The 44,329-nt window shown below is 54.2% G+C and carries 30 protein-coding genes and 1 pseudogene; 12 read left to right on the top strand and 19 right to left on the bottom strand.

Translation table 11 applies throughout. From position 1 onward, the window contains the following. From QA600_RS20980 to QA600_RS20915, 14 genes are all read right to left on the bottom strand, one after another. Positions 1 to 1,804 (bottom strand): DUF262 domain-containing HNH endonuclease family protein (locus tag QA600_RS20980; RefSeq protein ID WP_278293879.1); only part of this gene is annotated, 1,804 nt, incomplete at its 3' end. Between the two features lie 251 nt (positions 1,805 to 2,055). Continuing rightward, entirely contained in the window at positions 2,056 to 3,327 is a 1,272-nt protein-coding gene (locus QA600_RS20975; RefSeq protein WP_278293878.1) for an oligopeptide/dipeptide ABC transporter ATP-binding protein, read from the bottom strand. Continuing rightward, positions 3,320 to 4,585 carry an ABC transporter ATP-binding protein gene (locus QA600_RS20970; protein ID WP_278293877.1) on the bottom strand — a complete coding sequence of 422 codons (1,266 nt, stop codon included), beginning with the start codon at positions 4,583 to 4,585 and terminating at the stop codon, positions 3,320 to 3,322. Before QA600_RS20970 ends, QA600_RS20975 begins: the two co-directional genes overlap by 8 nt. Beyond that, positions 4,569 to 5,591: an ABC transporter permease gene (locus QA600_RS20965; protein ID WP_278293876.1), complete on the bottom strand. Its 1,023-nt coding sequence runs from the start codon at positions 5,589 to 5,591 to the stop codon at positions 4,569 to 4,571. The genes QA600_RS20970 and QA600_RS20965 overlap by 17 nt, the downstream gene beginning before the upstream one ends. Beyond that, positions 5,588 to 6,577, bottom strand: coding sequence for an ABC transporter permease (locus QA600_RS20960; protein ID WP_278293875.1), 990 nt, complete (start codon positions 6,575 to 6,577; stop codon positions 5,588 to 5,590). The genes QA600_RS20965 and QA600_RS20960 overlap by 4 nt, the downstream gene beginning before the upstream one ends. A gap of 11 nt (positions 6,578 to 6,588) precedes the next feature. Beyond that, positions 6,589 to 8,181 (bottom strand): ABC transporter substrate-binding protein, encoded by a 1,593-nt coding sequence (locus QA600_RS20955; RefSeq protein ID WP_278293874.1) that lies wholly within the window; start codon positions 8,179 to 8,181, stop codon positions 6,589 to 6,591. 839 nt (positions 8,182 to 9,020) lie between these two features. Then, positions 9,021 to 9,755, bottom strand: a complete 735-nt coding sequence (locus tag QA600_RS20950; RefSeq protein ID WP_278293872.1) for an FAD-dependent oxidoreductase — start codon at positions 9,753 to 9,755, stop codon at positions 9,021 to 9,023. Continuing rightward, entirely contained in the window at positions 9,752 to 11,974 is a 2,223-nt protein-coding gene (locus QA600_RS20945; protein WP_278293871.1) for an ABC transporter ATP-binding protein, read from the bottom strand. The genes QA600_RS20950 and QA600_RS20945 overlap by 4 nt, the downstream gene beginning before the upstream one ends. 2 nt (positions 11,975 to 11,976) lie before the next feature. Further along, a complete protein-coding gene (gene nikC / locus QA600_RS20940) occupies positions 11,977 to 12,879 on the bottom strand; it encodes a nickel transporter permease (protein ID WP_278293870.1) in 903 nt (300 codons plus the stop codon). Next, on the bottom strand, positions 12,876 to 13,817 hold the full coding sequence (gene nikB / locus QA600_RS20935; protein ID WP_278293869.1) for a nickel ABC transporter permease: 942 nt from the start codon (positions 13,815 to 13,817) through the stop codon (positions 12,876 to 12,878). The genes nikC and nikB overlap by 4 nt, the downstream gene beginning before the upstream one ends. Positions 13,818 to 13,832: 15 nt before the next feature. Next, positions 13,833 to 15,353, bottom strand: coding sequence for an ABC transporter substrate-binding protein (locus QA600_RS20930; RefSeq protein WP_278293868.1), 1,521 nt, complete (start codon positions 15,351 to 15,353; stop codon positions 13,833 to 13,835). Positions 15,354 to 16,136: 783 nt separating this feature from the next. Further along, on the bottom strand, positions 16,137 to 19,775 hold the full coding sequence (locus QA600_RS20925; protein WP_278293867.1) for a UvrD-helicase domain-containing protein: 3,639 nt from the start codon (positions 19,773 to 19,775) through the stop codon (positions 16,137 to 16,139). After that, positions 19,768 to 22,941 (bottom strand): PD-(D/E)XK nuclease family protein, encoded by a 3,174-nt coding sequence (locus tag QA600_RS20920; RefSeq protein ID WP_345782046.1) that lies wholly within the window; start codon positions 22,939 to 22,941, stop codon positions 19,768 to 19,770. The genes QA600_RS20925 and QA600_RS20920 overlap by 8 nt, the downstream gene beginning before the upstream one ends. Positions 22,942 to 23,307: 366 nt before the next feature. Beyond that, positions 23,308 to 23,436, bottom strand: coding sequence for a hypothetical protein (locus QA600_RS20915; protein ID WP_278293865.1), 129 nt, complete (start codon positions 23,434 to 23,436; stop codon positions 23,308 to 23,310). Between the two features lie 560 nt (positions 23,437 to 23,996). On the opposite strand from QA600_RS20915, the gene QA600_RS20910 reads away from it, so the two are divergent. Next, entirely contained in the window at positions 23,997 to 25,106 is a 1,110-nt protein-coding gene (locus QA600_RS20910) for a class II histone deacetylase (RefSeq protein WP_278293864.1), read from the top strand. A gap of 742 nt (positions 25,107 to 25,848) precedes the next feature. On the opposite strand, the gene QA600_RS20905 is transcribed toward QA600_RS20910, so the two are convergent. Continuing rightward, entirely contained in the window at positions 25,849 to 27,894 is a 2,046-nt protein-coding gene (locus QA600_RS20905; RefSeq protein WP_278293863.1) for a primary-amine oxidase, read from the bottom strand. A 201-nt stretch (positions 27,895 to 28,095) separates the two neighbouring features. On the opposite strand from QA600_RS20905, the gene QA600_RS20900 reads away from it, so the two are divergent. The 3 genes from QA600_RS20900 (at position 28,096) to QA600_RS20890 (ending at position 33,908) form a co-directional block, all read left to right on the top strand. Beyond that, positions 28,096 to 30,084: a primary-amine oxidase gene (locus tag QA600_RS20900; protein ID WP_278293862.1), complete on the top strand. Its 1,989-nt coding sequence runs from the start codon at positions 28,096 to 28,098 to the stop codon at positions 30,082 to 30,084. A 440-nt stretch (positions 30,085 to 30,524) separates the two neighbouring features. Further along, a complete protein-coding gene (locus QA600_RS20895; protein WP_278293861.1) occupies positions 30,525 to 32,189 on the top strand; it encodes a PQQ-binding-like beta-propeller repeat protein in 1,665 nt (554 codons plus the stop codon). Positions 32,190 to 32,714: 525 nt separating this feature from the next. Beyond that, positions 32,715 to 33,908, top strand: a complete 1,194-nt coding sequence (locus tag QA600_RS20890; protein ID WP_278293860.1) for a CHRD domain-containing protein — start codon at positions 32,715 to 32,717, stop codon at positions 33,906 to 33,908. A 264-nt stretch (positions 33,909 to 34,172) separates the two neighbouring features. Here the strand turns inward: QA600_RS20890 and QA600_RS20885 are convergent, their stop codons facing one another. Then, positions 34,173 to 34,721, bottom strand: a complete 549-nt coding sequence (locus QA600_RS20885; RefSeq protein ID WP_278293859.1) for a hypothetical protein — start codon at positions 34,719 to 34,721, stop codon at positions 34,173 to 34,175. 129 nt (positions 34,722 to 34,850) lie between these two features. On the opposite strand from QA600_RS20885, the gene QA600_RS20880 reads away from it, so the two are divergent. Next, the gene (locus QA600_RS20880) at positions 34,851 to 35,264 is read left to right on the top strand and encodes a helix-turn-helix transcriptional regulator (RefSeq protein ID WP_278293858.1); all 414 of its coding nucleotides are present in this window, start codon (positions 34,851 to 34,853) and stop codon (positions 35,262 to 35,264) included. Between the two features lie 217 nt (positions 35,265 to 35,481). Here QA600_RS20880 and QA600_RS20875 read toward each other — a convergent pair whose 3' ends face one another. Continuing rightward, on the bottom strand, positions 35,482 to 35,646 hold the full coding sequence (locus QA600_RS20875) for a hypothetical protein (protein WP_278293857.1): 165 nt from the start codon (positions 35,644 to 35,646) through the stop codon (positions 35,482 to 35,484). Between the two features lie 1,369 nt (positions 35,647 to 37,015). Between QA600_RS20875 and QA600_RS20870 the strand changes: the two genes are divergently transcribed. Then, positions 37,016 to 37,351, top strand: coding sequence for an ArsR family transcriptional regulator (locus QA600_RS20870; RefSeq protein ID WP_278293856.1), 336 nt, complete (start codon positions 37,016 to 37,018; stop codon positions 37,349 to 37,351). A 203-nt stretch (positions 37,352 to 37,554) separates the two neighbouring features. Here the strand turns inward: QA600_RS20870 and QA600_RS20865 are convergent, their stop codons facing one another. Next, positions 37,555 to 38,352: a helix-turn-helix domain-containing protein gene (locus QA600_RS20865; protein ID WP_278293855.1), complete on the bottom strand. Its 798-nt coding sequence runs from the start codon at positions 38,350 to 38,352 to the stop codon at positions 37,555 to 37,557. Between the two features lie 387 nt (positions 38,353 to 38,739). On the opposite strand from QA600_RS20865, the gene QA600_RS20860 reads away from it, so the two are divergent. Then, a complete protein-coding gene (locus tag QA600_RS20860; protein WP_278293854.1) occupies positions 38,740 to 39,546 on the top strand; it encodes a helix-turn-helix domain-containing protein in 807 nt (268 codons plus the stop codon). Between the two features lie 28 nt (positions 39,547 to 39,574). Here QA600_RS20860 and QA600_RS20855 read toward each other — a convergent pair whose 3' ends face one another. Then, positions 39,575 to 39,877 (bottom strand): HalOD1 output domain-containing protein, encoded by a 303-nt coding sequence (locus QA600_RS20855; protein ID WP_278293853.1) that lies wholly within the window; start codon positions 39,875 to 39,877, stop codon positions 39,575 to 39,577. Positions 39,878 to 40,169: 292 nt separating this feature from the next. Here QA600_RS20855 and QA600_RS20850 point away from each other — a divergent pair, with 292 nt between their 5' ends. The 5 genes and pseudogenes from QA600_RS20850 to QA600_RS20835 all read left to right on the top strand — a co-directional run. Further along, positions 40,170 to 40,499 carry a hypothetical protein gene (locus tag QA600_RS20850; protein WP_278293852.1) on the top strand — a complete coding sequence of 110 codons (330 nt, stop codon included), beginning with the start codon at positions 40,170 to 40,172 and terminating at the stop codon, positions 40,497 to 40,499. A 510-nt stretch (positions 40,500 to 41,009) separates the two neighbouring features. Next, the gene (locus tag QA600_RS20845) at positions 41,010 to 41,621 is read left to right on the top strand and encodes a hypothetical protein (protein WP_278293851.1); all 612 of its coding nucleotides are present in this window, start codon (positions 41,010 to 41,012) and stop codon (positions 41,619 to 41,621) included. Between the two features lie 275 nt (positions 41,622 to 41,896). Continuing rightward, a pseudogene (locus tag QA600_RS22850) lies at positions 41,897 to 42,184 on the top strand (transposase); the annotation flags it as partial. 199 nt (positions 42,185 to 42,383) lie between these two features. Further along, positions 42,384 to 42,821, top strand: a complete 438-nt coding sequence (locus QA600_RS20840) for a CBS domain-containing protein (protein WP_345782045.1) — start codon at positions 42,384 to 42,386, stop codon at positions 42,819 to 42,821. Between the two features lie 1,199 nt (positions 42,822 to 44,020). Beyond that, on the top strand, positions 44,021 to 44,329 hold a 309-nt coding region (locus tag QA600_RS20835; protein ID WP_278293850.1), incomplete at its 3' end, for a hypothetical protein.

Below are 44,329 nucleotides of genomic sequence, written 5' to 3'. Positions count from 1 at the left end.
AGATATCCTCTACATCAATGGCGTCAGCTGGAGCCGACTCGAGCGCCCACTCCTCAAGTGCAAACCCAACGATCCGTTCCTCACGAGTGTCAATAGCATCGAGATCGAAGTTCTCTATCGAAGCGAGGACCTGCTGCACTTTCAAGCTCGAACTCTCGTATGCTTTTTCTCGACTACTCTCCGCTCCCATCGGAAGCTGCTTTTTCTCCTCGAAGGGCAGCGCTCCATATGTACTGTTCCAGTATCGACCCGCGATCGTCAAATTACCGAGCCGGTGCACGTGCTCTTGATACTCGCCTCTGGTCTCTGTGGGAATGTATTCCTTATCGAGCTGTTGGGCGAGAATATGCTCGACTTGGAAGTCCGACGACAGAATCTGGTGGAGATCATGGCGGACGAACTCTTCTGTCTCTGCCTCGAGTTGCTGGTCATACTGATAGAGTAGGTACCGAACGTCACGACTCGAAACGGTATTGTAGAAATCCGGATCGCGAAGCTCACGCTCGAACCGATCGTCGTTCGTATATCGCCGGGTGATTTCCTCGAGCCGACGGATTGTATCCTCGAATCCGTGATCCGGATCAGTATACATCCTATGTGCCAGCCGAACCAGCTGTCCCCTCGCTGTATCCGACCGGCGTCGATCGATAGCATAAACTCGAAACACGAACGTCTCGCATTTCTCAATGATATCCGCGAACCGATCCGGTGCGCCCTCACCATACTCTAACTGTGCAGCCATCAGGATCGGGAGGACGTTCGCGACACGGCCGAGTTCAAGCAATCGAGTGAGACGGTCTTGAACGTGGTCCGACGAGTACGAAGCTGGATCGAAGATAGCTGCGAACGCGATCGATACCTCACGGAGACTGCTGGTGTACTCATCGATAATCGATTCGACGTGGTCGTACTTGCCACTTCGATAGGTCTCGTAGATTCGTGACTTCAGCGTATCGAGACTGTTGAAGTACTCATCGGAATCATAGCCATCGTATAGTCCCCAATGGGCTTGCTGGAGACTATCTTCATCGAAATCATCGACACGACTGTGTCCCTCCTCTAAGACGAACAGCTCTTGATAGATTCCGCCGAACCGATCGTTGATCTGAGTTTGAAGCGACTTCTCAGCGTTCGCTCGATCATCCATATACATGAGGAAGCTTTTCGTCTTCTCGAGCGAGGAGAGAGGCTTCCCGCGATCATTGATACTCTCGAAAATAGATGCTGCCTCGGAATCGTCATCGACCTCGACAACGTTGATCTCAAAGTCATAGAGCAACCGCGTCGCAAGCGTCGAAAGAGCGATCTCGTCTTGGAGTTCACTTAGTCGGTCATACAAAAATTCTCGAGCCTGCTTGAGGCGATGTTGGGATGGTACATCCGCCGAGAGGGAGATATCCCCTAAGATACGATCTCGGAAGAACTCTTGATCCTGATTTTGTGGCAGGAGACGAGGACGGCCGTTCGGAACGTGGATGACATTACCTTCCTGTACTGATTCCTGAACTGCTTGATCCAGCTCACTAATGACATCCAAGAGAATCAAAGTAGACGTCAACCGTTGTTGGCCATCTACAACCTGATAGACGTTCAGCCGTCTACCTGATGCCGTTTCGTAGGGCTCATCCCTCTTGTCAAGGATGATATTTCCGAAGAAGTGCGTGCGGTCCTCCGGTAGATAGCGAAGATCATCTATGAGTTCGTCTAGCTGGCGTCCTTCCCATGAGTAGCTCCGTTGGTATTCCGGGATGTCGAACACGCCATCGAGAAGAAGCGATTCAACGTGCTCAGTCCGTGTCTGCATGGGAGCAACAGTGAACTCTCACTAAATGAACTTTTGGCAAACCTGACTGTCTATCTCTAGTTCTCCTATCGTTGCCGCTGCCTCTTGTTCAATTCGTGCCTGAAACCTCATCAGGGACAACCGACAGTCTCGTCATGAGAAAGCTCCCGAGTCTCCGCCATTAGAGGCTCACGAATCCGTTCTCCGTAAGCAAGAATGACTATCCAGGAAATGGTAAGCCGCTAGTGAGAAGGACTGCCCATCAATTATTGTCAATCAGAATCTTCCTGGTAAAGATGACAGGCAGTACAACGGTTCGGCTCAGTTTCCTCAAGCGCTGGTGATTCTCGTTCACAAAGTGACTCAAACTCGGTCTCGAGAATGCCAAGTGCGTCATCGGGACGTTCGTCCGTAAGAGCCGACAACACACGATTGAGAACAGCGTCTGCTGTGTCATTTCCGAGCGTCGACGGCAGCTCAAAATGCTCCCTAAGCTGCTGTTCAAGCGACTGATCGTCTCGTTTATTAGCCGCTCGTGAAACGAGCCAGTCGGTGCTCAGCGATCCGTTCTCGAGTTGCGTCTTCAGATCAACGATTGCTCGCCAGTGGTCTTGGTTGAGATCGAATGCCGCTGGTTGGATAATCTCGGGACAGCGGGTTCTGAACCGACAGCCACTGGGTGGATCCCGTGGGGATGGCACGTCTCCAGCGATGATCTGAATGTCTCGATATTGTTCTTCAACGTTGGCCCGAGGAACGTTCTCGAGAAGCCCTTCCGTGTAGGGATGCTGTGGGTTCTCAAAGATCTCCTCTGTTGGTCCGATTTCAGCGAACTTACCGAGATACATCACGGCGATTCGATCACTGATACGCCGAACGATGCTCAGATCGTGTGTGATAAGCAGATACGTGAGATCGTACTCTGCCTGCAGATCATTAAGCAGTGTAAGGATTTGAGCTTGAACGCTGACATCGAGTGCACTGACGGGTTCGTCTAGAACGATAAAGTCCGGCTCAACTCCGAGGGCGCGTGCAATACCGATTCGTTGCCGCTGCCCCCCCGAAAATTCGTGAGGATACCGCTCGGTATGATCAGCGTCAAGTCCCACCTGCTCGAGGAGTTCACGGGCTGTCTCCTTACGTTCAGCCTTTGTTCCCATATCGTGGAGAGCCATCGGTTCGCGGATCGTCTCACCGACAGTCATTCGCGGATTGAGACTTGAGTATGGGTCCTGGAAAACAACCTGGACTCTACGACGGAACTCCCGTTCCTGATCCTCGTCGAGGTCGTAAACTGGGAGATTGTCAAACGTCACGTCACCAGTGGTTGGCGTCTCGAGATTGACGAGGGCTTCACCGAGTGTCGACTTCCCACAGCCGGACTCTCCTACGAGGCCAAGTGTTTCCCCCTCATGGATATCGAAGGAGACGCCATCGACTGCACGAACGGCGACTGGATCGTTCCCGAGGGCACGATCGAGAAGGGTATCCTGTTCGTAGTAGTGTTTCTTCAGGTCAGATACGTGAACAAGCGGTTCACTCATTATCGAATTCCACCGGGCTGTGTTCGAGCTGCTCTCGGTTCATCGTCGATGCTGTTGCGTCTGGTTCCTCTGAGTCGATATTATCCTCAAGAGCCTTTGCTGGATCGTACGCCTCTCGAGCGAGATAGCACTGAACAGTGTGATCGTCGTCACCGTCGACTGTGAACTCTGGTGGCTTCTCACGACAGGTCGTCATCGCCTTCGGACACCGATCGGCGAAGTAACACCCATCACCCATCTCCGAGTCGAGAAGACTCGGAACATTTCCAGGGATCGGTTGTAGGGACGATTCTGGATGTTCGAAGTCCGGAATACTGTCGAGAAGACCCTGTGTATAGGGATGTACCGATGACTGGTGAATGTCCGAGAGGTCTCCCTTCTCAATGAGTTCACCGGCATACATGACCCCGACCCGGTCACAGATCCGTGAGATTACTCCGAGATTATGGGAGATCAACACGATACTTAGTCCGGTTTCGTCTTGCAACTCGCTGAGGAGTTGAAGGATCTGTGACTGAATGGTTACGTCAAGTGCTGTTGTTGGCTCGTCAGCAATCAAAATTTCTGGCTCGCCAGCAAGTGCTTGTGCGATCATCGCTCGCTGGAGCATCCCGCCGGAGTACTCATATGGATACTCCTCAGCACGCTTTGCGGGGTCGGGAATGCCGACTTGTTCGAGGAGTTCGATTGCCCGATCTTTGCTATCTGGTGTAACGAACTGTCGCGACGGAAGGGCACTCGAGAGCAAGAATGAAACGAGACTGAAGTCCTCGGTACGAGCACGTGTCGACCGTGGATTTGCAGACGCTCGGCGCTGGACCTCGACCGCTTCAGCAATCTGTTCACCAACCGTGACACTCGGATTGAAGCTACTCATCGGGTCTTGGAAGATCATACTAAACGTCGAACCACGCAGGGCGTGCCGTCCCCCCTCTGACAGTTGCAGTATGTCGACGTATGCTCCATCGACTGCATCGGGAGTCGCATCGGCGACCATCTCGGCGAGGTCAGGATTTCGATACCAGATTTCGCCGCCAACGATGCGGCCAGGCTCTTCGATCAGATCAATGAGAGAGAGGGCGGCAACGCTTTTTCCACTCCCACTCTCACCGACGATACCGAATATCTCGCCCTTTTGGATCGTGAAATTGATTGATTCGACTGCATTGATCTGTCCCTCTTCAGTATAGAAGCGAGTCGTTAGGTCCCGAACGCGAATAAGATCCGCGCTATCGGATTCTCTAGGCACCAGTACCACCCTCCTCTCCGCTGATATCCGGATCGAGTGCGTCCCGGAACCAGTCGCCAATTAGGTTTATCGCAACGACCGTGAGCAAGATTGCCATTCCGGGCAACGTTGTAATCCACCACGAGGTTGCGAGGTAGTCTCGACCCTGTGCAACGTCGAATCCCCAGGATAGCTGTGTTCCCGAAAATCCGAGGAACGCAAGTGCACTCTCTAAGAGGATAACGACCGCAACCTGAACTGTTGCGAGGACGATAATCGGTGTGAGGCAGTTCGGTAGCAAATGTTTGCGAAGGAGATACCAATCACTTGCACCAGCGGTTCGCGCCGCCCTCACATAATCCTCGTCTCGAAGCGAGAGCGCTTCGCCACGCGCGACTCGAGCAAACCAGACCCAGCTCACCAAAGCGATCACGACGGTAATCGTTCCTGGGAAAACGAAAGACTCCGGCATCCCATCAACGAGACCGAGCCCTACCCATGGATCCGGAATACGTATCGATCCGGTCCCATACAGCCCGATGAGTGTGACCGCTAACACCAGCGATGGAAACGCCAACATGATGTCTGCAAGGCGCATCATCCCGTCATCAATGCGACCCCCGTAGTAGCCAGCAGTGAGGCCGTACACAACGCCTGCGGTTGCAGCGAGTGTCGTTGCAGTAAGACCGACTAATATCGATGTTCGAGCACCGAATAATAGTCGTGAGAACATATCACGACCGAGTGCATCCGTTCCGAGCGGATGTTCCATCGTTGGACTCTGTTCGACGGTCTCGACGGTTGTCTGTACTTCGCCGTCAACAACTTCTGTCGTTGCAGTTTCAGTTTCGCCGCCAAACCCAATTGGTGGGTTGTTGCTCTCGCCCGAGTACTGATGTGTCGGATCGTGTAGTGCGAGAAACGGTGCGAAAATCGATGCAAGGAGAATACTGATGAGTAACACAACACCGATTTTAGCCATCAAGCTGTGACGGAATTCACTCCGGAGGTTCCGAACTGTTCGTGGTGAAATCATTCGTATCCCACCTTTGGATTCACATACGCGTACAGCGAGTCGACGACGATGTTTATTACGACGAATCCAACACCGATGACGATCAGCGTTCCCTGGATCAACGGCCAGTCACGGTTGAGAACGCTTGTGATGACAAGACGGCCGAGACCGGGCCATGCGAAGACCGTTTCAGTCACAACGGCACCACCAATCAGCGTTCCCAACTGAAGGCCGAGAATCGTGATAATCGGTATCAGGGTGTTCCGAAGAGCGTGCTTGTATCGAACAAGTGTCTCTGGAAGTCCTTTCGCTCTGAGGGCTCTGATGTATGTTTTTCCGAGTTCTTCTAACATTCCATTTCTTGTGAGTCGCATAATAAGCGCTGTAAAGTACGTGCCAAGCGTGATCGCTGGTAGAATAATATGTGCACCCCACGCTCGCAATCCACTCACATTCTGCTCGAATATGAGCATCTGTAACGCTCCAACGAGTCCGATCGCCTGCTGACCGGATGGAAGAACCCCGAGCGTCTCTGCAAAGACCAAGATGAGCATGATACCAAGCCAGAAGTTTGGAGTACTGATCCCGATCAGCGAAAAACTGGTTGCAGCGTAGTCGGATGGTTCGTGGCGATTCGCCGCGCTAATGATGCCGAGCGGGATCGAAATGATAATTGCAATCAAGGTCGCCATCAGTGCAAGCTCGAGGGTAGCTGGTAACCGGGCAAAAATGCGACTCCCGGCGTCTGTGTTGGAGATATACGAATACCCCATATCCCCTTGCACCAGTCCGATGAGGTACTCAGCATACTGGATGTGCAGTGGTTGATTGAGTCCAAGATCCTCTGCGATCTGCGCTCGGAGAGCAGGTGGCGCATCAAGTGGCGCAACGAATGACACCGGATCGCCTGGAGTCATGAAACGAAGGAGAAAAACGACCGTTACGATTCCCCAGATAACGAACAATCCCTGTAGTACGCGTTTTAACAAAAATTTATAAATACCCATTCGTACTCGTCTTAGAGATTCATTTCTTGAGCCGGAACAACCTCGTCAGCTCGCGCTTCCCACTCGACACGGTTATTCATCCCGTAGATGCTGTATTGCTGATGAGAGAATAGCCATGGAGCCTGGTCATGGTAGTACTGGTTGAGTTCCTGGAAGAGTTCCTCGCGTGTTTCGTCGTCAGGTTCGGTTCGGGCCTCTTGGAAGAGTTCGTTCCCTTCGTCGTCATCGACGTACTGGCCCGTAATTCCTTCCGGCGTCAGATAGGGTTCGATAATAAACGTCGGGTGGAACGCGGTGTTCCCCCAGCCGATCATCCAGAAGTCCGGGGCCGTTTCAGGATCCCCATCGAATGCCTCGTCGACTAGTGCACCGAAGTCCCGCTGTTCGAGGTCACAGTTGACGTTCGAGAGGGAATCAATGTCATTGACCATAGCCTGCCCAATCTCAACATCGCGTAGATATCGATCAACTGGCGTATGAAGCGTAATATCGACATCAGTATGACCACTCTCCTCGACGAGTTCCTCTGCGCGATCTTGATCGTAAGGGTAGGGATCAGTGTCAGGGTTGTAGCCAACTGCACCCTCTAGCGACGGCTGGCTAACCGGATTTCCAAACCCACTGAGTACGTCGTCAATCATCCCCTCTTGATCGAAGGCGTAGTTTATCGCCTGCCGAAACTCCGTGCTTGAGAACGGCTCGGTAGTTGTATCCATCGGGCAGAAAATCGCCCGTTGGCTTGGAACTGTTTCGATCCGAGCTACATCTGAGTCTTCAACACGGGGAACGTCCTCCGGCGGAACGTTGACCGCGATGTCGGTTTCCTCGTTGAGAAGTTGGCTGACTCGTGAACTCGCCTCCTCGGTCCACGTAATTCGTAGACTCTGTGCATCGGGCTGTTCTCCCCAATAGTCTTCGTAAGCCGTAAGCTCGATATCGACGTCCTCGGTATATTCTACGACTTCATACGGTCCTGTCCCGTTTGCTTCAGTATTGATTACTTCTCTGTCGTTCGTTTCGATCCACTCTCTCTGCACGACCTGTCCACCGACAGCAGCGATATTATCGAAGACTGCAGGGTTCAGGTCTGGCGAGAAAGCATCAACCGCAGCGCCGTCTTCAGCAACTTCAGCTGATTCGACGCCGCTGATGAACGTTCGCTGTGGACTCGCGATATCGACATCGTCGTCAACAATTCTGTTGAGACTGAACGCTACGTCTTCGGCGGTGAGTTCGCTCCCATCGTGGAACGTTATTGTCTCATCACGAAGGTGGAAGCGGACATGTCCCGGCTCGATCCGTTCCCAGTCCTCAGCGATACCACCTATTATTTCTCCTGAGGGATCCCTATCAAGAATCTTCTCGTAAGAGTGTCGAGCAGCGATGTCTGTCTCCGTATGTTCGTGATCGTGTGGATCAAGACCCTGCGGTTCGGTTGCAAGTGTCAGTATTAGATGACCCTCTTCGAGATCGCCCGTTTCGTCGTTCTCTTCATCCTCTCCACCAACACATCCAGCAATCGATACTGACGTAGCCAGACCGATTCCCCCTATGAGGCCACGCCTCGATATACTGTGATGGTTTCGTTTGTGTTTGTCACCCATATGCCTCTCTTAGAAAAGTAATGTGACCGTATAAATATCATTTGTGGGCTTCCCTGTCATGTATACAAATTTATGAACAATAGAAAACACTAATATTCGGTCCGGAAGAAGTAATGAAAAGTAATACTATTGATATTATTCGCGGCTCTAATCAGGTATTATATCCAGCAGGAAGGGTAAGGAAGAACTTCATATTTATAATCAGGGATATGACAAAGACATCTCATATTTTCGGTTAGGGTGGAAAAGAAACTTCTATCTCCTCAAATTATTATCCCATCTAAATATGGTAATTCTATATTTTTTATATGTACCTCATTATTGCCAATCACATTACAAAATATCAGCTGCTTGAGTTGCACACTGAAACATCTGGCACCGACTAGTTAGCGCGGTTTGAGGAATGAGCAGCTCGTAGAGTTAGTTTGGAATTATGCTCGCAGACCTGCTCAGCGAGTGCTACACAGCGGAATTGATGAATCTTGAACCGGGAGCAGACGGCGATGCCCACCAGGTGTTCGCCGTCCGTCTTCACGCAACTTGGTGTTCGTTCGGTAAATATAAGCGGTTCTTCACCTGATCGGCGTAAAACGCTCTCAACAAGCAACTTGGAATTAGGTATATCGACTGGCTGATATTATTTTAGAAGACGGATCGAAGTCGGTCCTTAACCAACAAAGTTGGTGCGGTGTACCAGTGTTGGTTAATTAATCCAGAGTGGTTATTGAGACCTACTCGAGTGAACCCACCATCGATCGAAGCTCTGACTCGACCTCACTCACCTGTCCACCACTCCACTCGAGAGATTCCTCGACGCCGGCTACCGGTGACAGCTACTCCTAGAAAAACTCCCGCATCCATTTTTGACCCGCGTTTGCGCGCCGCTGTCGCTCCTCGTGGTCGATCTCTTCGACGCCGGTGGGAATCTCCCTGTCGAAGCTGGCGTAATAACCATCGGGGACGACCCAATCGTTGTAGTAGCTTGGCCGGAACGTCTCGATCAGGTTCAGCGCGACACGGGCACCGTCGCCGGCGTTGACCAGCGCCTGGTGGTGAGTACCAGTAATCCGTCCGGCAGCCCAGACACCCGGGACGTTCGTGCGGCCGTCCTCGTCGGTCACGATCTCGTCGACCGGACCGTCTTCCTCTTGTTCTTTCTCGACACCGAGACCGTCGAGATACTCGCTCTTCGACCAGGAGGCAGCGAGCAACTCCTCGGTGGTGACCGCCTCACCGTCGCAGTCGACGACCAACGTGTCGTCCTGTTGGGTGACACCGTCGACGGTTTCGGTTCGGACTGTACAGTCGGTCTGTTCGACGTGTGCCCGCGCCAGATCGAGCAACGACTGGGGTTCGATCCCGGCAGGGAAACCGAGGTAGTTCTCGACGTAGGCACACTTCTGCAGTGTCGACCTGCCGTTTGCGACGAGCAGTGTTTCGAGTTCGGCCCGAGCACAAAAAAGCGCCGCCGCAGCGCCTGCGGGCCCGGAGCCGACGATCACCACGTCGTACTCCTGGGGGCTGTTTTCGTCGGGTTCCGTACGGTCTGTGTTGTGACGAGTGTTCGAGTTCATGGATTGTCAGGTTCGATGGTCGGTTCGGCTGGCTCCTCGGTCACGTCCTCGGCAAAGTGACAGCGCGAGTGGGATCCAGCGATCGTTTCGAACGACGGTTCCTCGCGGCGACATTGCTCCTCGGCCATCGGACAGCGCGTGTGAAACACACAGCCATCCGGTGGGTCGACCGGACTCGGAATAGCACCCGACAGCGGCTGTGCAGTTCCGTCGTCCTCCAGGGTCGGGATCGCCTCGAAGAGTGCCTCCGTGTAGGGGTGTGCCGGGGACTCGAACAGTGCGTTTGCCGGTCCCCGTTCCATCACCTTCCCCAGGTACATGACGAGGACCCGGTCGGCGATATGGTGCACGACTTCGAGGTCGTGTGAAATAACGAGATACGTCAGCCCGAGTCGTTCCTGGAGCTCGAGTAAGAGATTGAGTATTTTGGCCTGGATCGAAACGTCGAGCGCACTGACCGGTTCATCCAGAATGACGACGCTCGGTTCCAGCGCAATGGCCCGAGCGATGGCCACCCGCTGGAGTTGCCCACCCGACAGTTCGTGTGGCCGCCGTGCAGCGTGCTTCGAGGAGAGGCCGACGAGTTCGAGCAGTTCCGCGATGCGTCGATCCTGCTGCTCAGTCTCCCAGTTGCGTTCACGGAGCGGTTCGGCGAGTGTTTCCCGCACCGTCATCCGTGGATTGAGGCTCTCGGTCGGGTTCTGGAAGACAAAGCCGAATTCCGAGAGCTGTTCGGGTGTCCGTTCCTCGACGGTCCCAACAGTCGCCCCGTCGAACCGTACTTCACCCTCAGTCGGGCTCTCGAGTCCAGCGATAACGCTGGCAAGCGTCGACTTTCCGCTGCCGCTCTCGCCGACCAGTCCAACAGTCTCACCGGCATCAATGCGAAAGCTGATCTCGTCGACGGCACCGAGAAGTTGGCGCTGGCCGAATACCCGTTCAAGTCGCGAACCGGTCACGTCGAAGGTTTTCGAGACGCCATCGATCTCGAGCAACGGCGTCTCGGATTCCACCGTCGTGTCGTCCGAGCGCGATTCGGGATTCTCCCATCCGGAAGCGCGTCCCGTTCCATCCTTGCCGATCGTGCCCGACGTCTGAACGTCCGCCTCGTGGCGCTCTTGTGAGGCACGCTCTATCGAACGATCACCGCCATCGACTCTCGGCTGAGCCGCGTTGCGTTCCGACTCGGCGTCCTGTCGAACGGTATCAAGCTCTCCGCACACCACGCGGCGGGATCGCTCCGGACGGATCGTGGGCGGGTCGCTGACCCGACATGCTTCGGTCGCATACTCACAACGCGATGCGAACGGACACCCCGGTGTGGAATTTCCGCTGTCGAGCACTGACCCCTCGATAGCCGGTAGCGGCGACCCTCGGTCACTTCGTCGGGGGAGACAGTCGAGTAACCCTTGGGTATACGGATGCTGCGGGTCGCTCAGAACCCGTTCGACTGGCCCCGATTCCATCACTTCACCACCGTACAGGACCACGACACGGTCACACGTCTCCGCGACAACGCCGAGATCGTGCGTAATGAGAAGGACTGCGGTATCGAACGCGTCACGAAGATCGCGGATCCGGTCGAGGATTCGGGCCTGTGTCGTCGTGTCCAGTGCCGTCGTCGGCTCGTCGGCGATCAGTAGCTCCGGCTGTGCCGCGAGTGCGATCGCCAGCATCGCACGCTGGCGCATGCCACCTGAGAACTCGTGTGGATAGTGGCCAACGCGGTCGTCCGCGTCCGCGATACCGACCTGCTCCATCAGTTCGATCGCCCGCTTGCGGTGTTCCTGCCACTCTCGCCGGTCGCTCACGAGCGGGACGTGCAGATAATCGAGCAGCGACTGGCTGTCCGGCGACTCGTGGATCTTCAACGACTCGGCAATCTGCTCACCGACGTCGAACACCGGATTCAGCGACGTGTTGGGGTCCTGGAACACCATCGACATCGACGTCCCCCGCGCTCGTCGTCGGGTCGCCTCCGGGGCCTCCGTCAGGTCAACCGAATCAAAGACGATGTCGCCCTCGACGATCTCGCCGGGCGACTCGAGCCCCATGATCGACCGTGCGGTCACTGACTTTCCGCTTCCGCTTTCGCCGACCAGCCCGACGATCTCGCCCGCCTCGACGGTGAATGTGGCGCCGTTGACGGCGTTGACGGGCCCCTCGGGAGTGCGGAACTGCGTGTGGAGATTCTCGACGGAGAGAAGTGGATCTGACATGGTTAGATCTCCTCCAGTCTGGATTGCTGTTTGGGATCGAGGGTATCACGGAGTCCGTCTCCGAGCAGGTTGAACCCGAGGACGGTTAGCATGATGGCAACGCCCGGGATGTTGACGATCCACCAGGCGTCTCTGAGGTGGTTGCGCCCGCTTGCGAGCATCGTTCCCCACTCGGGAGTGGGTGGCTGTGCACCGAGTCCGAGAAACGATAGCCCAGCCGTCGCGAGCACTACCGTTCCCAGATTCAGCGTCGCCAGAACGATGACCGGGTTGATCGCGTTCGGGAGGAGGTGGCGTTTCGTGATTCGCCGCGGCGGTGTCCCGAGGAGTCGCGATGCCGCCACGTAATCCCGCTCCTTGACCGAAAGAACGTTCCCCCGGACGACCCGGGCGTACGTCGCCCACCCGACGATGGCCAGTGCGATCATCACGTTCCGCAGACTCGGCCCGAGGACGCCGGCGATAACAAGCGCCAGAATCAGCCCCGGAAACGCGAGTTGGATGTCGACCAGCCGCATCAGGAACTCGTCGACCCAGCCGCCGACGTAGCCGGCGACGAGACCGACGGTCGTTCCCAGAACGACTCTGATGCTCGTCACGGCAATGGCGATTCCGAGCGAGAAGCGGGCCCCGTACACGATTCGGGTGAGCATATCTCGACCGAGTTGATCGGTGCCGAACGGGTGTGCCAACGAGGGCGGCTGGAGCCCGTTGGCGAGATCCTGTGACGTCGGGTCGTACGGCGTCAGGACGGGGCCGACGATCGCGACCGCAAAGAGGAACGCGACGATGAGCGTCCCGGCCAGTGTGAGCGGGTTGTACCTGATCTCGTCGAGGAAGTCACGCCACGTCGACTGTGTCGAGACCGACGCTTCCGTTTCGGTATCGGCGTTCGTTCCGCTCATTGCTGTGACTCACCGAGTTTGATTCGAGGGTCGAGATACCGGTACGAGAGGTCGACGAGCAAGTTCGATACGACGAAGGTGACCGCAGCGACCAGTACGACGCCCTGAACGACGGGGTAATTGCGCGCGAAGATCGCGTCCACGAGGAGATTACCCAACCCAGGCCGCTGGAACACGATTTCGATGACGACCGCCCCGTTCAGCACGAAGCCGAGCTGGAGTCCGACGACTGTTACCACCGGAATCAGCGCGTTCCGAAGGGCATGCTTGTAGACGACGATTCGCTCTTTCAGCCCCTTCGAGCGTGCCGTGTCGATGTACTCCTGATCGATCACCTCGAGCATCGACGTCCGAACCAGCCGGGTGACGATGGCTGCCATGCCTGTCCCGAGCGCGATGGCCGGCAGGATGAGGTGTTCGAGCCCACCGCTTCCGGCAACCGGGAACATGTTTAGGTTGAGTGCGAACACGATGATCAACAGATAACCGAGCCAGAAGTTCGGCATCGAGACGCCGATCAGCGCACCGATCTGACTGGTGACGTCAATCGGCTGGCCCTGGTGGATGGCGCTGGCGATGCCGGTCGGTACGGCGATGACGAGTGCGACCAGGATCGACGCAACGGCGAGCTCGAGCGTATTATAAAGGTCGTCGAGGATGAGAGACGACACCTCGGCGTCCGAGAAGTACGACTGGCCCAGGTCACCATGAACTGCGCCGGTTACCCAGTCGACGTACTGGTGGTGAACGGGATCGTTCATTCCCTCCGCTTCACGGAACTCCTCGACAGCTTCAGACGAGGGTTGCTGTCCCGTCTGCTCTATGAGTATCGTCTCAGCTGGATCACCGGGCGTCGCGTGCACGAAGCCGAAGGTCACAAGCGAGACACCGAAGAGGACAACGACTGCCGTTGCGAGTCGGTAGAGTACGTATGACACGGTATTTGGACGAATTCAATCCAGCCTGCCGACCGTCACAGCTGTCCAGTCGTACTTTTTATCTATCGGATGGGGTTCGAATCCGTCGACACCCGACCGGTAGGCAAGCACGTCCTCGTTGTAGAACAGCGGGACAACCGCTCCTGTCTGGCGTATCTCTCGTTGCACCTCGGCGTACTTCTCGAACCGTTCGTCCTCGTCGAACGTGTGGTAGCCAGTTTCGATCATCTCGTCTATCTCCGATCCGGGATTGTAAACACCGGTTCCCTCCGCCTCGTAGAGTTGGCGGTTGTCGGACCCCTGCGAGTGGAACATCGTCCGAATGAGGTAGTCAGAGGCGACACTGTTTGACCCAAAGGCGACGATCGTGAGGTTCGCTTCGCCGTCGGTGAACGTATCGTAGAACGCGCCGGTCTCGACCATCCGGATACTCGTGGTGACTCCGATGTCTTCGAAGTTCGATTGCAGATGTTCCGCGATGGTGGCGTGTTCATCCTCCGCGCTGTCGACCATGAGAACCAGTTCCTCGCCGCCGTAGTCGGATTCCTCGACGAGTTCACGCGCCCTATCGTGGTCGGGACCGTACTCGGGGAGATCGTCGTGGATCACCCACGGGATCGCGTTCGAGAACGGGCCGCGAGCGGGCACGCCGACACCGTCGATGATGTTCTCAACGATCTCCTCTTGATCGACGGCGTAGTTGAGCGCCCGGCGCAGCGTTTCGTCATCCGTCGGCGATTCATACAGGTTCACCGCACCGAGGGTCGCACTCGTCGCGAGCTGTGTGTGTATGTCTGTCTCTGACGACTCCTCGAGCTCCGAGACGTCGTTGAGCGGCGGGTTGAAGATGACATCGACCTCTTGGTTCTGCAACGAGAGAGAGCGCGTCGCTGGATCCTGGATGTACCGGAACGTGACGCCGGCATTCGGAACGTCACCGCGGTAGTCCTCGAACGGTTCGAGGATAACTTCGCCGTCACCCCTCTCACTGAGTTCGAACGGCCCGGTTCCAGCGTCAGGACCTGATTCGTTGGGGTTCCGGATTCCGAAGTAGTCGTGGTTTATCAGACCCGGAAACGACGCCATGGGTTCGGTGTTCTCGAAGACAACTGTCGTGTCGTCGGGTGTCTCCATCCCGTCGGCATCGAGGCTAAGCCAGTCACTCGTCCACGCCTCGCGATCGAGTACGTCCCTGAACGTCCAAACGACGTCGTCGGCGGTGAGCGCCTCACCGTTGTGGAACTCGACATCTCTTAACTCGAACCGCCACGTCGTCTCGTCGAGCTGCTCCCAACTCTCGGCGAGCTGGGGCTCGGTCTCCATCTCCGTGCTTGCGCCCACGAGGGGTTCTGTGACATCCAGAAAATATCCCATGACACCCCCGAAGTCATCCCACTGTTCGTCCGTTGGGTCCGCATTCAGCCCAATTACCAGCGATTCTTCGTCTTCTTCGGCGCCTCCGATACAGCCGGCCAGGCTGACTACGCTCCCAGCAGCTGTTGCCTTGACGAGCGTTCTGCGTGAGACATCTACCATTGATTGTCAAAGTAAAACCACCACCTAATAAAGGTTGCTAAATAAAAGACTAGAATTAATAATCCTGCAACGACAGCCACCTCCAGATCCCCTCTGCTGGTGTGTTTCCGACGAGTGACCGGTTGAGATGGGTCAATTGTTGTAGGGCCCCGTTGCGTAATCGAGCGACCCTGACGCTTGCTGGCCATTGCTGAAATACACCGGCAAATAATCGTCCCACCGGATCGAAAAGTTGAGTCGCCCTCTAAGCTCTGCATGTGGCACGCTGTCTCTGATAGAATTCAGACAGGTCCATCTTGATGAGAGCTGCGCCCGAAAACAGCGTGTCGCTATCAAATATCGTTTCGTGACACCACAATCGATTGGTAAACGTTCTGTCCCACCGAGATACGCCCGTTCCTCTCATCCGGGGAGTAAGACCGACTATTCAATAGACGGTTCTGGCCCACTGGGTGCTCTCAAGATAGAGTTTCACTTGAGGAGGGCCCTACAGCTAGGATACTCGTCATCTGCTTTGTCAACTCCTTTTGCACAGCCGCCGCAAACCAATTTTCTATCGGAGAACCATCCTCTCCAACGAGACATCCGTACCCGTTTGGTGTGCGACGACCTCCCGGTGAACCCGTCTCGCCGGTTCGTTCTTTAAGTGATTCTGGCCACAAAGTAGAGATATGACGGGAAGCCGTTCTCCTACAGTCTCACACTCAATAGCGTAGCCTCGCAGCCATAATTTGGGAGCGTACGAAGGCAAGTTCGACGACTGCTCCCGAGTAGGGGTTGAGACTACTCGAGTGAGTCCACCATCGACCGAAGCTCTGACTCGATCTCACACATCTGTTCACTAGTCCACTCAAGAGACTCCTCGACGCCGGCGTCAGTAAACCGAAGCGACGCACGAACGTCACGCTGGGAATCGTGTTGCAACAGCGCCAGCGCATACGAGAGCAACTGCGGACGATAGTGCTCAAGCAAGTTCGACGACGTCGTCCTTGAGAGACTGTTCGTCTTGTAATCGATAATCCAGTAGGTATCTGGAGTGACTAGCAGTCGGTCGATATCACCAACGATCCGATGTCCGTCGAGCCGTGCGATCACTGAATACTCGTCGTGTGCTTCCTCGATTGTCACCGACCGCTCAACAGACTTCACGAATGAGATCGCATCGTCAGCGTGAGCCACTACTGACTCAACGTCCGCTGCAGTCGGTTCATCATCCGCCATTCGACTCACTCGCTCAATAAACGACTCCCAGTCGTCTCGTGGCGGTCGAAGTTCGGCGAGTCGATGAACGACAGTCCCAAACGTAGTCGGTTGCAACCTGGTCTCCCGTGATTCTGCCGAGAAATCCATCCCTCCACTTTCCTCACGCTTGTCGGCTAGCGCATTGACGAGTGTCGTTGCAGCCACTCGAGTCGCTGGCTCCTGTACAGACGGCGCCGGCATCGATATCGACGGCATCGAGTCGTCCGAAGACTCGTTCTGTCTCCACTCGACGGGACGTGACGGAGATCGAACCGTGTACGTTGCATCTCCGATTTGACCGGTTGCATTCCCATCCCGAAACGCAGCCGTAGCCAGATCGTCATCAAAGAGCACGGGCTGCAACCAATCCCGCCATCGGCCTGCCTCGTCGAACGCCTCCGGTTCACCAAGCGTGATACCATCCTCTTCCTCGAGTTCAATATCGTGAGTCCCACACAGTAGTAACCGATCTCGAGCTCTCGTACACGCAACGTAGAGAAGCCGCTTCGCTTCGGCTCGGTCCTGTGGACGTGAGATACGATCTGCGTACTCGTGGGCGGCAGTCTTCTCGACCGAGAATGCGTCGTCCGGATCCGGACCACCGACAGCAGGCAACGGTGGGATATCCTCAGAACCATCGACCAAACGCACGTACCCGTGATCATCGATACTCCGGCCGAATGTAAGCGACGTCCCGAGGTCCGGAACAGTAACGATGGGGAACTCAAGCCCTTTCGCGGCGTGAATCGTCATGAGCCGAACTCCCTCCGTATCACCCGGGATGTCGGCTTCACCCTCTCGTGGGTTGACTTCGGCCTGTTGATCGATTCGATGGAGCAATCCTGCGGCCGTATGAACGCCGTTTTCGCTCCAGGATCGAATCTGATCGCGGAATTTTTCGACGTTCGCGACCGCTTGCTTCCCTCGTTCATCAGCACTCACACTGGCGAGGTAGCCAGTGTCGTCGATAACGCGTGAGAGAACACGGTTCCAGGGAAGCGTTCCCGATTCAGTCGGCGTCGCACAGCCGCTGAGCGTTCGCCACGTAGTCAGGAGGTCGTAGGCATCAGCGAGCTGTGGATCTGCCGTCGTAGCAAGCCCATCCCACACCGACTCCGCGTCAGCAATTTTCGTGGCGAGTCGATCGTCCGTGAACCCAAACAGCGGTGACCGAAGCACGCCGTAGAGGGAAACGTCGTCAGTTGGGTCGCCGAGCACTCGAAGGAGATTCGTCAACGCCTGCACTTCCGGGGTATCGTAGAACCCGGAGCCACCAACAGTCGTATAGGGAATCTCGACGTCCTCGAGAGCACGCTGGTATCGATCGAGATGCGTTCGCCGGCGGAGAAGAATAGCGACGTCAGCAGGTCGCACTGGCCGGTGATCGTTCGAGTCTGGATCCTGGACGAGTGGTGGATCCGCAAACAGATGTGTGAGCCGGGCAGCAAGCGCCTGTGCTTCAGCTTCGATCGTATGCTCGAGAGCACCCTTTGCAACGGGGTGATCCTCACCCATGAGCGAGGCTGCCGTCTCGTCGTCGTCAGGGACGAGCAGGTACTCGACGTCACCTTCGAGACTATCGACGTCCTCGAGTCGATCTCGTTCCGCAGTAAGCTCCTGAGGCGATGCCTCGAACGGAGCATGGTCGTCACCTTCTGCCCGAAACACAGACGCAAAGAGTTCGTTCAGGAACGTCAGTGGTCCCTCGAGTGTTCGGAAGTTGCCCGACAGCTCGAGCTCGGTCGGGCTTTCGGCGTCGCTTTCGGGAACCATATCGAGGCCGAGTGCTGCATTCGCCGACTGCAACTCACCACGAGCATCGCTGAAGGTCGTCACGTCGGCACCACGGAAGGCGTAGATACTCTGCTTTTCGTCACCCACGAGGAAAGCGTTAGTCGCTGTCCCGTCGTTGAGACCGGTAAGCAGTTTCACTAGCAGCCACTGCCGCGGATCGGTGTCCTGAAACTCATCAACCATCACGGCTGCAAACTTGGCTTGCAACCGCTCTCTAACGTCGTCGTGATTCTGGAGGAACGAAATCGCCGTCTCGATCAGATCCGGGAAGTCGAGTGCATCTCGACGGTCCTTCTCGAGGTTGTAGTGCTCCAGTACGTCCGCAAAGACTCGGAGCAGTGCCAGCGCATAGTGTGCACTATTCCGCTCGAGTTGGCCGGGTGTCGTTTCGACGGCGTCTCCGTATGGTTCGACTGCGTCGATTAGCGTATTGAGCGTCGCTTTCAGATCCTCGTAGAGATCGGCGTGCTCGCCCCACTCATCACTGCTCCCGACGATGTAGCCCGAGCTGCTGTAGAGTCCACCGTTTTTCTTTTCACAGACTTCGTACAGTTCGGGGATCGCGTTCTGACACACTCGAGGATCGCTGTCGGTGGAGTGGCGAGGGAAGCGCTCGGCTACAGCAGTAAGCGTCTCGAGTGCCTGTAACCCGTCAGCATCTTCGACTGCATGGTCGGCAGGAAGTCGCCCCTGAAGGTCGCGAAGGTCCTCCAGAACACCGCCATCGTACAGCGTTTCACGGGCCTGATCGGAATCCAGGTCACAGACATCCCAGAGGACGTTAACGTAGTCATCGGCGTCTGCATCCTTCCAGTGTTCGAGAACCGTTTCACTTTGCGGCCGGTCATCGAGTAAGCCGGTGAGAATCTCGACGAGCTGGCCGCGTCCCCAGAGCTGAGCGAGTAACCTCACGTCCTCGTCGGTTTGATTCTGATCGAGGAACTCCGTGACAACCTCGCGCTGCAGTACCGCTGCACCGTCCTCCTCGAGGACGTCAAAGCCGAGCGGAACGGGTGCTTCGACGGCATACTCACGCAGTAGCCGCGTACAAAATGCGTGGATCGTATGGACGTACCCGTCCTCGAGTTCGTCGAGCACGTTGCGCCATCGATGGTATTCCTCAGGCGACTCGACAGCCGCAAGCCTCTCGTACAGTTCCTCACGAACTCTCTCGGTCAACTCAGCGGCGGCTTTCCGGGTGAAGGTTATCGTAACGATATTTTCGGGCGTCAGCTCCGGATTCTCCGCCAGAAGTTTCACGTACCGTTCGGTCAGGGTTGTCGTCTTCCCAGTGCCGGCGCCGGCGGTGATCGCAATGTTTCGATCGAGGAGAAGCGCGTCTTGCTGTTCGCTGGTTAGCGTGATCTCATCACTCTCGTCAGTCATCGGCCATCACCTCCTCGAGGTCACCATCATCTTGTGCCCGCAACGGAACGTATGCACGCTCATCCTCTCGCGCTGTCTCGAGATGCTCGCGTTTCCGGTGGTGGCGAACGTCACAGGATCGGCGATACTCACAGTACTTGCAGCTCGCGTCACGTGAGTCCAACAGCGTCGTGTGGAACCGTCCGTTCGCGATCGCATCGTCGAGTTGTCCCAACCACGATGGAACAGCCGTATCGAGGAACTGGCGGAGTTCGGTCTGTGAATCGAACTTTGATTCGATCCCACGTGGAACGTGGATGTCGTTTGGCGGGCGTACCCGATAGTACGTCGCTGCCAGATCAGCGTTCGCGAGTCTGTCGCCGTCGACGATATGATCGGCGGCGAGCAGGTAAATCGGGAGCTGGAACTTTGTCCCACCCGTAGTTTTCGTCATGGCCGGTGTACGGCCAGTCTTGTAATCGTACAGTGTGAGCTTCGATCGATCCTCCGAGTTAGCTACGTCGAGGCGATCGATGTAGCCACGAATCGAGACTGTCGATCCATCCCCGCAGTCAACTTCGAACGGCCCACTCTCCGAGTCTGGAAGGCCGCTACCGAACGGCGCTTCGAACAACGATGGACGATCACCACCCTCTCGCGAGAGCTCTTCCTCGAGAAACGCCACGAACAAGCCGCGCTCGGGCGCATCATGTGGAACATCGGTAGTGGTGTATGGGTTTGACTCCACATCCCCGAGACCGGCGAACAGCTTGGCTGCCCACCGTTCGTAGAACAAGCCGTCATACGCGAAGTCAGCGTCGGCAAGCTCCTCGAGTGCGACATCGAGAAGATGCTGTTCGAGCTCACTTCGATCGTACTCAGCAAGATCGATCTCATCGTCCGAAGGCTGGAGATCCACGTAGAACCGCTCGAGCACGTCATGCACGTACGATCCTGTTTCCAGTGGCGTGGGCGTCACTTCGACGTCGTCCGGATCTTCAATATCAAGAACGTTCTCAGCGTAGAATTTGAACCCACACTCGGCATACCGCTCGAGACGGCTGGCACTGTACGGTTCCCGTTCCGACGATGGATAGACCTCGTTCACGGTCTCGGCATCGAGAACGCCATCATACGAGGTGAGCTCTGTACTGGCCCGTCGGTCAGCACAGACTAGGCCCCGATCGGTTCGCTTTGTCTGTGAAGGAGAGAAATCGCCGTGATTGCCGGCATGATCAACAGCCACTCGTTTGTCGGGGCAATTGGCGATGTGTCGCTGGAGATCCTCGCGGGACCCCACGCGATCATCAACACCCTCAACGGGTTCGATACCCGTGACCCGCTGTAGTTCATCTAGTATGGGTGAGCGAATGACGGCAGAATCGTCGTTGCCCGTCTTCGGTGTCGTTAGCGTTGCTTCCGTAACGTTTGCAAGCAGCGTCGCAAAGAGATATCGCCCTCGAAGGCGCTCGTCACCAGTATCGAATCGCGGATGGGCGTCCGTCATCTCGTCGAAAAACGCCGGTCGCTCTGGCGTCGTCGGGAAATGCTCCGTCGTTAGTCCGACGATGAACACCTTGTCGAAAGAGCGCATCCGAGCATCCAGCATCCCTAATACTTCGACTCGGCCATCCGCACTACTCTGTGGAGCACGAACAGGCACACCATCAAACGCGCGAGTGAACAACGCCAATGGCGAGAGCCGACTCGACGTGGCTGTCATCGTTTCAAACGATTCGAGAACCTCCTCAGTGAGGGCGTACGCTCGCTTCTCGAGTTCCTGATCGGTGCCACCGGCATAGGTCTCGACCGTATCGTCGATCTCAAGTTGCTCATCGAGAATCCCCTGAAGCGTCTCGATAGCTGTATCGAGATTTCCGGTTCGAATGGTTTCGAGTTGCTCGAGGAGTTCATTGATACGCACCGTTGTCTCGCCGTCGAGGGTCTCGAGAAGCGGATGAAGAGATGCAGTATCCCGGCGGCGCGTTGTCGCTGTAATGGAGGCTATCTGCTCAGGTGAGATGAGATCAACAAGTGGGTTTGCCAGCAGCGATGTAAGATCCTCAGCTCGCGGATTCGGTTCAGCAAGGGCCAGAAGATCATGAATCACGTTTCCAGTGTACGTTCGATCGAGCTGGGCTGTCGCCGTCGTAACGTATGGAATCTCAAACGTCTCGAACGTATCTGAAATGTACTCAGCATAGGATCGAAGACCTGGAACGATAACCGCGAGATCGTCTGGATCACGCCCGGTGGTCAATTCGTTCCGAAGTTCGCGGGCAACATACCGCACCTCGCGTTCGGGTGTCGGAAGCTCCCGCCACTGTAGGGCATCTGTGTTGGGCACCGGATCGGGATCTGGCTGATACAATGCACTCGTAATGGCAGTTAGATCCGTTGTCGGTCCGGTCTCTTGTCGCTCAAAGTCCAGCGTCCGATACAGCTCGAGTGCATCAGTTGCGATGTTGTCGACGCCACCCGTACCAGCTTGGTGAAGAGGCAATATTGCGATTGCATCGAACGAATCGACGATTCGCTGGAGAAGTGCTCGCTCGAGCGGCCGAAATTCGTAGTAGCCAGAGAGGATGACAACATCGATTCCTGGGGTCAATTCTGATAATGGAACATCGGCTGTCGCTACGGTTTCGAAGATTTCGCCCCGAGTCAGTATCCACTCCTCGAGGAGTTCGTCTTGGAGTGAGCGATACTGGCGATAGACATCGACTGTGGCTGTTGCAATGCGTTCCTCGAGTTCCGATCCGTTGAACTCCGTCTCGAGTGCAGATGCAGTCACAACGCCGGCGTCATCAAACAGCGAAAAGCGACTGCTGAACGCATCTGCAAGTGACGCCGAGGCCGATTCACAAGCGAGTATGCTCTCTTCGTTTGCGGTTGCCCTATCGAGTGCGTATTCGGTAAGTCGTCGATCGAGCTGTCCAGGTGGGCGGTCGACTGGTCCCTCGAGTTTCTCGTACCATTCCCGAACAATGCTATCGAGTGTTTCGGTGCGGAGTTGGAGTGATTTGTACTCTTCAGCCCACTTGTCCGCAACATGGCTCCGTCTCGCGTCGTTCCGCGTAAGGTAGAGAACACTCCCAATAGAGTCTTCAGCGATCTGCTCAGCGGTCTGAAACGCTTGTGTTTCTAGATGGTGATGCTGAGATCCAGAGAAAAGCATCCTATTCATTGGATATCTACTCTGATATTTGGGGCAGTACTTCACTTTTGCTGATAGTAGATTCAACTCTCTACTCAAGTGCCGGTAGTAAATCTTCGTCATACGCCCGATTAGCATGGAACACAACGTTGCCTCCGATTCAAACAGCGGTCGCAACTGCTCGAACGTTTCCTGATCATTCGCACCTTGTCACAACTCGAGTTCCAGTATGTGCCTCACCACGGCTCAATAGATTGCCCGCAGGACTCAAGCAGCCAGTCTCGAGACTGCTGATTCGGTTGGGACCCAGTGCACCGAAGCTTTCGGAGTGTACAGGGGACAGTGACTACCGACTACTCGAGCAATCGAACAGCCTCACTCGGGGCGAGCCTATATTCACCGGCGATCGCGACAGCCAAGTCCCATGCTACTCGGACTCACTTCCGGATCGATGTCCTCAAACTCGTAACTCAACCGACTCAACGTCGCGACAGTCACGTAGTCCTCGAATGCTGTCGTCTGCATCACCCAGCGATGGCCGCGGCTTCGGATATAAACCTACGACCTCACACACCAGCGACAGTCTACGCTACCCAGTTGAGAATTGCGAGAAAACGACTTCCCGTCATAGCTCTACCTTGTGGCCAGAACTACTTAAAGACAAAACTGTTGAAAGACCGGTCTCGTTTTGCAAATCGTCATAGAGGCGGTGCTTGGATAGCGATCGGCTGACCAATCTCGCGTCCTCAAGGGTCCCGTGCCTTAACCAACAAAGACCTGCTTTCTTTCGCAGATGTTGGTTAACGGAGAGACTCAAGAACGATGCCGAAGCCTGGGGCAGGACCTACTCAGACAGCTCGAGTCCGGAGTATGTTGTGACACTGCCAGTTCCGTGAAATTGCTTGCTACTGTAGTCTCCAGCGTCGAACAAGCCACCAATTGATGGGTTCTCTTGCGTCTGTAGACACAGTCAAGGTAATAATGTCTGAAAAGACTCAGTAGCATTATGTACTATGACAAAGACTAACACATGTGATGTTCGAACCAGAATATCCGAATTCTATCACACAACAGGGTGGTAGCAAATGAAAACTGGATTCGTCTGGGAGGAATCGTTCATGTGGCACGATACTGGGAGTGCTGCCGCATTCCTTCCGGCTAGAGGACCTATTCAACCCGATACACATGCAGAAAATCCACAGACAAAACGTCGGTTACGGAATATCTTGGAGGTGAGTGGGCTTCTTGAGGAACTCGAATCGATCGATGCACGAGCTGCAACTCAAGAAGAATTACGCCGGTATCACACATCTGAATATATCGATGAAATCCGTGAAATGAGCGAGGAAAGTGGTGGCGATGCTGGGGAATTGACTCCATTCGGGCCAGGGAGTTTCGAGATTGCGAAACTGGCGGCTGGTGGTATTATTGAAGCAACTGATGCCGTTCTCAACGGAACGGTTGACAACGCATATGCACTTGTCCGGCCACCAGGTCACCACGCTGAGGCAGACGAAGGACGAGGGTTCTGTATCTTTAGCAATGTTGCGTTAGCAGCGATGCACGCCCGACAAGAGCGTTCAGTAGACCGAATTGCTGTGGTTGACTTCGATGTTCATCACGGAAATGGTACTGAAAAGGCATTTATTGATGATTCGAACGTTCTCACGATATCAATTCATCAGGATAATTTCTATCCGGCTGGTGAAGGGAAAGTAGAAGATGTCGGTGAAGGAGATGGACGGGGATATACGCTGAACCTGCCATTACCGCCAGGATCAGGAGTAGGTGCCTACGAAGAAGCATTTGAGCAGCTTGTCCAGCCGGCACTGTCAGCATTTGACCCGGACCTCATTTATTTGGCCTCTGGTTTCGATGGAAGCGCGCTTGATCCACTCGGTCGAATGATGCTTCATTCGGAGGGCTATCGTCGGCTAACTCAGATTCTTCTCGATTCGGCTGACGACCACTGTGACGGTCGTCTAGTTGCAACCCACGAAGGAGGATATTCGACAGCATACGTTCCATTCGCAGGGCTCGCAACTATTGAAGAAATGTCTGGAAAATCGAGTGATGTCGAGGATCCGTTCCTCGATACCCTAACAGAATTTGGCTATCAAGATCTGCAACCTCATCAAAAAGATGTTATTGACGCTGCTGCCGAGAATTTGAACATTGCTTTAGTCGATAACTGATATTTGAACTCCACTTTTCCATCCTTCGGGTATGAGTATGGTACTACCTCTACATCTCAACGGTTTGATCTTCCATAAAAATCATCTCGGCGGAACCGACCTATGAGTCTATGGCGGTGAGTCGCTTCTCTAACTCCACGATTTGATTGTCCCTTTCGACGAGTTCGAGTAATCGATTATTCGTCGCCCGTATCCTTGGTCCCGTTCCAATCACGTCGAGGCTGTCGTCCGATTTCCGTATCCAGCCACTCATCGCGTTGGTACTTGTCAGGTCACTCGGTGAATTCAGCACTTTCCCCGACTATGCTCGATCATCTAGAAAGAGATAAGCCTGAGAATCGTCACAGAGACGCGGCTCATGTAGCGATTAACTAACCGAGCCGAGGACAGCCTCGAGGGGTTTCGTGACTTAACCAACAAAGACCGGTTTTCTCTTCCTGCGTGTTGGTTAGTATCCACAATTCGTGACCAGTCAGACGAAAACATATGAGCGTGTCGAACAGTTCGTGCGTTACTACCCCTTAGGACTGTACCAATCGCTCAATGGACGAATGCCAGCCAGCAAGACTGAACTAAGCACTACAACCTTGCTCTTGAGCATAAAAAAAGTAATATGGAATCCTATTCGATATCTATGACAATCTGATGGGTTTTGAGACAACCTTGGCAGCAAAAGCGCCCATCAATGTCGGAGTCGGTAACTGTCGAACCACCCACTGGCAGCCCACAATGGGTGCATGCTTCAGTCATCATCTGATTCGGATCTGGCAACAGTGTCTGGATCGTCGTACTTCTGCTCGCGACGAGCATGAATGTCTTTGATCGCGTGTTCGGGTGGAACATCGATAGCCGGATTCTCACCGAAGAAGTTCACTGGTTCCAGCTTGAAACTCGCCGGATGGACGGGCAAGACCGGCCAGTCCTCGGGTCGGTCGACGTGGTTGACACCAAGGGTGTACCATAGCACGATATCCTCACCATCGAGCGAGCGGTCCTGTTGTGTCCACTTCGGGAGTCCGTCACCACCAGGGTTCTGATTCGGATACTCTCCCGCCGGGAACCGCTCGTCGTCTTGGTGTGGCGTTGCCCAAAGGTGATAGGCGATATAGCCAGCCCGCTCCATAACGCTGGACTGTTGTTGAGCCGCCGCTTCGACGTTCTCCCCAGGAACGAGTTTGTAGCCGACGGGCTGGTCGAGGCGATTCGTTTTCTCAACGTGCTCGACCTGCCAGTATCGACCTTTCAGCGAATTAATTAGCTCTCGTGCTTCTTTCTCGGTTTCGAGCGGTGTTTTATCGGCATAGAAGGCAGCCCCTGTTGGGTTGAGGTCGTCGACCTCCTCCTCACCGTCCCACTGGATCTGTTTGTTCGGTCCCTTCGGGACTGGCTGGTTTTGCCGTCTGTACAGACGGTTTTCCTCGCCGCCGACCTCCATATCAATCCGGAAGTTGAAGAAGTGTTGATGGACCATTCCCTTGATATGCGGTGCCATCATCTCGTAATAACCCGGCGTGGGGTCCTCATTCGAACCAACGAGACCGTTGCTGTTGATCCCCGTTAACCGAACCTGTGGCTCGATCGAGCCGTCCTGGTAGAAGTACCAGTTGAATTCGTAGTCATAATTTCCCACGGTAGCGACAAACGAGACGACAAGGCGCCTGTTTCGCCTGACCTCGGAATTTTCGGTTCGCCAGTTCGTATGTTTCCAGAGGGTACCATAATCCTCCTCGTGGACACAGATGGCGTTCGGGACGACGTTTACCTCGCCATCGACGTCGTTCATCACTGCGTCGAAATAGTGCATATGCCCGAGACAGTCACAGCCCTCGGTCAGCGAGTTCGCCAGTCTCCCGATATTGTACTCGCCGATGTCCCCAGCGTTCTTCCAGTTGTGATTCGGATCTGGGTCACCGTACGGAACGTTCATCTCTGCGGCCGATGCACGGTGGATAATTGGCCTGACCTCGTTGTCATCCTCGTAGCCGATGTTGTAGAGAACGAGCCCCTCGCGCTGTGTCCAGCCAACACGGAGATGCCAGTTTTGCCACTCGATCTTTCGCCCTTCAATCTCCCAGCTCGGCCCTTCCGGTTGGTCAACGTTGTATGGCCGCAGATCATCGCGGAGATCACGGTCCTCCTCACGGTACGGTGCGTCCTCGAGGTCGGAGACGACATCGTCTACTTTCGTGCCCCGGTCGAGAACTTTCACGACTTCCATTTCGTCGAGATCCACCCACGCGTGTAGCCCATCTAGAGGTCGCGCATACCCGTTGTCTTCTTCGCTGGTTCGGATCCACGACATTGCATGGGCGAGCCGACGGTTTCGGTCGATATCCTCGGGAATAAGATGGTGACCGACCGACCACGGGTCGATGATTGCGAGGTCGAAATTCTCGACGCCTCGTTTGCTCGCCGCTTCTCGCCACTCTTCGTTAGTTTTGACCGCCTTCTCGCACTCGTCGAACTCCGCGAGCGTGATAGAGGGTTGAACATCAGGCCGCTCCTCTATCGAAGTGAGTCCTTTATCGTTAAGCGAAACGACGGCTTCGTAGTTGGTTTTCTCATTGCTGTCTCGAAGGATTACGAACGCTTTTCGTTCTATTTGCGCATCATTTTTTTCGAATTCTTTGATCTCACGTTTTGATGGCTCCTTGAGTACGATCTTTATATATCGATACCCCTCATCGATTGTTTGTTCCTCTTCGAGTATTTCCCTCGCCTGTTGGATCTCTTCGGCCGTCAATGGATCGTACGGATGGTCTACCTTTGTTGTGGCTTCCGTTGCCATGTGGGTTGACACCACGCAACATGATATATAGTTTGGGTGGATTTCGCAGATCCGGTCCAGTCAGTTGATAGTGGGAGTATACAGTGATAGTTCGTAGAGTGCTAATAGAATTCACTCTAATCATCTGATGTGTAATGACAAGAGAAATACAAAAGAACTGGTCAAAATATTGATGTCCAAAGTCGTGTGAGGCGGTAACGTATGGCGCAAATTGAAACCCCTGCAGTTGACCACCCACTTGACCCACTAACAGCCGAAGAAATCGAGCAGACAACTGAAATCCTCGAGGACGATAGAGATCTCGAAGGCTTCGGATTTTACAGTTATCAGCCTGTCGAGCCACCAAAGAGTGAGCTCGCCGACCGGGAGGACGATGGAGAGATTGACCGAGAAGTATTCGCCGTGCTCCGAGATCTTCACGAGCGAAAAACATACGAGGCAATCGTCTCGCTCACCGAAAACGAGGTCAGTTCCTGGGAGCACGTTCCAGATGCTGAACCCCACATTATCGGACAGGACGTACTCGATGCAGAACAGGCGGTCAAAGAGAGTGAAGAATTTCGTGACGCGGCCCGCAAGCGCGGCGTCGAAAACTTTGACCTTGTGATCGTTGACCCGTGGCCGGTCAACAGTATGGAGTTCGTCCCTGAAGGGCTGGAGGATCGACGGCTCGCTCGAGGGCTAACCTGGATCGCTGAATCGGAAGAAGACAACGCGTATGCTCGGCCGATCGAAGGCGTACACGCCTTCGTTGATCTCGACGACATGGAAGTTCTCGAAGTCGTCGACAACGGCGTCGTCGATGAGGACAGTCCGCTTCCGCCGGAGAGTGCCAACTACAAACCGGACCTGATCGAAACGCGGGACGACCGCAAACACCTCGACGTGATTCAACCCGATGGCGTCAGTTTCGAGGTCGATGGTCGGAAGGTCAGTTGGCAAGGGTGGGAGTTCCGAGTTGGATGGACGGACCGTGAAGGACTGGTTTTCCACGATATCAACTATAATGACGACGGCGATCGGCGAAAGGTGCTTCACCGCGCGTCGGTTTCGGCAATGGCGGTCCCATATGGAGACACTGACCCGAATCACAACTGGAAGAACGCCTTCGACATCAGCGAGTTCAATGTCGGTCGGATGGTCAACTCGCTGACCGAGGGCTGTGACTGCCTCGGGGTGATGCACTATTTCGATGCTGTCACTAACGATCGCGACGGTGGCACGCTCCACGTTCCGAACGCGATCTGTATGCACGAAGAAGATGACGGGTTGATGTGGAAACACACCGAGTGGCGAAAGGAAGACGAAACCGAGGTTCGTCGGCGCCGGCGACTGGTCGTCTCGCAAATTGCGACCGTCTACAACTACGATTACGCCTTCTACTGGTACTTCTACCAGGACGGGCGTATCGAGGCCGAAGTGCGACTCACAGGAATCGACTCGAACGGTGTCGTTCCAGAGGGAACAACGGCCGAGGATACTGACGGCTTCTACGAGATCGTTGCGCCCCAAGTGAAGACGTCGATCCACCAGCATCATTTCAACTTCCGACTCGATTTCGAGGTCGACGGGGGAGAGAACTGCGCTTACGAGGTACATAACCAGCCAGTCGACGAGGTTGCGTGGAACCACGAGGACTCCGATAACCCAGCTGGACAAGGATGGTTTGCCGATGAGACACTGCTCGAAACGGAGCAAGACGCTCGAATGGATATCGATCCTCTGAAAGCTCGCTACTGGAAGATTGCCAATCCAAACGAGACCAACTCGTATGGGTACCCAACGGCGTACACGCTCCATCCGGGAACAAACGTCGAGTCGCCGATGCAACCAGGGTCGCCGAGCCAGCGGCGTGCTGGGTTCATCGAGAACAATTTCTGGGTAACACCATACGAGGACGATGAGCTGTATGCTGATGGCGACTACCCCAATCAGAACGACAACCCACATGGTCTCCGAGAGTGGACAGCAGCCGATCGTGACCTCGTTGAGGAGGATCTGGTGGTCTGGTACACGCTCGGTGTGAACCACAGAACGCGTCCAGAAGACTGGCCCGTGCTTCCTGTCGAGATTGCCAGTTTCGAGCTCGAGCCGGAGGGATTCTTCGATGAGAACCCTGCAATCGACGTTCCCCCAGAACCAACAGCATGCGAAATGGATGAAGCAGGTGCTGCTGACGATGATGACTAACTCGATGTCCTAGTAAAAAAGACTCTTTCCGGGTTTCTTGTTCTATATCCACTATAGAGAAGGTCACGGCAGGAAAAAACGGGAGTCTAACTGATATTGCAAAGAACTGGTCTGAGACAAAGCGATGACCAATACGACTATATCCAATCCTATTGTTATCGACGCGCCAGACCTACCCAGTACTGCTCATTATACCAATTTGGCCGCTCATCGACCATCATCCCCTCTATTGGATACCCTGCTCGAGCAGTCAGTATCGAGACTGTCGATTCAGTTGGATTGAGTGTACCGAAGCTTCCATAACATACAAGCGACAGCGACTACCGACTACCTTCTCTCAATCCAACTGTAGTATCCACTTGAATCGACCTCTTGATACACATTATCAACATTGACTTTCGCTTCAGCAATCTTATCCCCTCAGACATCAGTCTTAGCCTGTGGCAATTACGGATAACCTCCCGGGCATGAAGCCAAACAAGACCGGGAGAAACGTTGCAGTGGGAGTGGGGTATCTGATCGTGGGACTATTTGCGCTCGTCTTCTTCCCGATCGTGCTTGGCATCATTGTCGGCACGAACTGGCGGGGAACTGCCGACAACCTAACAGCGCTACCAGGGATAGCCGCCGGCGGTGGAGTGAAAGCAGGTGCTGTTGCAGGTCTCTATGGAATCGTCCTCTGGGGAGTGTTCATGGCAGCGAGTGGAGGTGGAGAGACACAATCCTCGGCAAATGGCGCTGAAGCCAGCGGCGAAGCAGCAGGCAACCATACCGTTGTTGTGACAGTTGTTGATGAGGACAGCGACCCGATCGAAAGTGCCGATGTAGAGTTCGTCCACGACGATGCGATAATCTTCAACACTCGTGATGAACAGCAGACGAACGAGGACGGCCAGGCAACGTTCGAGACAGAAGGTGGATCAATTACAGCCAGTGCTGAGTCCGACGGCTACGAAAGCGGAAGTACAGATATGGAAATCGAGAGCGATGATGAAGTGACTATCACGCTTGAGCCGGAACCCGAACCAGAGCCCACAGAAGCCGATGACAGTTCTGAAGATGACTCGAGCTCGGGCATCGAGCAGCACGCTAGCGAGACGTATAGCACCTCGGGCCTCGTCACCGGCCTCTCACCCGACGGTGAGACCGTCCTCTTTGGATTCGGTGATGGGAACGTGATGGTATACGACGAACAGAGAGACGGTGACGTCATCAATCTCGGAGCTGATCGCAGCGTCTCTCATCTTCAAGTGTCCGAAGATGGAACCACAGGTACCGTTGGCTGGATGGATGCTGATATGTACGGCTCACTCGACCTGGCCGAGGACGACGGACCGGCTCTCCAGCACCCCGAGCTATGGGATCTTGACGCCACCGCAGATGGTACAACGATTGCGTCTGTTTCTTCACCAGTCACTGGTCCCGGGACTGTCGCTGCTTCAGCGAATGGCGAGATCCAGTGGGAAACAGACCTGAGCGAATCTGCTGGACAGACTGTTGCTATCACGGATGACGGAGACTACGTGGCTGTCGGTGCCGGTCGTTATTCAGGTGATGGTATCGAGCGCTATGGATCCGCTGGCGTCAAACTCTACGACAGTACTGGCGCCAAGCAATGGACCCACGAAACCGACGAGGATGGGATTTCGGTCAATATCAATAGCGAACGTGAACTGGTTGTCGCCGGAACTGACGATGGCAAGACGATCGTTCTCGACCTCGAGGGCGACGTCATCTGGGAAACTGATTCGTACGGTGGATGGGTTTTCCTTTCGTCGGACGGCAGTACGATCGTCACGTCAGAGGCTGATGGAACCCTCTATGCTGTCGACGCTGAAACCGGCGATGAACAATGGACAGCATCGGTTGGTTTCTGGGGTGCTGAGGATGTAAGCGTTAGTGACAATGGAGACCGTGTGCTCGTTGCAGATCGAGGCAACGGCGAGATAGCCGTTGTCGACAATGGTGAGCTCATCTGGGAGAATTCATACGATATCGGTCCTGCCGTCGGAGCAATCTCTGGTGATGGTTCGACTTGGAGTATCAGCATTCAGGATAACGACAATCAGTCCGGAGAAGTAGAGATCTACAGAGACGAGTCGTAGAGTACACGTGGCTCGGAAGCCTTCCTGATCTCGAGTCTCCAAACGACTCAGCAGTTCTATGGGCAAAGGGCCAAATCTACGATCAAGAGCGCCCTTCTTGATAACAGCCTAAGTCACTACAACGTCGAAGCTCGGCTCTGTAGTACACGTGGTCCAAACTCGACCTCAACGTCGTTGTGACCGTCAGGTAGGTGTTGACGAGGGAAGGGTAGAACTGTGTCCGCGGACCTATTCGAGCAGTCGAACAGAGTCACCCAGCACGAACCCATGCTCACGGGTGATCGTAATGGCCAGATTCCATGCCGTCCGTCTCATTTCCGGATAGATATTCTCAAACTCGCAACTCAACCGGCTTAACGCCGCAACGATCACGTAGTCCCCGACTGCTGTATCGTCTCCTTATGTGCTCTTTCCGAACTTAGTTCCTCACCGATTTGTTCAAAACACAATTTAGATCTGATTGGTATGTCCACCAGATTTATTGTTGGATAGTAGAATTACTGACTGCGGAAGATACCAACAACAATGTCCAACAGCCTTCATTCCAGACGGCGGGTTCTTCAAGTAACAGGTGTTGCAGTTGGGAGCAGCGTTCTGATCGGAACAGCGAGCGCAGACGACCACGAGATTCCAGAGTCGTATTCTGTCGAGCTAACGGGGGGCGCAGAGACGCACGAGGTCAAGACGAATGCCAGCGGTGTCGCGACCTTCGAAGCTGATTTTGAGGCTTGCGAGATCCACTATACGATCGACGTGGAGTGGCTCTGCGATGCAACGCAGGCGCACATCCATTACGGAAGTGAGGGAGAAGACGGGCCGGTCGTCGCTCAACTCTACCCCGAGGATGGGAGTGAGTCGAAACTGATCGAAGGGCGGTTCGACGGAACGCTTGCTGAGGGAACGCTTACGACCGACGATTTCGAGGGCAAGTTCGCAGACAAAGGCTTCAAGGCCATTGCCCAAAAGCTGGCCGAAGAAGGAGCGTACGTCAACATTCATACAGAGAGCTATCCAGAAGGCGAGCTCCGTGGCCAGGTCGTCCCCGGCGAAGCCCCACCGACTCCTGACGATTCCGAAGAAGAGGAAGAAGTAGACGAGGAGGAAGAGGACGACGAGGAGGAGGAAGAAGAGAAACCAGAGGATGAGGAAGAGGCGGACGAAGAAGAGGAGGAGCCGGAAGAGGAGGAAGAAACGGACGAGGAGGATGAGGAACCAAACGACGAAGAAGAGGAAGAGGAGGAGACAGCTGATGACGAGGAAGAAGAGGAAGAGGAACCAGAAACAGTCACTACAGCGGGCGACGCAACGCTCACATTAGGCGAGATCAACGTCGGCGAGAACGTTGAACCAGACGACGAGTACGTGACACTCCAGAACGAGGGTGACGCAACTATCGACTTCACGGGATGGACCATGCAAGACCGCCGTGACGAGGGGATAGTAGACACTCCAGGCGGTGCTTCTGCATACTCATTCCCGAGCGGGTTCACACTCGAAGCAGGCGCTCAGGTCCAGGTCTACACTGGTGGTAGCGAGAGTGACAACAGCGATGACGTCCTCTACTGGGGGATTCAGAACGAGGTCTGGAGCCAGGAAGGTGACACAGTCATCGTTGAGGACGGCAATGGAGACGTTGCTCTCGAGGAATCTTACGAGGGTGATGGAACGAACTCGATTATGGGTGGCTTCCTCGGCCAACTCAGTTCCCTGTTCGCCTAACTCCGCTCCAGTTATTTTCCGTGTCACTTTCATTGTACTCCGCAAGGTCTGACTGTTCTTTCTCGAGGCACTCGATAAAGAAATCTCCGATCGTCGACAAGTCGGAACAGCACTCGACGGTTAGTCAGAAAAGAGGACTTCGGCGTGTTGCTGTTTCCAGTCACGTCGACGGTGTTACTGTAATCCACAGCGACGTCGAACTTATCTTCTTGTTTTTGCGGAGGATTCTGGAGGGCTGGAGTCCAGACTCGCAGAGGCAAAAAGTCACGGCAGTTCTCCAGTTGCGTCGACAAGGTCCTCCTCAGTCCGCCAGTAGTGTAGACGACCTTCCCGTTCGAACAAGTCGAAAACACCGTCCTGCATCCAGCCGAACGGATGCTCTTCATCCTCGTACTCGCGTTTGAGAACGTGGCTCTTCGAAAAATACTCGGTCGTGCCAACAAGAAGTCCCTGTTCGACGAGGAAATCACTGGGTTCTTTTTCTGCGACTCCGACGAGGTGGGTGACGATATCGGCGATCAGACAGAACTTCTGGATACTATTGTCCCACTCGCCACGGATGTCGACCATTCGGAACGCGTACGCGTCTGTTCGTCGGTTTAATCGATCGACCACGAGGTTCAACCGGCGGATCGGTTCCCTGTCGTAGTTTCCAAGGACAAAATACGACCGCTCGTTCTCATAGATTGGCGTCAGCTCGCTCAAGGCGTGGAGTATCTCCTCGTTGTCCGCCAGGGAGGGTTCTTCCTCCTCGAGTTGTTCCGTGGCACTCCTAAGAATCTCGTCTGGTACGGACGGCTCTTCGTCGGACATGTCGAATGCGTCTAAGAGAGCGCGGATATAGGTTCTGGAGTGATTTACCTCTTCAAACACCCATCAGTTCACTATAGGGTAAATCACCGTAGAGTAAACTACTTGTCTCCGCGTCTTGTACTGTAGAGTATGAGCACCGATCTCGGGACGATTGAGGGACAGCAAAATCGGGAACTGGTTCATTTCGTCACTCAGCAGACGCGGTTTGCGCTCCTCAGCAATATCCTTCAACATCCCGAGCAACTCCCGTCGATGTACGAACTCGAGGAATTGAATCCGAGCGTCAGCGAGGCCACGGTCTACAAGCATACACAGAAACTCATCGACGCCGGGATCGTCAAGGAGGTCGCGCTCGATAACAATGAGCGTCGACAGGGATACCCCTGGAAGTTCTACGGTCTCACCGACGACGGACGCGAGTTCCTCGAAGAACACAACCTCCTCAAAGCTGAAGAGACACTCCAGCGGATCTACGAGACGATCTCCGACAAGCCCGACAAGATGGTCAAGTATGAGAACGCGCCGCGTCCGACTGATCAGTAAATCCACGATTAGAACAGTCGGGACAAGTCACACCCGTTGTGGGTCTGGATGCAGGCCCAACCACCGAATCTGCGTTATCCTTACTGCTACTACTACTGAGCCGGAGGACTTCTTTTCAGAGTTGCCACTAGTATAGACAGCGACGTCGACCGGAAAGCCGACAACCAAGTCCATTCGTGTCTATGTTTCTATCTTACGTAGATCTTTCTCGTTGTTTTCACGCGGTTCCGGCTGTTGGCTTGGTCACAACGGGGGTGACACCGCCAGCACTCACTGCCCCCTCCTCGAGCAGATCCAGATGACAGTACCGATCCTCAAGCAACCCAGTCGCGGTCTCGAGGTCCATCGCCAAGATCTCCTTCACTGGCTGCTTTGGACTCACTTGCCGCGTCCGTTCCTTGAGATCTCCTCCACCAAGCTCTACCATCGAATCCCAGACACGCGTAATAGTCGTCCAATGGGGCTGTTCGCCCATGATTGCTGTCAGGGCCTAGCACACGTCCTCACGGGTAAAGAACACACCATCACCAGTCGTTCGCTTGGTCGCAAATTCGTCCCAGCGTTTCGCGACGAGTAACGCTCGGTACGTGTTTTGCTCGTTTCGTTCGTCGACAAAGCGCTTCCTGACCTCTCGATATCCGAAATTTCTATACGTCAAAATAGCTTTCTTACGTAAGCAGCAGCTTTAGACAGAAGCGATACTTCCTATCAAGTGGGAATCCAAAAGAGAGGGACTTGTTCCGTCACCTCTCTAATTTGACCATGATTCCCATTGAGTAGTATGGAAATTAGTAGTTTCCTGTCCAACTACCACCTGCTATGCTCGGGTCATGCTCTTCCCGAGCATTTCTCACTACGCAATCACTACACCAGACGGGTGTCTCAAGAGGCGAACTTCGCGTTCAGCATGCTTTGAGTGACGACATCGGGAAGCGAAAGGAGATTGAACGGGCAAAGCGAGAGGTAGACCGGCGCCTCGAGGCCGGGATTTGTCATGGTCGGCCACCGTTCGGTCTCTCATTCGACGGGGACGGCGAAACGCTCGTTCCTGGAGAGCAGTACGACGTCGCCAGTCGACCCTCGAGCTTCGAGACACCGGTTGCTCCTATCGGGTAATCGCTAATCAAGTTGATCCAAGCCGGTCGACCGTCTCTCGAGTTGTGAACAATCGCGAGCGGTACGACGAACTCCGCTAAGTAGACCTGCGAACTGGGCGATCGGTAGAAAGAGAGTATGGTTAGCAGTAGTAGACCCAGAAGGTGTGTTCGTTCGAACATTTGAGCTCCGTGTGATCACCGAACGCGGCAACGTACGGGCTGACTTTCATTTTTACGTCCTGTTCCGGGACTGGTATGCTACTGTTCTCTCCACATTTCGGACACGCCACTTCGCGAGTTTCTGGTACTTGCATCAGAACTGATCATGTACTCTACGGCACGAGTGACAATGAATGACACCTGCCTCTACTCGATAGATTCGCGGTCACTATAGCATCTGCACTTAGCGTTTGTTGGGAGTCATAGAGAGGGTATACAAATTGTTCTATGACATCTCGAGCTTGCTTTTAAAGACCTGGTCGCGTTACGTGGAGATGTGAATATCTCGCTAAGAATTAGTGTTACAGGAATTCCTGTTCAGTGACTGTTCATACGACTCATACCGGACTGCCAGATATGTTACTCACTTAATCAAAACGCAAGGGCGTGTGAAAATGTCGTCCTTTGATGGAGCTGTCGGTGTTGGAATGTTATATGGTTGAAAAGAAGCTCGACGAGTGTCTTAAACTCGTGTCAGATACTCATCGTCGAAGAGTTATCCAGCGACTACGGGAGAAATCCACCGACAAGACGACGGTTGAAGACCTCGTCGATCACCTCCACGGGAGTAACTCGCCCACCGTCACTGATCGGGGTCTCGACCGAAGCCAGCTCTCACTCCAACTGGCCCATACGCACTTGCCGAAACTCGCTGACCACGGCGTCGTCGAAATCGATTCGGACGCCAAAACCGTCCGGTACCAGTCCGACGAACAAGTCGAGGCGGTATTAGACTCGCTCCCGGAGAACATACCACAGCCGAATCCCTGAAACGCAGCTCCCTCTTCCTGTTGATCAAACCGTTGTTGCCGACTGAGTACCCTGACACTCTGAGTCCCACCGCTGGACGGCGTGTCTACTTTGACGAGGAGGGATGAACGACGACTGCACCGCTACCGTGACCCGCTTCATCAATCCCGCCGACTGTGAATGAGGTGGTCTTCCCCGTCTCAGCCACGTCCCATTGCTCTCGATTAGTCCCATTCAGCGCTGTCAAGTTGCCAGGTGAAAATTGCTTTCAGCACCACGACAAGACTGTTCGTCTCACCTTCGCCCCAGATGGCAGTCTCCGAACGTGGATCGGAGACGCTCGCCCCCTCACCGTTCACGAGCGCGCTTACGAGCGTTTTCCGTCCGTCAATCATCATGAGCCGGCCTGCCGACGTGTCTGACCAGACCCACAGCGACTCGAACATCGTCGCACCCGGGATCTCCTCTTGAATCTGCTCCTGGACGTCCGACGAGACTCCCGCGAGTTTAATCGAAACACCCCGTTCGTCGGCCTCGCTTAACGCGTCGATCAGGTCCTCGGTGAGGAGATTCTCGATAGTCATGTAGACGATTTCCTCCTCGGCGGTGGTGAAGAACTCCAGAGTACGATCCGTGACCGCCGCCCGTCCATTGACCGTCCACACTCCCCGTTGCTCAGCTTGCTGTTCGGCCGGCTCGAGTTCGCCCAGTGCTGTCCGGAGGGTATCCGCTCGATGCTGAAAATCCCGTTCGAACCGTCGACAAGCGGTTTCGGTGGAGATCACCCAGAACTCCTTGGGAGAGGATTGCTGGACATCGACGAGTCCCCACTCGTGTAGCTCGTCGACTGCATCGTACACACGAGTGCGTGGTACCTCCGACACCTGACTCACGTCTCTGGCCGTCCCCGTGCCGAGGCTGGCGAGCGCGACGAACGTCCGCGCGGCGTAGGTACTCAGCCCGAACCGTTCGAGTTGCTCGGTCGCGGCGGTCTCCGGCTCTTTGGATGGATTACTACTCATCGAGATACCAGCTCTGGATCAGTACGAATCCGGCCACGCAAGGTGGCCGGACCGGCACGCAGCAGTAAGGTGGTTGGGACACAGCACTGGACTGCGTACCGGTCTAGAAGTTAGCCGCCATGCCGTATATCCTTTTTGTGATTAATCGGGTGACTTCTCAATTTCATATTTTCTTCGAGTGCCCTCTCTCGAATTGCCGTATCTGACTGTAGTCACTGAGATAGTTACAACAAAACGAACGGGGTGTGAGCTGCCGCGTATTCACCCGGTTAGCGACCGTTTCACGGTCTATTGGTATGAGCCGTCATGACTGGAGTGACAATGCCTATCCGTTCTGGGACCCAACAGCCGGGTAAGTTTCCGGGGCTTCCCGGAAGGTTGGGACACATGGATACAAACGAAAACATGGAGGAAGCGATCGAGGTCCTCCAACAACTCGGGTTGAAAGAATACGAGGCGCGGTGCTTCGTCGGTCTCTCCCGTTTGCATTCGGGAACAGCAAAGAAACTCAGCGAGATGACCGAGGTTCCCAGAACACGGGTGTACGATGCGGTCCGAGTGCTGGAGTCCCAGGGTCTTGTCGAAGTCCAGCACTCGAGCCCACAGGAGTTTCGAGCCGTCTCCCTCGAGGAGGCGACCGAAACGCTTCGTGACCAGTACGAAGCGCGCGTCGAGCGCCTCGAGAACACGCTCGGCTCAGTCGACATCGTCGACGAAGGCGATGATACCCCCATCCAACAAGTGTGGGCTCTGTCCGGTCAGAGTGGGATCGAAAACCGAACGGATCAACTCATCGAGGAAGCGACCGACGAGGTCGTGCTTGTCATTGGCGACGAGTCGCTCTTGACAGAGGATCTCGTCGACTCCCTCAATGAGGTGGTCAGTAACGGCGTCACTCTGATCATTGGTGCGCTGACGGAGTCGTTAGAAGACCAGATTCAAACGAAGGTGCCGGACGCCACAACGTTCATCACGGGCCTAGAGTGGCTACGCAGCGAAAACGCAACCGAAGACGAGACGGCCATTGGTCGATTATTGCTGATCGATCGATCGACGATTCTAGTGAGTTCGATCACGCCTGGCTCGAAGGAGGAACAGGCGATATTTGGCGAAGGGTTCGGGAACGGACTTGTTGTGCTCGCTCGTCGACTCATGGCCCAAGGACTGGTGCCTGCTCACGACCCTGGACAGTAATCCCACAGAACGACTGTTGGTTCAGCTGTCACTGCAATTTAGTCCGGTCTCGCTCTCGATCGTCAGTGACCCGCGGACAGTCGTCGAGAAGTTGAATGGTAAGATATTCGCCATTGTCGACAGTGACACGACAGCGGTTATAGATGAACGAGAGACGACCACCGATTCGCGGTTCACCGTTAGACCGCGAGTCGAAGAGTGCATCTAGCGCGTCCGGATTGATGACATGGGTTAGTGGCGGCATTGACGTAGGCTGACGTCCCTCTACGGCGCTCACTGCACGGACGATAGCGGTAGTCACCGATTCGTTCACTCCGACCTCATATTCCATACGACTAGTTAGGGCTCACGGATAAAAACTCGTAAGATTTTAACCCAAATAATCAAAAACGGCCCGATACCGATCTCAACCGAGAACAGCGTTTTTGAAGGTCCCGACTTGCTGTGCCAATCGTTGTAGTCATCACGACTTTTATAGAAGTAGACAAATGTTTTCACTAGTTCGTTATCTTGTTCACCAATATCTATCCTCCTACGTACGATACGACGATCACCACCATCGTTTCACAAATTCGAGCAGGTACACACGAGACTTGAAATGCATTGGGAGCATTTAGCAAATCATGAACAACCATGATAACCTCCCCAAAGAAGAAAGCGACGAAACAACAGCGGATGCAGTTAAGCTAGGCGAGAAGGTCTATAATGCCGGTGGAGAACTACTCGGAGAGGTTCGCGGTATCGAAGAAGGAGGATTCTTCGTGACATCTCGAGAAGGAGTAGAACGTCTGAGCATTGAGCACGTTCGGTCGGGACAGAGTTTTGGCGAGGCCGAACTCATGTGGAGGTGTAACGAGTGTGGCGAAATGGGAGAAATTGAGGAGGGATTCCCCGAATCTTGTCCGAATTGCGGCACAGAAAAAGAAAATATTATGTATTGGACGGAAGACTAATTCTTGACCTTCCCATTGGAAACCTGATCGGTGGATTGAGTAAAGCTGCGAGTCGGATATCTTGATCAAGCTTACAGGAATCTTGACAGACCTCTAGGAGCATGTTCCAGAAATTATATTCAGAATATATAATATGTAAATCTGAATTAAACACTGGTGATTTTATCAGACAAGAGTAATATCGGTCTGGGTAACTTTTACACCTCCTCTTCTTGACTACCCGTGGTGTAGAATGCACTGTATGGAAGACAACTCAGACACTCGCATCAACCATCCTGAAAAGCTCTGCGATACAATAGTAGGGATCATTGACGAGCTTGAGAACGGTAACATAATCGGAGAAGAGCGAGCATCTGAATTTCGATCGGAAATATATCGTTCAATTGACATCTTGAAAGAATAGCCCGAACAAATGCGCCACCCCAATTAATTCTCCCTATCTATCATCTGGACAGAAAGTCACCGAAAGCCGTACAACAACATCAACCGTCTCCCACACCTGTTAACCCTATGGACGATCACAACCCAACTCGGAAACACACGTTTCAGACAATTGATGGGGTTGAAGCGCTCATCAATCTCGATCCTGGTGAACTCTTTCTGGATCTCCCGGCAAATACGCCGCGCTATATTCGTGTTCAGGAAGGTGATCAGGTACAGGAAGGAGATGTGCGTACACAGACAAGCCAGACGATGGACTCGCAAACACTCTCGAAGTGGCGAATTGATAGTATAACAACAGATACCGTCACAGGAGTAGACGTTGACACAGGAGAGGCCCAAGAATGGGATCGGGAGTGGTTAATCCAGCGCCTTGGTACCGGCGGATTCAGTGTCAAATTAACTGACTTCGACCGAGTAAGCGTGAGTGAAACGACGGGGCTGGGAAGGTCTCATGCTGATGACCAAGATGACGAAGTCAGTCCCCACGTGATCGTTACTGCATACGGAAATAACGGTCAAAAATTCATCCAATTGTATTCTGCGACTGAACCGGGGGATTGGGAGTCACTCCAGCTCGTGAACCAAGATCAACACGTCAAAGAGTTCAGCGAGGATGTCCTGGAGAAATTCGAGACAGCCGTCGCCAGAGCAATACAGTTAGAACAACAGTATCACTAATCAGTATTCAGTACGGCTGTCTGGTTAGTCAGTACTTCCGTTCGACGAAGTGTAAAAGATGCATTCACATCTGGAATTTGATTGGTTGCGCTCTAACCGTAGTTACAGCATTTTATGAGGTCACAAGCGTACCGGAGTATTCTGGTAGTTGACGGTATGAACTAAACCCTTGACTGTTGATGATTTTGAACCGGGAAGGTTGACTTCATCTTCGTCGTTGAAATGTCGTGCAAGTTCGATGACCTCAACTTCCCAGTCGTGGGCCGATCCTCGTAATCGATCAACGCGGCCTCGGGTATGTTGTTTCAAAGCGGATGCACACGAGTGAACGAGTTCAAGTAAAGCGTCTACTTCGGTGGGATTAAGATTGCTATATCACTCACCGCAAACTCCACTTAGGAAAGAACGAGTGGCATGAGACGACACTGATCTATAGACGACAAAAAAACGCTGAGAGTACTGATTACACGTAGTACAGTGTCTTCATGGCGAACTGTCGACCAGGAGCGGCTCATTTCTATGATTTGTGGTGGGAGATTGAGAGCGACTCCAAGAGTATCAAGTGATCCATGGCAGCGACGACCTCGAAAAAGTATCTGTTGCTGTGAGGCAGCTACTGCTCGGAGCTAGGGTCCGACCGCCGAATGGTCGAGTAATTCTCGAGGGATTCAGCGGCCAGAATAACACATTAGTGAGAAGCCGAATTTCCATTTTTACGGCTCTTGAGCAAGGAGTTAACCACCTCTGGGCTGTACCTTTCCCATGATAGAACAAACCATAGCATCCGTAATGACACAAACTGTGCGAACTACCACCAGAGACACGACGGCTAGCGCCATTGCGAGAAGGTTCGCGGCAGACGATATCGGATCCGTAGTCGTGACTTCCTCAGAGACAAAAGATATCCTAGGTATTATTACTAAGTCTGATATTATGCACCAGGTCGCTGTTGATGCAGATCTCTCGTCTCTCACCGTAGGTTCGTTTATGTCGACACCGATCGTCACAGTCACGAGCGACAAATCGATCCGTGAAGCGGCCACACTAATGAGAGAGCATTCAATCCAACACCTCCCAGTCGTGGATACCGATGAGCTCGTAGGGATTGTGACAACAACTGATTTAGCACACTATTTGCCCCGGCTTCGTAGGAACATTCTCCGATCTCGGAACGAACTTAGCAGTCCAGACGGACCATAATCCAATTATCACATCAGGAACTGCCACTGCCGCTACTATCTGGCCAAAGAAAGAGAAGACAGAGACTAGAAGGGGTCTAAATCCTATGGAATTGTATAAAAGAGCGCTTGCTGTTCGAGTGATGGCCCTATTTACATGACCTGATTAGTCCTCGTAACGTCTGTCACTATGAGTACTACTGCGGTTCGCAGCCAAGAACCCAGAGGATGTTCGAATAATTGCAACGGATCCGGTGGCCAAAACAGCACACTAGCGAGCGGGTCGTCGGAATCGCCATATCGATCTGGTGAGAGAATGGTCTTGAGAAGTGCGTCAGCTACGCCAAGGAGCGTCTGATTCTTCTCGAGGACGGTCGGAACAACAGGGTTGCGGCGTTCGGTAGCCGTTTGGAACGACAACGCCAGACGATATTCGTTTTTGTCGACATGGATGAAATCGAGCGCTTCGAGTTAGAAGCGTTCGCCCAATGGCCTCGACGCCAGCTTCCCGACGCGATGTCTTTCGAACGATCGCAACGGGTTCGCAGAAGCAGTAGTTGAGACTGCGTTCCTCAATGCATCTGGATCGGCATTCGCTTCGCTACTTCGTTTCAGCGAGCCTTCACTGGAAGGGCCGTTACATAGATGTGCGAACTGAACGGCGATTTCGAGACACTCAGTTAATCAAAACTCAGTTTTCAATTAAAACACAGTGTATTAAAGAGGGGGGGAGAGGAAAGAGGATTATGGGCAATGATGTTTCTAGAGCGCTATCACACAGACAACGACGCCGAAAGTTACTCGCGTTGCTGGTGTCGAATCCTCAAGATGAATTGCCGATTTACCTCGTCAACCCGCCAGACAGTCATATCGAACGGCATCTCCAGAGTCGCGAAATGGTGAGCGTTCACCTTCCACTGTTGGACAAGCTCCGGTTCATCAATTGGGATGTGAGTCAGTACGAAATCACGAAGGGACCACGGTTTGACGAACTGAAGCCACTGTTAGAACGTCTGGACGACGAAGAAGAACTTTCCATTGAGTAGCGAAGGTGTCATAGAACTCTTCTCAAGAATTGGCTTCACCCCATGGATCGGTGAATTAACCGATATGTGGGTCTGTGTACTGAACGCCTGGACTTTGATTCACTCAGTTAATCAAAACTCAAAGAACTATGAAAATATGTCCGATTTAACCGTTTGGGGGACTATACTGTAGGAGATGAGAGAACTCCCGCATCAACCGCCAACTGACGAGATTTTCGACGCGCTATCGGACGTTCACCGTCGCCGGATACTGATTAGCCTGTTAGATCACAATCCACAAACCATTGACCAGCTGTCGTCGGCCTCCGAGAGCGTTTCGGAGATGAACACCGGGATAGCCGACGAGCATCTGGCACGCTCGCTGGAGATCGACGGAGTAGACAAAACAGCCGTTCGCCTGTACCACAAGGACCTTCCCAAACTCGACACCTACGGTTTCGTCGAGTGGGACCGCGACGAGAACGAGGTACGGAAAGGCACCCAG

Source organism: Natronococcus sp. A-GB1, assembly GCF_029688845.1.
Classification (GTDB): Archaea; Halobacteriota; Halobacteria; order Halobacteriales; family Natrialbaceae; genus Natronococcus.
Note: the sequence above shows the minus strand (reverse complement) of the source record. Positions and strands in the feature narration are given on the sequence as shown.

Bases quoted from the DNA above. Each gene is read 5' to 3' on its own strand.
- nikC (WP_278293870.1), bottom strand. From the start codon at position 12,879: ATGAGCGGAACGAACGCCGATACCGAAACGGAAGCGTCGGTCTCGACA.
- QA600_RS20865 (WP_278293855.1), bottom strand. From the start codon at position 38,352: ATGAGTAGTAATCCATCCAAAGAGCCGGAGACCGCCGCGACCGAGCAA.
- QA600_RS20920 (WP_345782046.1), bottom strand. From the start codon at position 22,941: ATGAATAGGATGCTTTTCTCTGGATCTCAGCATCACCATCTAGAAACA.
- QA600_RS20855 (WP_278293853.1), bottom strand. From the start codon at position 39,877: ATGGAATATGAGGTCGGAGTGAACGAATCGGTGACTACCGCTATCGTC.
- QA600_RS20850 (WP_278293852.1), top strand. From the start codon at position 40,170: ATGAACAACCATGATAACCTCCCCAAAGAAGAAAGCGACGAAACAACA.
- QA600_RS20845 (WP_278293851.1), top strand. From the start codon at position 41,010: ATGGACGATCACAACCCAACTCGGAAACACACGTTTCAGACAATTGAT.
- QA600_RS20960 (WP_278293875.1), bottom strand. From the start codon at position 6,577: ATGGGTATTTATAAATTTTTGTTAAAACGCGTACTACAGGGATTGTTC.
- QA600_RS20910 (WP_278293864.1), top strand. From the start codon at position 23,997: ATGAAAACTGGATTCGTCTGGGAGGAATCGTTCATGTGGCACGATACT.
- QA600_RS20955 (WP_278293874.1), bottom strand. From the start codon at position 8,181: ATGGGTGACAAACACAAACGAAACCATCACAGTATATCGAGGCGTGGC.
- QA600_RS20950 (WP_278293872.1), bottom strand. From the start codon at position 9,755: ATGAACTCGAACACTCGTCACAACACAGACCGTACGGAACCCGACGAA.
- QA600_RS20975 (WP_278293878.1), bottom strand. From the start codon at position 3,327: ATGAGTGAACCGCTTGTTCACGTATCTGACCTGAAGAAACACTACTAC.
- QA600_RS20925 (WP_278293867.1), bottom strand. From the start codon at position 19,775: ATGACTGACGAGAGTGATGAGATCACGCTAACCAGCGAACAGCAAGAC.
- QA600_RS20900 (WP_278293862.1), top strand. From the start codon at position 28,096: ATGGCGCAAATTGAAACCCCTGCAGTTGACCACCCACTTGACCCACTA.
- QA600_RS20860 (WP_278293854.1), top strand. From the start codon at position 38,740: ATGGATACAAACGAAAACATGGAGGAAGCGATCGAGGTCCTCCAACAA.
- QA600_RS20885 (WP_278293859.1), bottom strand. From the start codon at position 34,721: ATGTCCGACGAAGAGCCGTCCGTACCAGACGAGATTCTTAGGAGTGCC.
- QA600_RS20945 (WP_278293871.1), bottom strand. From the start codon at position 11,974: ATGTCAGATCCACTTCTCTCCGTCGAGAATCTCCACACGCAGTTCCGC.
- QA600_RS20915 (WP_278293865.1), bottom strand. From the start codon at position 23,436: ATGCAGACGACAGCATTCGAGGACTACGTGACTGTCGCGACGTTGAGT.
- QA600_RS20930 (WP_278293868.1), bottom strand. From the start codon at position 15,353: ATGGTAGATGTCTCACGCAGAACGCTCGTCAAGGCAACAGCTGCTGGG.
- QA600_RS20965 (WP_278293876.1), bottom strand. From the start codon at position 5,591: ATGATTTCACCACGAACAGTTCGGAACCTCCGGAGTGAATTCCGTCAC.
- QA600_RS20840 (WP_345782045.1), top strand. From the start codon at position 42,384: ATGATAGAACAAACCATAGCATCCGTAATGACACAAACTGTGCGAACT.
- QA600_RS20905 (WP_278293863.1), bottom strand. From the start codon at position 27,894: ATGGCAACGGAAGCCACAACAAAGGTAGACCATCCGTACGATCCATTG.
- QA600_RS20870 (WP_278293856.1), top strand. From the start codon at position 37,016: ATGGTTGAAAAGAAGCTCGACGAGTGTCTTAAACTCGTGTCAGATACT.
- QA600_RS20880 (WP_278293858.1), top strand. From the start codon at position 34,851: ATGAGCACCGATCTCGGGACGATTGAGGGACAGCAAAATCGGGAACTG.
- QA600_RS20890 (WP_278293860.1), top strand. From the start codon at position 32,715: ATGTCCAACAGCCTTCATTCCAGACGGCGGGTTCTTCAAGTAACAGGT.